This window comes from Paenibacillus sp. TC-CSREp1 (assembly GCF_050171015.1).
GTDB lineage: Bacteria > Bacillota > Bacilli > Paenibacillales > Paenibacillaceae > Paenibacillus > Paenibacillus silvae.
Map to the genome: position 1 here is coordinate 283,594 of NZ_JBNOKM010000003.1, position 57,671 is coordinate 341,264.

Below are 57,671 nucleotides of genomic sequence, written 5' to 3' on the forward strand. Positions count from 1 at the left end.
AGATTAAAGGCGACAGCAGCGAACTGCAAACCAAGCTGCGCGAAACAGAGCAAACGTTGAAACAGGCTCAGGAGTCCCAGCAGCAATGGCAGGAGCAATACAACGAAGCGGTGGAGCGTGAGACAGCACTTACAGCTCAACTGCGCAAGCTTCAGGAACAGCATGCCCAGCTTGAGCAGGATGCACAGCATCTGCTTGAAGCGGAAGCGAAGTCGGAGGAAGAGCAACGCAGACTGCAGAAGGTGCTTGAACAGGCTCATGCGGCTGTGCGTACATTGCAGAATGAAATTAGCGGACTCGCCGAGAGCGAGAAGTCATGGAAGGTACTTGCCGAGCAGCGCCTGGCTGAGATTGGCGATTTGGAGAATCAGATCCTTGAAGCTGCCGAGCAAAATGAAACGCTGGAATCTGGCGTGCAGTCTTTGCATGACGAGCTGACGGTTGTCAAAGAAGAAGCGCGTCTCTACAATGAGGAGGCCGTGCGATATGAGAAAGAAGCCGAGGAGCTGGGAGTTCAGCGCGAGCAATTGGTTGCGGAGCTGGACGGCACTCGTAATGAACTAGATGTCACTCGTAATGAACTGAATGAAACTCGTCATGAATTAAATGATACGCGTGAAGAATTGAATGAAACCCGTGATCGATTGAATGGGGTCCATAATGAATTAAATGGGGCTCATGGTGAACTGCAAAGCGCGCAAGAGGAATTAATCCGTCTGCAAGAGCAGTACAAACAGATCCGTAATGATTATAGTGATGCGCTGCAGCGTGAAGAGAACATTGGCTCCCGTATGAGTGAGCTTGAAGCAGAGAGACAAGGCTTGGAGGATGCGCTTGACCAAGCAAGACAGTCAGCCGAACAGCTTGCCAAACGTTATACGGAGCAGGCGAATCAACTTGCTCAGACTGAAGAGGAGGCTCTGGAATGGCAGATTAAACATGAGGATCTGTCAGCTAATCAGGCAGAGCTGTCTTCTCGCATCGAGCAACTGACGGAACGTGAAGAAGGGCTCCGAACTCAATTGGAACATACGTTACAGGCTGCCAAGCAGAACGAACAGGTATGGAAGCTTCGTGCGGAAGAATGGGCGTCTCAGGAGCAGGCATGGCAAGAACGATGGACTGCACTGGAGAGCGAGTTGACGGCGTGGCAGCGTGAAAGTGCGGTGAGTTCAGAGAAGCTGGAAGAACTGTCACAGGAGCGAGACCAGCTCTTGAAAGAGCGTACACAGCGGGAGCAACTGCAAGCTGAGGCAGACGAAGAGAAGCAGATCATGGAGAATGAACTGAGAGAAATTAGTGAACGTTATGAACTGGCGGCCAATCAGCTGCGGTTAATGCAAGTGGAGCGGGAAATGGAACAAGAGAAGGCGGAGCAGCTGAATAGGGAATATCGCCAGCTCCATGATGAATATACGAAATTACAGACGGAATATAACGAATGGATTGAATTGATTGAGCAGGATCAGACATAGCGGTTTGTTTCCGTGAAGGTTCTGATCGGCAAACTCGTGCACAATTTGTTATAATACAGGAAGAGCCCCCGTCGCTGCGGGGGCTCCTTGTATTGAATGTTATTCCTCAACAATAATTTTGGAGATCATGCTGCTGTGGCCCGAGCCGCAAAAAACGGAGCAGGACATTTCAAATTCACCAGCTTTGTCCGGGGTAATCACTTTGGAGTTTTTCTGCGTGTCCAGTTGCAGATTCAATTCTGGCACAAGTATCCCGTGATTTCCGTTCACATTTTCATACACAATTTTGACCGGAACGCCCTTTTTGATCCGGTATTCAGGTTGATCGAACTCGTAGTTGCTTGCCTTGATGACCAGTTGTTCACTGGCTGCCACTTCCGGCTCGGATGCTTGGGAGCTTGAATCGTTAGCGTTTCCGCATGCAGCAAGAACAAGGATTAACATACAGGCGGCAAGCCAAGCCATACCTTTCTTCATGATGCGCCTCCTTACAAGTAATATGGATAAAATTTGAATCATTCCTGAAGTCATCATACCGCAATTGAACAATGCCTGTACATGTCGGGTATGTCGTTTTATTGAAAATTGATGCACATGCGCACGAAGGGATCTGGCATGAGTAAGATTGTGAATAAGCGTATAGATTGTCTATAGATAGCTATAGATAGACTGTAAGCAGGCTATAAATAGGTAACAGAAAAACCTCTTCAGGCTGAAAGCCTTCAGAGGTTTAAGATGCCTTGCTAGAGCCAGGTCGGCACATGCACTGTGTTTAACTCTTGGAGCTGCGTCCGGCATCAAACGGGGTGGACACCGGAATAAAGAGATCGATAATCCCGATAACCAAAGCAGCGAGAATGGCACCGAGCAGGCTGACATGAACGTGATCAACGACATACTGGCCTAGCCAGATAACCAGTGCGCTGACGATGAAGCCGACAATTCCTCTGCCGAAGGGATTGACCCTTTTGCCAAAGATGCCTTCAACGATCCAGCCAAGCAAAGCGATAACAAGAGCAAGCATAAGCGCGCTCCAGAAACCGCCGACGGCGAAGCCGGGAACGATCCAGCTCACAACCATCAGTACAATGGCGGCAATAATAAATCGTACGACGTGGCCCAGAAAACTCATGGGGTTACCTCCTTTGTATCAGATTGGATTGACTAATTGAATTCAAATTGTGCTGCTGTGCCTTGGGATTTTGAATTGTATAGACAATCCTGACCATCGTAGTTTGCTGCTTTACAATCAAACTTATGTGTGGAAGGATTCGTTAAATAGCGCATCGCAGGTTCTTTCGTTATAATACAAATATAGTTTGGAAGGAGTTGTAAACTTGGACACGAAAATTTTACACACACTGGAATATCGCAAAATTTTAAATACATTGCTCGGCTTCGCTCAAACATCAATGGGCAAGAAAAAAGCGGAGCAGCTTGAGCCGATTAGTGAACTCGAGGAAGTAAAACGTTTGCTTCAGCAAACGGACGAAGCTTTTACCTTTGATCGGTTGAAAGGCTCACCGTCCTTTGGCGGAATTGTTGACATTACAGCTTCCGTGAAACGGGCTGAAATTGGAGGTACTCTGAACCCGCATGAGCTGCTCGGCATCTCCAATACAACACATGCGGCCAGACGTTTGAAACGTCAGATTGCAGCACTTCATGAGGATGAACCGATTGAATCGCTCTTTTATATCAGCGATCAGCTGTCTGAACAAAAGGATCTGGAGGATGCGATCCGCATCTGTATTGACGACAATGCAGAGGTTGCCGATACGGCAAGTGTGACGCTGGCACAGATTCGCCGTGAGCTGCGCGGAGGAGAAGCCCGGATTCGTGAGAAGCTGGATTCCATGATTCGCTCGTCTACCGTTTCCAAAATGCTGCAGGACCAGCTTATTACGATTCGGGGAGATCGTTTCGTCATTCCGGTTAAAGCAGAGTACCGCTCGTACTTTGGTGGTATCGTGCATGACCAGTCAGGTTCAGGAGCAACACTTTTCATTGAACCGGAGTCCATTGTGGCGATGAACAACAAATTACGCGAAACCCGGATTCGGGAAGAACGTGAAATCGAGATCATTTTGCAGAAATTGACGGCACTTGTCAGTGAGCAGGGCGAATGGTTGTTATATGATGTCGATTTGCTGGCATCCCTTGATTTTATTTTTGCCAAAGCACGCCTGGCTCGTGAACTGAAATCAACGCTTCCTCGGATGAATGATCGCGGATTCCTCAAGCTAAAAAAAGGACGGCACCCGCTTATCCCGATTGAACATGTCGTTCCGATTGATGTAGAGCTGGGTAATGACTACACTTCCATTATCGTGACGGGTCCGAATACAGGTGGTAAAACGGTAACACTGAAAACGATCGGTCTATTAAGCCTCATGGCGATGTCAGGACTGTTTGTACCCGCCGAGGATGGAAGCCAGCTCTGTGTATTTGATGCCATCTATGCCGATATTGGTGATGAGCAGAGCATCGAACAGAGTCTAAGTACATTTTCCAGCCATATGACCAACATTATTCGTATTCTGAAAAATATGACGCCGAAAAGTCTCGTCTTGCTGGACGAGCTTGGGGCAGGGACGGATCCCGCAGAAGGGTCTGCACTTGCGATCTCAATGCTGGAGCATATGCACCGGACTGGTTGCCGGATGGTTGCAACAACTCACTACAGCGAGCTGAAGGCTTATGCCTATGAGCGTAAAGGTGTCATTAATGCAAGCATGGAATTTGATATCAATACACTTAGTCCAACATATCGCCTTTTGGTCGGTGTACCTGGACGCAGTAACGCTTTTGCAATCGCGGAGCGCCTCGGATTGCCAGGATATATTCTCGATTATGCGCGTGGTGAAGTGAAGGAAGAGGATCAACGGATTGAGCATATGATCGCTTCCCTCGAGGAAAATCGACTTACCGCTGAACAAGAACGCGAGAAGGCGGAAGCCCTTCGTCAGGATATGGAGAAATTACGCAGCCGCCATCAGGCCGAGCTGGAGAAGCTGGAGCAGCAGCGTGACCGCCGGATTGAAAAGGCAGAGGAGGATGCTCGCAGCATCGTAGACAAGGCTCGTGCAGAAGCTGAGAAAATCATCGCTGATCTGCGGCAGCTTGCGATGGAAGAGGGAGCGTCTGTCAAGGAGCACAAGTTGATCGCTGCACGCAAGCAGCTGGATGAGGCTGAACCAGAGAAACGCAGAAAAACGGTCAAAAAATCAGCTGCTCCCAAAGCTCGTGCCATCGGGCCAGGGGATGAAGTGCTTGTCTACAGTCTCAACCAGAAGGGCCATGTCGTGGAGATGGCTGGCAGCAAGGATGCGGTTGTGCAGCTTGGTATTATGAAGATGAAGGTATCGCTGGATGATCTCGAATTGCAGCAAGCAGCCCCTGCTGTGAAGCAGCCGAAGCAGAAGCCGGTAACAGGCATGAAACGTACGCGAGATGACAATGTAAAAAGTGAGCTGGATCTGCGCGGTACCAACCTGGAGGAAGCGCTGATGGAGACGGATCGATTCATTGATGAAGCATTTCTTGCGAATCTTGGAATGGTCTACATTATTCACGGCAAAGGAACAGGAATTTTGCGTTCCGGTATTCAAGATTACCTGCGTAAGCATAAACATGTTAAAAGTTATCGATTGGGCAATTACGGAGAAGGCGGCAATGGTGTGACCGTCGCTGAACTGGAATAGCCAGCCGTAACATGAAAGAACACATCTGCTGTCCTGATCATTGGGACAGCAGATTCGGAAGGAGAATGAGGCGTGAAAGAAGCGATTGACGGACTGCTGTCTCATCCGCTCGGGATGGTCCTCGGTTTCTTCTCGGTAGCCATTATGGAGCTGCTTGTTTTTCTGGCATGCTTCGAGTTGGTGACCAAGTACAAATGCTGGTCGGAGATCAAAAAAGGCAACGTGGCTGTGGCAATGGCTACGGGAGGCAAAATCTTCGGGATTTGCAATGTACTCCGTTTTTGCATCCAGGCAAAATCCTCGGTATACGATGCAATGACATGGTCAGTTGTTGGCTTCGTGCTGCTGCTGGTGGCGTATTTTTTATTTGAGTTTCTGACTCCGGTATTTTCGATTGATCGGGAGATTGAAGCGGATAACCGGGCAGTCGGCTTGATATCGATGATCATTTCGGTTTCATTGTCCTTTGTTATTGGTGCAAGCATTATCTAGGGGGATCGATGATGAAAATATTGATACGGATTTTGTTTGCGGCATCACTCGTGTTTTTTGCCATCGGTGTGATTTATGTAATGAATACATGATTATTTGAAGGAGAAAGGTTGATATACGATGGAAACAACAGTATGCCCTTGGTGTCACACAGAGATCGTTTGGGATGAAGAGCTGGGCCCGGAGGAAGAGTGCCCGTATTGCCACAATGAATTGAAAGGCTACCGTACACTGAATATTAGCATTGGTGACGAAGAAAGTGATGATGCGGATGAAGCGTTCTATGATACGGACAGCGTAACAGAGCAAGAGCAGAGTTCAGACCTGACTTCGTTATGGGGCGATGAAGTCGAGCTTAAATTGCCAGAGCTTCGTACACTGAACAAATATGCAGACGAAGGCAATGATCTGATCCAGTATGAGCAGGGTGTGGAGAAGCAGCTCGATCAGCAGGAGGAAGTGCCAGAGTGTCCGAATTGCAGAGAATTTATGATTCTTGCCGGCTCACAGGCAGCCAGTCCGGATACGTTTACACCGATGGCCAATGCGGCTTCAGGAAAAGGGTCCGTATTGTCACCTCCATTTACGGTTCTGACTTATGTGTGCTCGGGATGCTTCCAGGTGCAATACAGTTTATCTGAAGATGACCGTCTTCGGTTGATCCAGAACTTGAGCGCACAGTAACGGTATAAGGCCAAGTATGGTTTGAAAGCTAATTTTATACAAATCCAAAGACTCATCATGTTTTTCTTTCACTTGGGGCAGGTTAATGCCAAGAGCCGCCTGTTCGGGTTTTGGCTGTTGGCTTCAGGTGATAAGGAGGGGCAGATGAAGATTACTTTGGGAAGACAATCCATTCTGCTTTTGGGCGTGAATGGATTGTTTGCGTTAGCGGGAGCGCTATCAGGCACATTCCTGAACGTGTTTCTCTGGAAGAGTCGGCCGGATTACGCCATGATCGGCTGGTTTACAATTAGTCAGCAATTGGCCATTGGCATCACGTTTTGGCTTGCTGGCAAGTGGGTCAAGGAGCATAACAAAATGACTGCGCTAAGGCTGGGCACGGCCTGTTCAGGAATATTTTATCTGCTTGTGTTATGGACGGGAGAGCAGGCCGTTGACTGGATATGGCCGCTAGGCTTGCTGCTCGGCTGTGCCTTGGGGCTGTTCTGGATCGCATTTAATGTGGTGTACTTTGAAGTGACCGATCGGGAGAACAGAGACCTGTTTAATGGCTGGGTCGGATTGCTGGGCTCCATGGCTGGTATTATTGGCCCGTGGTTTTCCGGTCTTATTATTTCACGTATGTCAGACAATACAGGCTACCGGTTTATTTTTACGGTGTCACTTGTCATCTATATCGTCGCGGTAATTTGCAGTTTTTTTCTGAAAAAACGAAAAGTCAGCGGCACATATCGCTGGTCAGAACCGATCAGGCAGTTATGCATTCCGAATAGCCCTTGGCGGCCGCTGGCCATGGGATTGTTCGCTCAAGGGGTCAGGGAAGGTGTCTTTGCTTTTCTAATTGCGCTGCTCGTATATTTGGCGACAACACAGGAGTATAAGCTCGGACAGTTCTCGCTGATTACCTCGGCGGTGGCGCTGGTCAGTTATTGGGTCGCAGGTAAATGGTTTAAACCGCATTACAGATATAAAGGTATGTTTGCAGGCGGCTTGCTTCTGCTGGTTGTACTGTTTCCATTGCTCTGGAAAGTGACTTATGGAACACTGCTCTTTATGGGAATTGGAAGTGCGGTAGCGATGCCTTTATATATGTTGCCGATGATCTCGGCAGGGTTCGACATGATGGGCACAAGTGGCGAAAATGTAGAGAAAAGAGTTGAACTTGTCGTTTTACGAGAGCTGTGTCTGATGTGTGGCAGACTGTTTGGTCTGACTATATTTATGATCACTGTGGTCAACTCTCCGTCTCAGCAGGTATTAATCTGGCTGATCATTGCTCTTGGTGCATTCCCGCTCATCGGGTGGGCCTTCATGCGCAAGCTGCTGCTTGAACCGTTGGCCCGGGAAGTGTCTAAAGAGCCAAAATGAACATGAACAAGAAAAGGTACGGCTTAGGGAATATCAAGTTCCGATGCCGTACCTTTTTGCGATATTTGATGCAGGGATCAAAATAAATCAGGATATTTTGTTTGTGTTCCTGATTAGCGGTAGTTGCTCTAAGCAGGGGAGGGCTTGCTGGTTCTCGTTAGAGAGAATAGCTGCATATCTTCTTCATTGGTCTTGCCGCTGATTGCATCTGCAATGAGCGTAGCAGCAATAATGCTGTACACTGTGCCATTTCCCCCGTAACCTTCAACGAAATAGGAATGAGGGTAGTCCGGATGTGTGCCAATCAGGGGCAGGCCATCATGTGTATTACCAAACACAGCGCCCCAAGCAAAATCAACTTCAAGCCCTTCAAGCGGGAAATAGGATCTGACCTCTTCAAGCAAAACATCGCCCTGATGCTTGGCACGAAGCTCGCGCAGATCTTTGTCAGGTGTTTCTTCATCCAGCCCACCCGCAATAATGCGATTGTCCGGGGTGGTACGCATGTACAGATATGGGCGTGCAGTTTCCCAAATCATGGCCTGTTCATGCCAGCTGCTCAAATCAGGCAGTGGTTTGGTTGTGATGGCGTAGGTAGATTTCAGGTAGGCTGCGCGATCCTTTTTGATCTCCTGTGTCTCGTAACCTGCAGCGTAAACCACCTGCTTGGCTCTTATTTTGCCATTAGAGGTATGACACCACACCCCTTCGTCATCATAGTCACAGTGTATCATTTCTGTTTGTTCATAGATTCGTGCCCCATGTTGACGTGCGGATTCAAATAAACCTTGAACAAAGCGATATGGATTCACTTCTGCATCGCCTTTGGTATACAGTGCGGCTGGCTTTTCAAAAGGAAAATACTTTTTAATCTGATCTGCATACCACAGCTCGGCATCAAATCCGTACTTTTGCAGGGTGTGATATTCTTCCTGGAGCAAAGCAACATCTTCTTCAGAGCTGGCAAAACAAAAGCTGGTGCGCGGGATAAACCACGGATCGGTATCCAGCTTTCCGGCAATTTCGGTGAGCTGCTTCATCGCCTCACGGCACAGCTCGTAGAAGCGCACTCCTTTATTTTCTCCAAATGTATGAATACATGAGGTTAGCGTTTTGTCATTGGTATATTGCAGCAAGCCGGTATTGGCTGAACTGCTTCCATGAGCAATTTTACGTTTATCGATAACGACGGTATTCAGTCCGCGTTCTGCTAGCAGTCTGGAAGTAAGGGCCCCTCCCATCCCTCCGCCTATGATCAGGCAGTCACAGGAAATATCGGTATCCAAGGATGGATAGTCCGCATCAGATTTGTAGGTAGAAGGCCAGTAAGGTGTGCCATAAACGAGATCCATTGCAAACGACTCCTTTGTCATCTAATTTGGTATAGTTTTGCAATTCAAGGTAACAATAAGCTCGGATAAACTTTAGATCAAGGAGGTTAGACTTACATGCAGCATTCACAAATGCAAGCACTCAGCCCAAAGGAATTGAACTATATTGCCGATTCCATCTCTAACGAGGAGATGCTGATCAAGCAATGCGCCGCTACAGCTTCCATAGCCACACATCCGGCCATCCAACAGGCTTTGAATCAATATGTTCGTTCTCACGAGCAGCACATGAACACGTTGATTCAAGCTCTGCATCAGCACCAGTCTCTTGCACCCTCCCAATCGCAATAAAGTTACAGACACCTTGCAGTACTATCAACGCATAGGAGGAAATACCATGTACAATCAAACCGGTCCATTTATGCAGGAACAGGATTTGTTAAAAACCATTCTTGCCGATTTAAGACGAACTTCACGCGAGTATACAACAGCTACGACTGAATCTTCCTGCCCCATGATTCGCAGTATGTTCAATGATCTGACCAATGATACATTGAGGCTGCAGGGTGAATTGTTCAACCTGATGCAGCAGAACAACATGTATTCGGCTTCGGCTAAAGCTCCTCGCCAGGACCTGGACAAGCAGCTTCAATCTGCACATCAGGCACAGCAGAAATGTCAGCAATTTGTACAGGAGAAGACTGTTCAAACCAGTCCTTACAGTCAAGTGCCGAATGTATCTCCGCGTCAGCCGAATTACGGTAACCCTTATTACATGTAACCTGTAGATACCGGGTTTGAAGCACATATTGTGAGGCACCATACCACCGCTTGCCTGAATTGAGGGCAGGCGGTCTTTTGTCTATGCATCGACGTTAAATTCATGTAATATAAGTATTAATTCATTTTCAGGAACATGGATGACGCTGGAGGGAAAACGATGAAGGAATTGAACGATCTGCAGCTTAAGGTGCTGGATCTGCTGAAGGAAGACGCGAGAAGGACTCCCGCACTGCTTTCTACGCTGCTGGGGGAGTCGGAAGATAAGATTAAAGCTGCTGTAGCTCAGCTTGAACAAGACCACGTCATCGTAAAATATGCAACGGTTGTAAACTGGAGCAAAATTGATGATGAGAAAGTAACCGCTCTGATCGAGGTGCAAATTACACCGGAGCGCGGACGTGGCTTCGAGGGTATTGCTGAACGTATCTATCTGTACCCGCAAGTGAAATCTGTATATCTCATGTCAGGTGCGTATGATCTGCTCGTTGAAGTAGAGGGTGGCAACCTGCGTGAAGTCGCTAATTTTGTGTCGGAGAAGCTGTCTCCGATTGATTCGGTTCTTTCAACCAAGACGAATTTTATTCTTAAAAAATATAAGCAGGACGGGATTATTTTTGAAGACCATCAGGAAGACAACCGTCTCATGATCTCGCCGTAAAGGAAGATGTGTCATGATAGTGAATGAACAGACAACCGGGAATAACAAAACAAAAACAATGTCCTCATATCTGGCTCCGCTGGTTAAACAGATCCCTCCATCCGGTATCCGCAAGTTTTTTGATCTGGTGGGTGATAACAAGGATATCATCACGCTGGGGGTAGGGGAGCCGGATTTTGTAACACCATGGCATATGCGCGAAGCATGTGTATATTCACTCGAAAGAGGCATGACCAGTTATACTTCGAATGCAGGTATGCCCAAGCTGCGCGAGGCTCTCAGTCAATATCTGGAGACACAGTTTGATACCAAATATGATCCAAAAGATGAGATTATTGTTACCGTAGGCGGTAGCGAAGCTATTGATCTGGCTCTGCGTGCACTGATTGTTCCAGGCGATGAAATTCTGATTCCTGAACCGTCTTATGTCGCATATTCGCCAATTGCATCCATCGGTGGAGGTATCCCGGTCGGGGTGGAAACTTACGCAAAGGACCAATTCAAGGTAACTGCGGAAGCGTTGGAAGCCAGCATTACACCGAAATCCAAGGTCGTTATTTTATGTTATCCAAGCAATCCTACAGGAGCAATCATGACGTATGAGGACTGGCTGCCGATTGCAGAAGTAATCAAAAAACATGATCTGATCGTCATTGCTGACGAAATTTACGCTGAATTGACGTATAATCAAAAACATGTCAGCTTCGCTTCTATTCCTGACATGAAGGATCGCACCATTCTCGTCAGCGGTTTCTCCAAAGCATTTGCGATGACAGGCTGGCGGATTGGCTATATGTGCGGTCATCCCGAACTGATTGCAGCCATGCTCAAAATTCACCAGTACACCGTGATGTGTGCGCCGGCTATGGGTCAGGTAGCTGCCTTGGAGGCTTTGACCAACGGTCTTGGTGAGAAGGATCGCATGGTGGAATCCTACAATCAGCGCAGACGTTTAATTGTGCAGGGGTTCCGTGATATCGGACTTGATTGCCATGAACCGCAAGGGGCATTTTACGCTTTTCCAAGCATCCAGAAGACAGGGATCAGCTCCGATCTATTTGCTGAACGCTTGCTGACGGAGAACAAGGTGGCCGCAGTACCGGGGAACGTATTCGGACCGCAAGGTGAAGGGTTTTTACGCTGCTCTTATGCCACTTCAGTGTCCCAATTGAATGAAGCGCTGGAACGCATCGGAAATTTTGTTTACAAGGTCCAAAAAGAGGGTTAATGAGAGTAAGAAGTACAGAACAAATCAGGTAGTTGGAACTTTTCCAAAAAAATACTTTCTTTTACAAAATATTATGATATAATTTCAATTTGAAATAAGATTTCATATATTTGGAAAACTATTTTTCAAGGAGGGGTTAGCTTTGTTTTGTGTTGAATATGATTTACCGACGAATCGTGGACACGTTCTGGCAGAAGGCGATCATGGCGACCGATGGTCGGTGAACCCTGATCACGCATCCATGCCTAACGTTTCCTTGGAAGATGAGATTCGTATGCTCCGAAGCAAGATGGAACAGATTTTCATGGAAGAGAAGTCTTTTACATCTGATGTTGTTATTGAGATTAGCAGTCTTCTGGATTTGAAGATTAATGAATACATGAAGGCAAATCCGATCAAACCGAAATAAATTTTCGGGTGGGACGAATATGCCGATATATCACGTCGCAGAAGGAGATCCGAGAGGGTCTCTTTTTGCTGTGCAGCATGTTATTACGGTGGAGCAGTACTGTTATTTTTTTGCGTGGAACAATTGTGATATATTGGACATAGGAGACTAAAGGGGGAGCTGGAATGAAGAGATTTTGGGGACTAATGGCAATGGTTTCACTTATTTTCTTATTAGCCGGATGCGGGGGCAAGGATGGATTTACGGTGTTTATCATCGATAACCAGGGCAATCCATCGGGCATTTCTGAGCAGCTGCAGGAAAATCTGCAGAAAAAGCTCGGGGAAGAGCCTAAAGTGGAGATCATTACGAGTGCTATGTACGATGTACAAAAAATATTGGTTGAATATGCAGCAGGCAGCCACGACATCTTTATTTTGCCTGAGAATGATATGAAGCAGTATGGTCAGAATGGCTCGAATGTTCCGCTGGACGATACCTTTGATGCCAAGAAATACGAGCGTGGTGTGTTTGAAGGGTCTGTACTGGTCGAAAAAGGGAAGGGCGATGATGGCTCCGACATGAAAAAGGAAACCCATCTGTACGGCATCCCGCTGGAAGACATGCAAATGTTTAAAGATGTGAACTATGCACCAAGCAATTTATTCGCTACAATTCCATTGTCGGCGGCTAACATTGAAGAGTCGAAAAAAGTGCTGAAGGCACTAACAGAATAAGATTTAAATCAGAGCAGATGTGGAAGGGGGGAGCGGATTGTTAATTACGGTCACAGGCGGCATAGGCAGTGGAAAAACGCGCTTTGCGCTGAAATACGCAGCCCAAATCAGCCGGGAAGGTGTCTATCTATCCACTGGTGATCATGATCCCGTTATTCCCGAATTGCCATCCGCTCACTATCGTGCGATTCAGGCAGGAAACGGGTTGAGGCTTGCTGAGCTTGTGACACAGATTAATCGGGAGTCCAATCTGTTTCTGGCGGATCAGCGCATCGTTATCATAGATAGTTTGACGTCCTGGATGGCGGCTGGCTTCAGAGCAGCAGAAGACCTTGATCAACAACGATTGGAAACGCAGCATTTGCTTGAAGCTTTGCTGTCCTATCAGGGCAAGATTCTGGTAATCACTAATGAGATGCATGGCAGCTTGTATCCATCAGAGGAAGAACGTATTTTTGCCGCAAGAATGGCCTCGGTTAACCGGATTCTGCAGACACATGCAGAGCAGATGTATATGCTGGTTTCCGGTCTTGTTATTGATCTGAAGGCTCAACAAGTAAGGTATGAAGATTAGGGAAGATGAAAGCAGCATGTTCGGCTAGAGAAGCGCCAGCATGTGTGTGTATCACTCAAATTGACAATTGGAGGGGTTATGATGGGGATCTATACGAGAACCGGTGATGAAGGCCAAACGTCGGTCATCGGCGGCAGGGTTATCAAGGATGATGACCGGGTAGAGGCTTACGGTACGATTGATGAATTAAATTGTTTTGTGGGTCAAGCGATTAGTTTGATCGATGCGGCGAATGGGGATTTCGAGGACCTGCGGGAGCATCTGCTGGAAGTGCAGCAGGAGCTGTTTGACTGCGGATCGGACCTGGCATTTGTACGTATTAGTGAAACAAAATACAAAGTACGGGATGAGATGGTTACACGTCTGGAACAGTGGATTGACCAATATGATGCCGAGAACCCTAAAGTGGAGCGTTTTATTATCCCGGGTGGAAGTCAGCTCTCATCTGCACTGCATGTGTGCCGTACCGTATGCCGCCGTGCAGAGCGCCGTACTGTTACGCTGGGACAGCACACGGATATTAATCCGTCGGTAAGACGGTATTTGAATCGTTTGTCGGATTATTTCTTTGTTGTGGCACGGACAGCCAATGCGAGACAACAAGTTGCTGATATTGAATATGTGCGGAGCAAAAAAGTATTCCGCCGCAAAGAATGAGCCAGTATTACGCGCCGATTACTTACAGGGTACCCGAAGTGGAGGACGGCTGGCTGCTGAAGACCGTGCTTCAGAAGCGGCTGCAGGTATCGCGCAAGCTTTTGTCCAAAATCAAATTAACAGAGCAGGGTGTCATGCTCAATGGGGAACGGGTATACATCAGTGTCAAGGTGAGTGCAGGTGATCTGGTGGAGGTGCGGATGGAGCAGGAGGAATCGGATGATATTTTGCCTGAGGATATTCCATTCAACGTGCTGTATGAAGATGACCATCTGCTGATTGTAAACAAGGATGCGGGCATTATTGTGCATCCAACGCATGGACATTACACAGGTACGCTGGCGAATGGTGTGGTGCATTATTGGCGGAAAAAAGGCGAAAAAGTCCGCTTTCGGCCGATTCACCGACTGGATCAGGAAACATCCGGCGTGCTGGCGATTGCCAAAAATCCTTATGTGCACCAGCATGTGTCGGAGCAAATGATTGCAGGCATGGTGGATAAAAAATATATTGCACTGGTTCATGGTAGTCCTGTTCCTGAGCAGGGAGCAGTTGATGGTCCGATCGACCGTGATCCCGAAGAGCCACATCGCCGTATCGTTACTCCTGACGGGTATGCCGCGAGAACGCTGTACACAACGTTGACGCGCTGGGCAGACGGTACAGCCAGTGCGGTAAGTCTCAAGCTGGAAAGTGGTCGGACACATCAGATCCGGGTACATATGACATCCATCGGCTGTCCATTGATCGGTGATCGCATGTATAAAACACTGCCCGCGCATCAAGTAGATGAGCAGACGATGCTTGTTCGGGAAGAGCGGGATACATGGATCGAGCGTCAGGCACTGCATGCCTGTGAGCTGACGTTTGAGCATCCGATATCTCGGAAACGAATGACGTTTCAGGCGCCATTGCCGTCAGATATGGCCGAACTGGAGAAACGTTTAGATGCCGAAGCATGCCCGCGAGAAAATCTGTAAGATGCTTTCCGTTCAGGTAGCGAAGCCCTGAACAACACGCCGCAGGCTAAAGGACTTTAAAGCATCTAAGGTTTTAGCCTTTGGAGTAAAGGGAGCGAAGCCCTGAATGACACGCCGCAGGCTAAAGGACTTTAAAGCATCTAAGGTTTTAGCCTTTGGAGTACAGGGAGCGAAGCCCTGAACCACACGCCGTAGGCTAAAGGGACTTTAAAGCATCTAAGATTTTAGCCTTTACAGTGCAGGAAGCAAAGCGCCTGAACCACACGCCGCAGGCTAAAGGGACTTTAAAGCATCTAAGGTTGTTCTGACTCTAAGCAATAGAGTCTTCAACATGCCCATGTCAGGCAGTGTTGATTTGAAAAAGTAAAGGCAGAATGAAGGGCGATGAGCCCTTATTGGCCCAAAAAAAAGTTGCAGGGCGAGGGTATCGGGATGGAGCGACTTTTGGATTTGCGGAGCAAACCAAGGGAAGCGAGAGGCCGAAACCCGAGCCTACCGAGCGGATGGGGGACACACAATGACCAACTTAAAAGTTTATCAATATAACAAATGTGGCACATGCCGCAAAGCGGTAAAATGGCTTGAAGCCAAAGGACATGAGACGGAGCTGATTCCTATTTTTGATACACCGCCATCACAGGATGAGTTAACCAAACTGATCCAGCAGAGCGGACTGGAAGTGAAAAAGTTTTTTAACACCAGTGGTGAAGTATATAAGGAGCAGCAGCTGAAGGACAAGCTGCCAGGTATGTCCGAGGAGGAGCAGATCAGTTTGCTCGCTTCCAACGGCCGCCTGATCAAACGCCCTATCGTAACCGATGGTGAGCGAGTGACGGTTGGCTTCAAGGAAGAGACGTTTGAGCAGGAATGGAATAACGCATAAATCCATATTTTGATCACCATATGTGCAAATTGCACGATCCATGAGTAAAAACCTGATTAGCCTTGAATTATTCAATTTTCAGGGCTTTTTTGGTTGAATCCGAGCAGGTGTAACTATGCTATAATGAGGGTTGGCGTAACCCTGCCAAGATGATAGAATTAGTTTCGATATTTTATACATGCTATTGGAGCTGGACATTGAATGTATGTGTTCAGCTTGCATAGATCAAGGAGAGAGTAAATTCAAGTGAATCAACGTAATGAACCTACTTTGTTACTGGTAGACGGTATGGCAGTGTTGTTCCGTGCGTACTATGCAACAGCTGCAAGCGGATATATCAGACGCACAAAGGCAGGGCTTCCAACCAACGCAGTCTATGGTTTTATCCGTTATTTCTGGGATGCAGTTCAGACCTTTGGACCAAGCCATGTGATCTGCTGCTGGGATATGGGAGGCAAGACGTTTCGCGGTGAAGAGTATGCGGCGTACAAAGGGAATCGGGCCGAAGCACCGGATGATCTTATTCCACAGTTTGCTTTGATTAAGGAAGTGATGGACAGCCTGAACATTCCGAATATCGGAGCTGCGGGATATGAGGCTGACGATTGTATTGGCACGCTCGCCAAGCATTACACTGAAGAGACCGATCTGAATGTGATGGTGCTTACCGGTGACCATGATATGTTACAGCTGATTAATGACCGGACGAGTATTATTATTATGAAAAAAGGTCACGGCAACTACATGGTGTACAATCCGGAAACGCTGATGGCCGAGAAACAGCTAACCCCGCGTCAGGTTATTGACATGAAGGGTTTGATGGGGGATGCCAGCGACAATTATCCCGGTGTACGAGGCATTGGTGAGAAGACGGCTTTGAAGCTGGTACAAGAGTACGGATCGATCGAAGGCATTTTAAACAATCTGGATCAACTAACCCCTTCAGTACGCAAAAAAATCGAGAGTGATCTCGATATGCTTCATCTGTCCCGCAAACTGGCAGAGATTCATTGTGCTGTTCCGGTGGCCTGTACGCTGGAAGGCTGTGAATTACGTCTGGACCCTGATACGGTGATGGACAAGTTTGAACAACTTGAGATGAAGAGCCTTGGCTCTTGGATGGGAGTGGCAATTGGATGACGAGCAGCAGGAGAATGAACAGAATGAGTAAAAAGTGGTGGACCGGGGCGTTGGCCCTCGTCCTGGCTTTGCCCGTATTGCTTTCGGGGGCCGTAAGTGCACCGCAGACAGCGGAGGCCAAAGCCGCGATTAGTTCGAAAGTACAGAAAGTAAACGCAGCAGGACGCAGCTTTAGTGTGCAGACCGTAAGTATTCCCAAAGGTACACCCGTTACAGTAGGACTTGCCAAGAAGCAGGTGGGCCAGACAGCAACGTTGCCATCCATCGTGAAGGCATATGGCGCACAAGCCGCAATCAACGGAGCTTTTTTTGAAGCCTATCAAGGAGCACCAGACCCATACGGCATGTTAATAGCAAATGGAAAAGTTATACATATAGGAAGATATGGCACTTCAATCGGATTTAAAGCAGATGGTTCAGCAATTATGGATTCACTTCAAGTAAGCTTGACCGGAAAGGTTACGGATACGAACGGAAAATCACGCAGCTGGTACGCAACGTTTATTAATCGCACGCCTTCAGCAACTTCAAGCATCAGCATTTTGTATACGCCAGAGCGCGGTGCAAACGTTGGTTTTAAAGGAGGCACCGCAGTGATTATGGAGAAAGGGGTAGTTACCAAAAAAGTACCAAACTCCAATGTTGCTATTCCAAAGAACGGTTCTGTGCTTGTATTTACAGGCAATGAGAAATCCATGTCGGATCGTTTCACTGTAGGTTCCACCGTAGAGATGAATTACAGATACACTAACTCAGCCGGGCAGGATATTCCCTGGCAGGAGGTCGTTACGGCGGTTGGGGCTGGTCCACGTCTGGTCAAGGACGGCAAAATTGCTGTAAATCCGGCAAGTGAAGGCTTCAAAGACCCTAAAATTCTGAATGCATCTGGGGCGAGAAGTGGAATCGCAATTATGGCAGATGGTTCAGTAATGCTGGCTACCGTTTCCGGTGCTACAATGAAAGAATGGGCAGCAGTGATGCAGAAGCTGGGGGCCAAGCAGGCTATGAATCTCGATGGCGGTGCATCCTCAGGTTTGTATGCCAGCGGCAAGATGCTGACGTCTCCAGGTCGGCTGCTAAGTAACACATTGGTATTTGGCGGTTCTGTCCGATAAAAATCAGTACAGGAGGTATGATGCAAATGACACCTATATCCGATCTGACAACAGAAAAGGACAACACATCGGTTCTGGCCATTAATGTGGGACAGCCCAGACCGTTACCCGGTCAGAAAAATGAGGTGCTGAGCGGCATCATGAAACATCCTGTCTCCACCCCTGTGTTCCTGTCATTCACGGGAATGACAGGGGATGCTCAGGCGGACCTTGTTCATCACGGGGGTCCGGATAAGGCAGTTTGTGTATACGATTACAGCCATTATGCTGCACTTGAACAGCTGATGAATCGCAAGCTGGACTGGGGAGCTTTTGGAGAGAATCTTACCGTCACAGGCTGTACTGAAGAAGAGGTGCGCATTGGGGATATATTCGAATTAGGCGATGCCCAGGTGCAGGTTAGTCAGCCAAGGCAGCCGTGTTTCAAGCTGGGAGCAAGGTATGACTACAAGGAGCTGCCCGTTTATTTTCAGGAAAGTGGACATACAGGCTTTTATTTTCGAGTACTGCAGGAAGGGCAGGTTGCTCCGGCATCCCGTTTCAGAAAAATACACACGGATCAGAGCTCGATGACAATCCTTGATGCGAATCGAATCATGCATCAGGGAAAGCAAAATGTGGAGGGGATTCAGATATTGTTAGCCATTCCGGCACTTTCGGACAGCTGGAGACAGACACTGCTCAAGCGACTGAACAAGCTGGTGAGTGACTGAGATGCAAGTCTACAAGTCTGTATGTCTGCATCTGCAAATTGAACTTGTACCCACGAGCCATTCAATCCTCAAACTCAAAGCAGCAGCGTGCTAATTTAAACCAACCTGGGAGTGAAGCAAACATGACAGTTTTAGGTGCAATTGAAGCAGGCGGAACCAAATTTGTATGCGGCATTGGTACGGAGCAAGGAGAGGTATTAGAGCGAGTAAGCTTTCCTACAACCACGCCGGAGGAGACGATGGCGCAGGTCATTGCTTTTTTTGAAGGCAAAGGCATTGAAGCACTGGGTGTAGGTTCGTTTGGTCCGATTGATCCGATTGAAGGAAGTCCAACGTATGGTTATATCACGACTACGCCTAAGCCGCACTGGGGGCAGTACAACATTATTGGCAAACTCAAGGAACATTTTGATGTGCCTATGACGTTTGATACGGATGTAAACGGTGCTGCTCTGGGGGAAGCGACCTGGGGAGCTGCTCAGGGTCTTGATAGCTGTCTGTATATAACTGTAGGTACAGGTATTGGTGCGGGAGCTGTGGTTGGCGGGAAAATGGTTCATGGATTGTCTCATCCCGAAATGGGGCATATCATTGTACGCAGACATCCGGAGGATTCTTACGAGGGCTTTTGTCCTTATCATGGAGATTGCCTTGAAGGTCTGGCAGCAGGTCCGGCCATTAACAAGCGTTGGGGGCAGCCCGCCTATGAGCTGTCGTCAGATCACAAAGCGTGGGAGATTGAGGCGCATTATCTTGCACACGCATTGATGAATTATGTGCTGATTCTGTCACCACAGAAAATCGTGATGGGCGGCGGTGTTATGAAGCAGGAGCATTTGTTCCCGATGGTGCGAAGCAAACTGCAGGAACTGCTCGCGGGATATGTACAGCATCCATCTCTTCATGCGGGGATTGATCAGTATGTTGTGCCCCCAGGTCTGGGAGATAATGCAGGATTATGCGGTTCACTGGCTTTGGCAAAATTGGCCTTGTCCAGATAGATAATATAGGGATTGACGAATTTTACCATTATGGTTATGATAAGTGCAACAGTATAGAACGGTTAATGAGGAAGCACCTCTCTTGCGGCATTTTCGCAGGAGGGGTGTTTTTTTGTGCTGTCCGGAGACAGCCGATGCTTTGTTAATCGAACATGCTGCAACGTTATAAGGAGGGGAATACACATGGAAGTCATTTTCATGAACAAGTTATCCAGAACATCAGATCAGCATGAGGACATAGCCCAGCTATGGATCGGGGAGGAGGAGAACACGTGGCATCTGGGCTGGAGCAGGTATGAGGCAGGGGATCGCGAGGATACGATCTGGTATGAGGGCACCTCATGGGAGGAATTGCTGCATATTTACCGCCATCAGCTTGCGATGCAGATGAGCGAGGGGTATCGACCATTGCTGCATGGATTGTATCATGAGAACGAAGAGATGAAACCTCGCAGTTATGCGGGGCAGCGGCTGCATTGCTTTAGCGAGCTGTATGGGAATGAGCAATTATATGATGATCTGTGTGCATGGCGGCGGCAGAAGGCTGCAAGTGACCGTAAAGCTCCTTACTTTGTAGCAACCAATCGACTGCTCCGGCTGATCAGCGCTTTTGTACCCCATACGATGGATGAACTCATGCAGCTACCTGGTGTTGGAGAGAGCAAAGCATCGGATTACGGGCTGGAATGGCTGGAAATGACAAGCGGGATTGAGCGTTCCAGATCGTTCCCGCTGGATTGGGTGTATACCGTACTGAAGGAGGAAGAGTACGAAAGCTGGTTGTACAAGCAAAAGGAACAGAAATACAAGCAGGAGCTGGATAAATTTCTCACGCGCAAACATGTGCTGCAGGGGATGAAGGATGGTCAGACTTTGGAGGAGATTGTAATTCGTTCGGGCTTATCCCGCCGTGAGTTAATTGAACTGCTGGAGACGCTGGATCTGGAAGGCTACGATACGGACTCTCTGCTTGATGTAGAGCTGGCTGTGATGCCTGAGGCTGAACAGGAGGCGGTCTGGAGTGCATATGAGGAATTGGGCGATACGTTTCTGAAGCCTGTCTTACATAAAGTTTATGGAGGAGAGCGCCCGGAAACAGGTAGCCTTGAACAGGTATATGAACGATTGCGTATGATTCGCATCCGTTTCCGCAGGCATGTGGAAACGGAACGTAATGTTGGTTAGCTCGGTAGTGCTCAGGAAAAACAGATACCAAAAAGACGAAGTCGTTCCCGCAGAGGGGCGCTTCGTCTTCCATTTCAAATCCAGTCTTTTTTGCGAAAAATAAAGAACATCGTCAGGCCGAGTGTAATCATGAGGCCAATGACGGCGTAATAACCATATCTCCAGTGCAGCTCAGGCATGTTATCAAAGTTCATTCCGTATATTCCGGTAATCACGGTCAGCGGCATGAAGACCGTTGTAATGGCCGTAAACACGCGCATGATCTCATTCGCCCGGTTTGCGATACTGGATTGATAGGCTTCTCGCAAGTTGCCCATCAGGTCGCGGTACGTTTCGAACGTTTCCGAAATTTTCACGGCATTCTCATAAATGTCACTGAAGTATTTTTGCAGCTGATCATCAATCAGACGCAGGTCTTTTTTGTTCAGGGTATTGATAACCTCTTTCTGAGGCCCCAGCACCTTTTTCAACCACAATATTTCACTTCGCAAACCGATAATTTCATTCAGATGTGATTTCTTGGTATGCATCAGAATGTCTTCTTCCAGCTTCTCGATGCGAGCTTCAATTCGGTCACCAACGGTGAAATAATTGTCTACAATCAAGTCAACCAGCAAATAGAGAAAGCGATCGGGACTGTTGATCTCCTGTTCCCACAGGATCGGCTTCAGCATCCGTAATTCACTGACCTTCTGTTTCGTTACACTGATAATGAAATGTCTGCCGAGAAACAGATTGACTGCCCGCAGAAAAATCTCTTCATCATCAAAGCGAATGCTGTTGATCACGATAAAATAATGATTTTCATAAATTTCAATCTTTGGACGCTGCTCCTCATCACTCAAGCAGTCCTCCACAGCCAGATCATGCATGGAGAACAGAGGCTGCAGCACAGCCAGATCATCCACGTCTGCATCGATCCAGTAAAAACCTTCAGCCGGTGGAGTCAGCGCTTGCTGGATATCATCCACCGGAATAAATACACCGTTATTAACCAACCGGATTTTCATGTAATCTACTCCTTCTGCACCCGCCATCGTGGCGGATTTCATCATTAATATGGGCGCAAAAGAACAGATCAGCCGGTCGGCAGCGAAGCCCGATGTACAGGTCTCCGCTTGTTTACGTTCAATCTATAATCAAACGGAAAAAACGGCCCGCTGCCGATGCTGATGTCCATTCTCTATGCAGTTGTTCGGAAATCGACTGCCAATTGGGCCTCGGGTCGCCATCCATTTAATATGTCACCTCTCACATAAGGGCTTATAAACACTTGTCTAGTATACCGCTGGTCCAGAGTGCTTTCAAGCGCAAAATGTGTCTATTTCGCGCTCTGAGGCAGTGTATGATTACGGAGTAGAATCGGTTCCGAATTCGGTATCAGAAACACCTAACTGCATCTTGACGTGAGGGCCTGAATGTTTTAAAGTAAAAGTTAATAAATTTGAATTATAATTGAATACAGCGAAATCTTATCAAGAGTAGGTGGAGGGACTAGCCCGATGAAACCCGGCAACCGGCGATATACCGCACGGTGCTAATTCTTGCAGCGACCAAGCATCCTCGTGGTGCTGTTGTAACTGAGAGATGAGAGAGGCGCATATCTGTTTACATATGACCTTTCTCGGAATCCGAGAGAGGTCTTTGTTGTATGCCCCAACTTCTCAGCAGTGATTTTCGCGGCAAATGTGATCTATGACGACCAAGGAGGAATCAACTCACCATGCCAATTAAAATTCCGGACACACTACCAGCTAAAGAAGTGCTTGAAGGGGAGAATATCTTTGTCATGGACGAAACGTCCGCATACAAGCAGGATATTCGTCCGCTGCGCATTGCTATTCTGAATCTGATGCCTACCAAAGAGACCACCGAAACACAATTGCTGCGTCTGGTGGGGAACACCCCCATTCAGGTGGATGTGGTGCTTGTGCATCCCAAATCTCATACCTCCAAAAATACGTCTCAGGAATATCTGGACATGTTCTACAAAACATTCGATGAGATTCAGCACCGCCGTTTCGACGGGATGATTATTACAGGTGCGCCGGTGGAGCAAATGGATTTTGAGGACGTTAATTATTGGAAGGAGATTCAGGAAATTTTTGAATGGACCAAAACCAATGTAACGTCGACCATGCATATCTGTTGGGCATCCCAGGCTGGTTTATACCACCATTTTGATGTACCCAAAGTTCCGCTGGATGAAAAATGTTTTGGAGTATTCCCGCATACGATCAACAAACCCCATGTTCCACTGCTCCGGGGATTTGATGAGGTGTTTAATGTGCCTCACTCTCGCCATACAGACGTAAGACGTGAGGATATCGAAAAAAACGACAGGCTTGAAATTTTAGCCGAGTCCGAGGAAGCAGGCGTATTTCTGGTAGCCACCAAGGATGGTAAGCAAATTTTTGCTACAGGACATGCCGAGTACGATCCGTTTTCTTTAAAATGGGAGTATGACCGTGATGTAGCCAAAGGATTGGATATCGCACTGCCTAAGCATTATTATCCGAACGATGATCCATCCCAACTCCCTCCGGCTACCTGGCGTGCACATGCCAACTTATTATTCTCTAACTGGCTCAATTACTATGTGTATCAGGAAACACCTTACGATATTGGTCCGCAAATCTAATCGTGATTACAGGAGGATGCAGTAATGGAAGATAACAAGTTGAAGATTGAAAGCCGTTTAGCTCAGATTGGGTCCATCAATGAACCCGTTACAGGAGCCGTTAACTTTCCGATTTATCAATCCACTGCGTTTCGTCACCCGAAGCTGGGACAAAGCACCGGGTTTGATTACATTCGTACAACCAATCCAACACGTAAAGTGCTGGAGGAGGCTGCAGCGGCACTGGAATCCGGTGATGCAGGTTTTGCCTGTAGCTCCGGTATGGCGGCGTTGCAAACGATCTTTGCGATGTTCAGCCAAGGAGATCATCTGATTGTTTCACTTGATCTGTACGGCGGAACATATCGACTGCTGGAACGAATTCTGTCTCGCTTTGGCGTAACGGCAAGTTACGTGGATACGAATGATCTGGAAGCGCTGGAGAAGGTGTACCAGCCAAATACCAAAGCTGTATTTATCGAGACACCAACCAATCCGCTTATGATGATCACGGACGTACAAGCCGTAGCTTCCTGGGCCAAAAGCCATAACCTGCTGACGATCGTGGACAACACATTGCTCACGCCGTTCTTCCAGCGTCCGATTGAACTTGGCGCAGACATTATCATTCACAGTGCTACCAAATATCTGGGCGGACATAATGATGTTCTCGCTGGACTTATTATTACCAAAGGTGAAGCTTTGTCTGCGGAAATGGCTTTCCTTCATAATTCGATTGGTGCGGTGTTATCGCCGAGTGATTCCTATCAATTGATGAAAGGCATGAAAACCCTTGCGCTTCGCATGGAGCGTCACGAATATAACGCGCTGACCATCGCGAAGTTCCTGCTGGAGCATCCTGCGGTTGCGGAAGTATTCCATCCGGGATTGTCCGATCATCCGGGATACGAGATTCAGCAGAAGCAATCTTCAGGCAATACCGGCATCTTCTCATTTAAAGTCAAGGATGCACGGTATGTGGAGCCATTGCTGCGTCATATTCAATTAATTGCGTTTGCCGAAAGCCTTGGCGGTGTAGAATCCCTCATGACTTACCCGGCAGTGCAGACGCATGCGGATATCCCGCTGGAGATTCGTGATGCTGTAGGTGTAGATGACCGTTTGCTGCGTTTCTCTGTCGGAATTGAACATGCGGAGGACTTGATTGCCGATCTGAATCAGGCGCTGCTGGCAGCGCAGCAGGAAGTGGAAGGAGGCGTAATCTCATGAGTGATGTAAACCGCAAAAAACCGGAATCAGGATTGAAGTTTGAGACAAAGCTGCTTCATTTCGGGGATGAGATTGATCAGACAACCGGCGCATCCAGCGTGCCGATTTATCAGGCATCCACATTCCATCATTTTGATATTTTTAATCCACCAAAGCATGACTACAGCCGTTCGGGCAATCCTACCCGTCAAGCTCTGGAGGACTATATCGCTTTGCTTGAAGGCGGAGTGCGTGGTTTTGCCTACTCATCAGGCATGGCTGCCATCTCCAGTGTATTTATGATGTTCTCTGCAGGAGATCATATCATTGTTACGGAGGATGTATACGGAGGCACCTATCGCCTGCTGACGACCATTCTCAGCCGCATGCAGATCGAGACTACATTTGTAGATATGACGAATATCGAGGAAGTCAAGGCAGCCCTTAAACCAAACACCAAAGCTGTTTATATGGAGACACCCTCCAATCCAACGTTAAAGATTACGGATATTGCGGCCGTAACGTCCTGGTCGAAGGAGCATGAACTGATTACGATTCTGGATAACACATTTATGACACCGTATTATCAGCGGCCGATTGAGTTTGGCGTAGATATCGTTGTACATAGTGCTACGAAGTTTCTGGGCGGTCACAGTGATGTGCTGGCGGGGCTGGCTGTTGCACGTACAGATGAGCTGGGCAGACAGCTGAAGCAGCTGCAAAATGGATTGGGCACGGTGCTGGGAGCTCAGGAATCCTGGCTTCTGATGCGCGGAATGAAAACACTTGGAGCACGCATGGCTCACAGTGAACAGAGCACAGCCAAGCTTGCGGGATGGCTTAAAGGGCGCAAAGATATAACGGCTGTCTATTACCCTGGACTTGAGGATCACCCGGGTCGTGAAGCACATGAGCGTCAGTCTACGGGCTACGGAGCAGTTGTTTCTTTTGACGTAGGCTCGGGAGATCGTGCCAAAGCGGTGCTGAACCGCGTGAAGCTGCCGATTGTTGCTGTAAGTCTGGGTGCGGTGGAAAGTATTCTTTCTTATCCTACAATGATGTCACATGCGGCCATGCCGGCAGAGGTTCGACATGAGCGTGGAATTACCGATGGATTGCTGCGTTTCTCGGTAGGGCTTGAGGATATTGATGACCTGATTGCCGATCTGGAGCAGGCTTTGGAGGCCGAATAAAGTTAAAAAGACAGAATATATTGATCTATTCTTTTGCACAGAAACTTGAGTTTATATGTAAAAATTTTAATTGATTTTTAAAGCACCTTTATATAAGGTGCTTTTTTTCACATGTAACCTGTGTTACGATATGTATAGTAGACCATTACGATGTTGCCGACAGAAGTTGCTTATTGCAAACCAGCCGGATGGAGCATCGTATTATTTTCTCTTCATGAGGGAGGCTTTTTACGATGAGTACGGTGGACCGTATCTTAGATAAAGCCCTTAGGGGCGAACGTTTGGACCTGGAAGACACGATTCAGTTATTTGAATCCGATGAAGTGGACAAAATCGGGGCAGCTGCCAATGTGATCATGAAGCGTATGCACCCTGAACCATACAGAACCTTTGTAATTGGGCGTAACGTTAACTACACGAATGTATGTGACGTATACTGCCGTTTTTGTGCTTTCTATCGCAGACCTGGTTCTGAAGAAGGGTATGTACTGCCGGATGAGGTCATTTTTCAGAAGATTCAGGAGACAGAGGATGTTAACGGCACCGAGATTCTGATGCAGGGAGGAACTAACCCGAATCTGCCGTTCAGTTATTATACTGATCTCCTGAAAGCCATCAAGGAGCGTTTCCCGAATATTACGATGCACTCCTTCTCGCCAGCCGAGATTATGAAAATGGTGGAAGTATCCGATGGGCTTACGCTGGAAGAGGTTGTACGTGCCATTCACGAGGCTGGACTTGATTCTCTGCCTGGTGGTGGTGCCGAAATTCTGGATGATCGTACACGCCGCAAAATCAGCCGTCTTAAAGGATCATGGCGCGACTGGATGGACGTGATGCAGACAGCTCACCGGATCGGGATGAATACAACAGCAACGATGGTTATCGGTCTCGGAGAATCCATGGAGGAGCGTGCACTGCATCTGATGCGTGTTCGTGACGCGCAGGATGAATGCATTGCAAACAAGTATGATTCCGAAGGTTTCCTGGCCTTTATTCCGTGGACTTTCCAGCCGGATAACACAAACCTCAAGCTGGAGCGTCAAACACCGGAAGAATATTTGAAAACCGTAGCGATCAGCCGTCTGGTGCTGGACAATATCAAAAACATTCAATCCTCCTGGGTAACGATGGGCCCCGAGATTGGTAAAAAATCGCTTGAATTCGGCTGCAACGACTTTGGCAGCACGATGATTGAGGAGAATGTAGTATCTTCTGCAGGCGCAACATACAAAGTAAACATTGAGTCTATTCTGCGTCTGATTCGCGAGTCCGGTTATATTCCGGCGCAGCGCAACACTCGTTATGAGATTTTGCGTATGTTTGACGAAGAGAGCATTGTGCCTAAAGATTTTGTAATGCAGAACTAATCTGATTTTATAGTGCAAAAATGGACTTGTATCATTACGTTTCGACTTATAATTGAATGCAGACTTTTACCTAATGATAACCAAGGGACAAAGCAGGTTTACGCTGCTTTGTCCCTTTTTCGTGTGATTAATCATAAAATAAGATGGATTGTAGATCATCATGCAGATCATTAAACAGTACATATTACGCATTTGACGATATGTTATATAGATTTTTAACTGATACAATGAAGGGACAGTTGTGTAGTAAAACCGCTGGGAGGAACGAAGGGATGAAAAAAAGGAAACTGGGAAAGACATCGCTGGACGTACCTGTTTTGAGTTTTGGGGCATCTTCGCTTGGTTCTGTATTTCGTGATATTGATCGCGAGGAGGGCATTCGGACCGTTCATGCGGCTGTGGATGCAGGCATGAATTATATAGACGTTTCGCCGTATTATGGCTTGACCAAAGCAGAGACGGTGCTTGGTGAGGCGATCCGCAGCTTGCCGCGCAGCTCATATACGTTATCCACCAAAGCTGGACGTTACGGTGAGAACGAGTTTGATTTTTCACGCAAACGTATTCTGAATAGTGTGCAGGAAAGCCTGTCTCGTCTGCATACCGATTATATCGATATTTTATTTCTGCATGATATTGAGTTTGTGGAGCCTGAAATCATCATTGAAGAGGCGTTTCCAACTCTGCTCGAATTGAAAGACAAAGGCATCATTCGTTATGCGGGTATCTGTGGCTTGCCGCTGCCGTTGTTCGAGCAGATGCTGCCGCAGGTCAATGCGGATGCCATTATCTCTTACTGTCATTATGCCTTGAATGATACGTCACTGTTATCCCTTCTGCCTTTGCTGGAGGAAAAAGGGGTTGGACTTGTAAACGCTTCACCTCTCTCGATGGGATTGCTTAGCACACGCGGGACACCGGCATGGCACCCGGCGGGTGAACGGGTGAAAGAGCTCTGTCTGAAGGCTGCTCGCTTCTGTCAGGAGCAGGGGAGCGATATCGCCAAGCTGGCCGTGCAATTTTCCACAGCCAATGAACAGATTCCGACAACGCTGGTGAGCAGTGCAAGTCAGCGTAACATTATGAATAATGCGAGCTGGATTGAAGAGCCGATGGATCATCAGCTTTTGGAAGAGGTGCTGCGTATTCTGGCTCCGTTGAACAACGAAACGTGGTCAAGCGGGCTTGCACAGTATAATACGAACATAAACACAACGTTGAATGGAACCAAGGAGGAACAGGCATGAGAGCTATCGTATGTGAAGAAATAGATCGTTTGGTGCTGAAAGAGCTGCCGCAGCCAGAAAGAGCTGAAGGAGAAGCGTTGGTCGCGATTCAGCGTATCGGCATCTGCGGTACAGATCTGCATGCGTACAAAGGCAATCAGCCGTTCTTTACGTATCCACGTGTGCTTGGTCATGAGCTGGCTGGTATTATCGAAGAGATTGGCCCGAATGAGGCGGGCTTGCAGCCTGGAGATCAAGTCAGCATTATCCCTTATCTGCACTGCGGACACTGTATAGCTTGTCGTTCAGGCAAGACAAATTGTTGTGCATCGATGCAGGTGATGGGAGTACATGTTGATGGAGGCATGAGAGAGCGCATTGCGGTACCCGTATCTCATCTGCTGAAGGCAGATGGTCTAACGCTGGATGAGACAGCCATGGTGGAACCGCTTAGCATCGGGGCTCACGCCGTTCGCAGAGCCGCACTCCAGCCGGGAGAACGTGTAGTCGTCATTGGTGCGGGGCCTATCGGACTCGGTGTGATGGCTTTTGCCAAGCAGGCAGGTGCTTACGTTATTGCGGTAGATCGTAATCTGGACAGGCTGGAGCTTAGTCGAACGTGGGCCGGAGTAGACGAGACGGTACAGGCGGATGATCAGGCATTACAGCGCGTTTCCGAGATCACTGACGGAGACTATGCGACGGCTGTATTTGATGCGACAGGCAATGTTCATTCCATGAACGGCGCTATTCCGTACGTGTCACACGGCGGGCAGTTAATCTTTGTTGGCCTGGTTAAAGCAGACATCACGTTCCATGACCCGGAGTTTCATAAACGGGAGATGAGTATGCTAGGTAGTCGGAACGCAACACGTGAGGACTTTGAACTGGTGCTCTCTACGCTGCGCAGCAAAAAATTAAGTATGGATGGCTATGTTACACATCGTGCTGCATTTGATGAGCTGCCAACAGCAATGGATGCCTGGCTGTTGCCCGAAACTCAAGTGGTGAAAGCGATTGTTGAATTATAATTTCATATAAATTTATATTTGCAGCAGGTTAAACGAAAAAACGCTCTCTTCCCATGTGATGAGTATGGATATTAATCCATCTCCTCATCAGGGGAGAGAGCGTTTTGTTATAGTGCTTGTGTTTTTCCAATCCGTACAATGTTATTTTTCTGGTTACTTTTCTGGATTGGCTACAATGCCTGCATACGGATCAATATGGCGAACGATCGTTTTCAGCCAGATCATCTCCAGGAAATGCACTTCGTAATAAAGTGCTCCTGGAATCTGACCGATCCAGCCTGCTGCTCCAGCGATGGGGGAGGACTCCGCAGCAGGGAGGCTCTGTGGTTCTCTGCGCAGGCGCTTGCGCACAGCTTTTTCAACTTGAGTACTTTGTGTCGTGAGAATGCATATGCTGCGTTTCGTGGAGAATCCCCGGAATGCAAGGTATACCATTTCATAGGCAATGAGATAAGCGATGACAGAATACATGGCCTGATCCCAGCCAAAAACAACACCAGCAGCTGTCAGGATGATCAAGTTAAGCAGCATGATTATTTTTTCGATAAGCATCCGTTTCCCGCTAAAGACACGTTCAGGAGGCCGGGAGGACGGATCACCTATTTCCAGCGTATCCAGTGTCCCGCCATACCGAACGACCAGCCCGATTCCGAGCCCCAGACATAAACCGCCAAACATGGCAGCAGCCAAGGGATGCTCGACGAGCGGCGGCATGGGATGTAGCACAATGGCACCGATCGAAAAGACAACCAGACCCAGAACAGTAACCAGTACAAATTTTTTCTTCACAATTCTGTACGATAAAAAGATAAACGGAACGTTGAATAGAAACAGGAATAATCCGATTCGAAGCTCAGTCCAATGTGCGAAAAGGGAAGAGATTCCCGTTATGCCGCCAATAATGATTTTATTGGGATGCAGAAACAATTCAAGTCCCACGGAGGCCAGAATCCCGCCAACAATGACCAGAAACAGGTTCAACCAGCGGTGAGAAGGCGATATGCTGGTCTTCTTGGCAGTGTGTGGCGCCGGATTAGCCGATATCAGAGGTGCTTTCACAGGTCATCCTCCTTATGTGCGGCTTTCGAGCCATTCTCCCTGGGGTGTTCACAGAAAGTTCGGCGTGCAGCCGCTTAGTTACTTGATTCGTTCAATTGTCTGCTCTGTACAAACATGGAATTTATCCTTCTTTCTGCAGCACTTTAGGTTCCTCTTTTTTTTTGCGTGCATCTTTGAACTTAAATATTTTATTCAACAAATTAAATACATGTTTGGATTCCTTGGTTAACAGTGGTCCAAGGATAGCCAGAATCAATACATATAGTGCAGCAAACGGCTGAAGTAATGGCAATAGTCCGCCCGCTTTACCCATGTTTGCCATAATAATTGAAAATTCTCCACGAGATACAATGGTTAATCCGATATTAGCGGATGCCTTCGGTGACAGACCTGCGCTTCGCCCAGCCAGCATGCCTGCAAGGAAGTTACCGAACAATGTGATCACAACGGCAATCAATGCGAGCCATACGGCCTCACCACCCAGAGATAACGGGTCAATAGAGAGTCCAAAGCTGAAGAAAAAGATCGCTCCGAAGAAATCACGGAATGGCAGAATCAAATGCTCGATCCGTTTCGCATGCTCGGTTTCTGCAAGTACAAGACCGACCAGCAAAGCACCGATCGCTTCAGCAACATGAATCGTTTCGGAGAAGCCGGCAACCAGGAACAATGCACCGAAAACAACAAGTGAAAATAATTCGTTGGAACGGATTTTGAGCAGTTTATTCAGGAGCGGTGTAGCTTTACGTCCGATAATGATAACAATCAGCATGAAGCCAAGAGCGATCAATGCAGACAGGATTACGCCTCCGATCGAGGATGAATCACTGAGTACAAGTCCGGACAGAATCGAAATATATACTGCGAGGAAAACGTCCTCAAACATAATAATGCCCAAAATCATTTCCGTTTCCGGATTCGCAGTTCGTTTCAGATCAACCAGCACCTTGGCAACAATCGCACTGGATGAGATCGTGGTAATCCCTGCAATCACAAGAGCTTCAGCTGCCGGGAAGCCGGAGGCGAAACCAAAGACTAATCCCAATGTAAAGTTAATCCCGATATAGATCGAGCCGCCGACTACAATGGAGCGGCCCGACTTCACCAGACGGCCTACAGAGAATTCCAGCCCCAGATAGAACAGCAGGAACAGGATACCGATACGGCCCATAAAATCGATAAACGGCTGACTTTCAATGAAACGGAAGTCCAGATGCCAGATTTGCATGGCATGTGGTCCAACGGCCATACCGATCAGAATATAAAACGGTACAACCGAAAATCTCAGTTTAGCGGATAAAAGGCCGGCTGCTGCAATGAGCACCAGTGCCAGACCTACTTCAAAGATCAAATGATCCATCGAGTTACCCCCTTCCCGTCAGGAGGAGGGACTTGAAAAGCTTCTGCTGGTTGCGTTCGCCAACGGCAACAACCGTTGAATCTGCGCTAATCACAACCTCCGGACCTGGGCTGATATGTTTTTTATGATTTTTCTCCACAACAGCAATGACCGTTGCGCCAGAGTTTTGACGTACATTCAATTCACCAATGGATTTGCCAATGCATCCAAATGAAGCTTCGATTTTGTACCACTCAATAATGAGGTCGTCAAACGTCACTTCAATATTTTCGAGCTGTTTTGGTTTATAAGTTAGTCCACCCACGATTGCTGCAATTTGTCTCGCTTCATTGTCGTCCAGCGTAATCATGGAAATGCTTTGATCTGGATCTTCATATTCAAAATGATACATCTCCCGACGTCCATCGTCGTGAATAATGATAACGATTTTGTCGCCGCTGCTTGTTTCAATCTGAAATTTCTTGCCGATTCCCGGCAAATCTGTTTCGCGTACATCCATGGATAGTATGCCTCCTTAGTGGTTGAGGCTGGCCATAGAAGGAAGGCTTGGCTTCCCGAGATCAGGTCATCTGCTGCTCAAGCGGAACATCAAATGGTGCGGGGAAACAGAGCCAGTAATTCCTGACGCAGCCGAATATATGATGTGAAAATAGATTGTTCTGCAAATTAAGGTACAGCAAAATAAGAGCTGCAATTGTGTGCTTCAGATGATCGTGTGTTTCAAATCTAACGTTCACATAATGGGTTGTAAGTTATGCACGAGAACACCGTCTTCATGGAAGAGGTGGCTCCATGCGCAGGCATCCAGAAAAATACGGCAAACAGGCCCTTATCGAGCGCTGGCGTATTTGGGTGCCATCGGAGTGAGGGATAAATACATACTGGTATACTTGATTGGCAGCAGAAATAATCTGCGTTTGAACAAACAATACCACGGTTTGAAAGACAGACCTGCAGTGGGAATTCGCAGCACAATGAAGAGTGCGAGGACAAGAAATACAGGCTTGGTTTGCGTTACAGCAGCAAGCTTGGACATGACTTGTGTATTTTTGCGAATGGCAGGTTTGTGCTGAACCTCGGGTATTTGAACCAGTACTTCGAGCACTTCTTTATTCGAAGTGGCGTCAACGGATACACCAACGGCAGATTCAGACTGCATTGGAATGGGGAAGCACAGCGCCTGAAAAACGCACAAAATGATAATAATCGCGTGATGAAGCAGTCTAGGATGTGGTCTCATTTTTGGCTTCCCTCCTTCCGTGAAACATACTGTTATAAAAATAATAACACATTTTTGTCTTAACTCCAAACCATTCATTGTCTGTTCTCAAAACGTTCAATTATATTGTCTTCGAAACCCATCCATTCAAAGATCCTTAAAAACATTGATTCTATTACCCTCTGCATGAGCAGATAAACGAAACGTTTTCTCCGGAGCGTTGCAATGATCACAGGGTTTAGAAGTAATCGAACCAAGTTCAACGGCTAGGATGATCCTCCTACAAATCCTCATTTTCCAGCATGGAAAAATTCTAACGATTCGTAGAAACCTTATATGGAGTGTTTTCTCTACTTTAAATTTTTAACGATCTCAGGAAACGTTATTTCAAGGAATTTACATGAAAACAGGGAAGTTTCTTTGATTTTAGGTGGAATAAGCCCTCTGGGAAACTCTGGGAATCGTTAGAATTCCAGAACGTTCAAAACCCGACAAATAAGGTCATCTGAGATCGTTAAACTTACACTCACACTCAAATTATACCTGGGGCTCACCAGCATCTGCATGACTGTGGCTGTGTCAACGAATATTCTCACCAACACCTGCATAACTGTCACATCATGCCTGCAATATGTGTGTATCATTCTTACGGTGTAATTGGTTCTACCAATCCGCCATAGAGCCATCCTTCCGTCTCTCTGTACCTCCGCAACTTGGAATACAAACGCTGCAGCGCAGAACGGCAAAGACAACTGGGCTTGATTCGTGAATAGTCGAAGGGGCCGGGACATCGTTAGATGGTTACAATCTTTATCTCCTAACCATTTTTTTAGTGTCTCTTGCCCTCATTTTATGCTGAGAAATCATGACACCCTTTCCATCAAACCGCTTCGTATATCCCTGTAGGCCTTGCCATATACTTTGAAGAGAAAGGAAAGGAGTGATTTGAATGGAACTGTTTGCAGTATGGACCGATGTGTCTGGACAGGTGGAGGCAGATCGCTTTTATCAGTGCATCAAGGAAAAAGTCAAAGGTTTACATATAAGCAAGAGAGGTTTTCGTCTCAGCTTCAAACAAAAAGATGGCAGAGCAGTCTGGATATGCAGGGGCAATGAAAATCACGAGCATTTTCAGCAGTGGCTTCCCCGAATCAGTGATCTGTTATCCTATGGCATTGCTGATTATATTATGGAGACGCACGAACGAACGATTGTAGAGGATATGATTGCCAAAACATGTTCAGTTATGGATGAGCACGAAGTGGAAAAGGTTCATCGGATCTGTATGCCGCTGCTGTTTAACGGTGATCTGGATCAGCCCGGCCTTCGCGAGCGCCGCCGTGAAACACTGGCCAAAGGTTTGCGCCAGGATCTGGAGGATGTTCACTTTTTTCCTTTGGAAGGTCTGATGAATTTTCGTATCCGTTCCTACAAGCAGGAGCTTCAGGAGCTGGTGGAATACGCGCTGGATGAATTCTGGATGGATCGGCAGTACGAGGAGTTCATGGGCCTGCTTAAATACTTTGTATTTTTTCAGGAGGCAAAGGTTCCCTTGATCCATCTGATCCATAAAGACAAACATGAGTTTCAGGTGCTTGATGCAGGTTTTAATCTGCTGCCTGTCAAGAAGGATGAGCAGGTTGTCGTTGAGATGCCGGGCATCGAACTGGAGATGGATATTGAAGATATGATCGTGAGTACGCTTATTTCGATATCACCGGAAAAGGTCGTGCTGCATACCAGCACACCGGAGCTGCCAATCATCTCCACGATATGCCAGATTTTCGAGGATAAGGTGGAGATATGCCATCAATGTCCCGAGTGTGAAGTGCTTCGCTCGGTATTGCTGACAGGTCTTGACGCAGGCGATCTCGGCAATTATAATAACTGTTGATCCGTGATTTGTTCGCGGAAAGGCAACACAATGAACTTGATAAGCAAAAGCGATGACAAAGACAAGAGCCACATGCCTGATCGGTGCAGAGAGAGGAACCTGGGCTGAAATTTCCTCCGGATATCACATATGGTTTACCCCTTTGGAGCTGCAATTTTGAAAATAAAACCGGATTATTCCACCATCAGTAGATGGGCGTGTTTTGTGAGTAAGGATCTGCCGGGTCATGCCCGTTACCAACATGCCAATGAGGGCTGCATTCCTGCTACAGGAACAATCAGCTGAATTAGGGTGGAACCACGAGTATAACACTCGTCCCTTGACCGGGACGGGTGTTTTTTGCGTTCCTGCCGTTATGCTGGGCATCGGGAGGCGCATTAGATGACTAAGTCCAAATGAAAGACAATGAAAGTGAACGATGTTTATTTTACAGGAGGATGGGACAAATGGCAGTTAACATTAAACTACCGGATGGTTCGGTACGTGAGTATGCGGATGGCAGCAGTATTGAGGATGTAGCCGCTTCGATCAGCAGCGGTCTTCGTAAAAATGCGGCAGCAGGCAAGCTGGATGGCATCGTGGTGGATTTATCTACTCCAATTCATGAAGGCGCACTGGTGGAGATCGTTACGCTGGATTCTCCGGAAGGGCTTGAAGTGATGCGTCACAGTACAGCGCACTTGCTGGCTCAGGCGGTTAAACGTTTGTACGGAAACAAAGAGGTGCATCTGGGCGTAGGACCCGTCATTGAGGATGGTTTCTATTATGATATGGACCTTGAACACCCGCTGAACCCGGAAGATTTGCAGAAGATTGAAAAGGAAATGGAACGCATCGTGAATGAAAATCTGCCAATCGTGCGCAAGGAAGTCAGCCGCGAGGAAGCAATTCATATTTTCAATGAAGTCGGTGACCCATACAAACTGGAGTTGATCAATGCTTTACCGGAGGATAGCGTAATTACGATCTATGAGCAAGGCGAATTTTTCGACTTGTGCCGTGGACCACACGTGCCATCGACAAGCAAAATTAAAGTGTTCAAGCTGATGAACGTAGCTGGCGCTTACTGGCGTGGAGATAGCAAAAACAAAATGCTGCAGCGTGTATACGGTACGGCTTTTGTGAAAAAAGCACAGCTGGACGAGCACCTGCACTTCCTGGAGGAAGCACGTAAACGTGATCACCGCAAACTGGGTAAAGAGCTTGAAATGTTCACCTTCTCCCAGCTTGTAGGTCAAGGGCTGCCGATCTGGCTGCCGAATGGTGCCAAACTGCGCCGTACCTTGGAGCGTTACATTGTGGATCTGGAAGAAAGCCTTGGATATCAACACGTATATACGCCGGTTCTGGGTAATGTCGAGCTGTACAAAACTTCCGGTCACTGGGAGCACTACCAGGAAGACATGTTCCCGAAAATGATCATGGACAACGAAGAACTGGTTCTTCGTCCGATGAACTGTCCTCACCATATGATGGTGTACAAATCCAACATGCACAGCTACCGAGATCTGCCGATCCGTATTGCCGAACTCGGCATGATGCATCGTTATGAGATGTCGGGTGCATTGACAGGATTGCATCGTGTACGTGCGATGACATTGAATGATTCTCATATCTTTGCACGTCCAGATCAGATCAAAGAAGAGTTCGCTCGTGTCATTGAGTTGATCCAGACGGTGTATAAGGACTTCGGTATTCACGAATATCGCTTCCGTCTGTCTTACCGTGATCCGAAAGACACCGAGAAATACTTCCAGAACGATGAGATGTGGGAAATGTCCCAGCGCATGCTGCGTGAAGTTGTGGAAGAGCTGGATCTTCCATTCTATGAGGCCGAAGGCGAAGCGGCATTCTATGGTCCGAAGCTCGACGTACAGATCAAAACAGCACTGGGCAAAGAAGAAACATTGTCCACGGTTCAACTGGACTTCCTGCTGCCTGAGCGCTTCGAACTTGAGTATGTTGGTGATGATGGACAGAAGCATCGTCCAGTTGTTATTCACCGCGGTGTAATCAGTACAATGGAGCGTTTCACTGCATTTTTGCTGGAGAACTTCGCAGGTGCATTCCCGCTCTGGCTGTCTCCTGTTCAAGCCAAAGTCATTCCGGTATCCGGCAACTATGACGAGTATGCGCGTGAGGTTGAAGCGAAGCTGAAACGGGCAGGCATCTCGGCTGAAGCGGATCTTCGTAACGAGAAGCTGGGTTACAAGATCCGTGAAGCGCAGCTCGAGAAAATGCCGTACATGTTCGTTGTGGGCGAGAACGAGAAAAATGCAGCATCGGTATCCGTGCGTAAACGCGGTGAAGGTGACCTGGGTATGAAGCTGGTGGACGAGATCGTTGCCCAGTTGAAAGAGGAAATTGCTTCAAGACAAGTTTAATGTATTGTGAAACCTAATATAGGTATGTATTTTCAAAAATAAAACGGAAGCCGTCTGAGAAACAGGGAAGTACCCCTGCGTGGATCAGACGGTTTTTTGACGTGTAATCATGCGCTGTATATGAGGTAAGGTATAGAATATATGTTTTTTGGTAACCCTTTGCAAGTGAGGGGGAGGTTATACCATGAACATGAAAAAGTATGTTTCAAATGTGAATGAAAACAAGTTCATCATCATGTGCTGCTTTATCTTTGCTGGAATTTTGATGAGTTTCAATCAGGCCCAGGCCTATATATTTGAAGAGGAAAGCACCATCCTGCATGTACAGCCAATCAAAACGGACGAAGATCATGAAGTAACCCGGGGTGCAGCATTGGAGCGACCATCCAGGTTAGGCCAGGCTCAACCGCTGTATACGGACGAGGGCCGATTAACGACTTTAGCATACATGGCTTTGATGTGGTCGCCGCAGCCGATTATGCTTCCAAAACCCGAGCTTCAGGCGAAACGAGTGGTTGACCCGGTTGATCCGGGCATGCCAGTGCTTGCGCCGCGTTCGGAACAAATTTTGGGTACGAAAAAAGTGACTGCAACGGGGTATACAGCAGGTGTTGAATCAACTGGCAAAACACCGAAGCATCCTCAATACGGCATCACATATTCAGGTGTAAAGGTACGTCGGGACAAGGAAACGGTCTCCACTATCGCTGCTGATCCGAAGCTGTTTCCGATGGGCTCCATTTTGTATATTCCCGGTTACGGTTACGGAATTGTTGCAGATACCGGGTCGGCGATCAAAGGAAACAAAATTGATCTTTACTTTCCAACGACAAAGCAGGTATACAAAGAATGGGGCAAAAAGGATGTAGAGGTTCAAGTGATCAAGCAGGGCGGCGGGAAATGTACGGAGGAAATGCTTAAGGAGCTGTCCAAAGCCATTGATGTCTACAAAACCGTTCCGGATTCCTGGCTTGATAAGGCCATCTGATATGGAATGTGTTGCCTGAATAACAGCAAGCCGCTCTTCACATAATATTGACTGGGGACGAACCCCGCACTGCCATGTGCAGTGTAAATATGAAGAGAGAGGTGATTCGTTGTGGCTAAAAAATCACAAGGGTACCAAACGCCTAACGAGAAGTATGATGCTGAGTTTGGTCAGGAGAATGGAAGTGCTGCTTCTAAAGTGAAGCAAGCTTCTCAAAACAAAGTGCAAGACAATTACCAAACACCTGATGAAAAATATAATGCCGAGTTTGGTGTGGAAAACACAGGTCAAACAGGCCGTGCAGGCAAACTGAAAAAGTAAGTTTTGCCTCTCATCTAATGAGATGAAGTGCAAAAAGAGTAGGTATAACACCCTGGGGCAGCAGCTCCGGGGTGTTTCTATGTATTCTTTTGCAATATTGAGTATTAGAATAAGTTGAACTAAAGAATGTACACAATCCACTCCAATATGCTCATCAATTCAGGCACATTAGGGCGTGTCTTGAAACCTACTGAAGTGCATCTTTTACTGTCTTTTCGCCCCCTGCTGCGACACTTTCCCTTGACGTGCCCCGGCACGCCTGCGGAAAACTTCCTGGCTTGGAACGAAAATTCAGCAAAATCTGCTTCCTTCAGCGTTTTCAGACACGCCCTAGTCAAACATCGTCCATCGCTCATGGCAAGTGCAAGTCTGCCACCCTCTATTGCGAGCGCTAACGATCAGGAGAAGCCTTATTTCGGCATATTCGGGCTTTGGAAAATTCTAACGATCCCCAGAGACGCTATTGTGCTGAAACCAGCTTGATCAGGCTCATTTTTCAGGATTTCGAATGGAATAAGCTTCCTGGAGATCGTTAGAATTCAAATGTCTCCGATTCAGGGAAAATAAGCTCTATGGGGATCGTTAGCATTCCCTCTAACAGCCTGCCAAGGCTGGTATTCTTGCCCTATTACAACGCGCTTTGACGATCATCAACCGTTAATCGGTATAATGTCGTTTCTTTTGTTCAATTTATATAGAATAATAATATATTTTACATAATGTTCCTCCAGCCTCGGTCTCGGGACTGAGACAACTTCAACCTGTCGGCGCTGTTAACATCATCTCGTCTGATGTACACTGAATTTATAATAACGACGAAGGAGAAATGAGTGATGAAACGATCTACGCTTGAACGCTGGTGGGTTGGCATACCTCTTATCGCTATTGGTGCAATGATCTTGCTCAAACAATTGGGATATGACATTGATGTAGGATATATTTTCAGAACATATTGGCCGGTATTCCTGATCTGGTGGGGAGTCAAAGGATTGACGGAGATTCGGCGTCATGGTGGATATGCTGCTTTGGGGCCAGTAATCGTCTTGTCCATAGGGGGATTTTTCCTTGCACGCAATTTGGGTGTGATCGGATACTCGATCGGAGAATTCATTCGTTATCTGATCCCGATTCTGTTGATCGGTGGCGGTTTGTATGTATTGATCGGACCTGGGCAGCGCGACCGGAAACATCATGGAAAAGGAGGTATGACCCCGCTTTCACCGCCTGAGCAGCCATATAAGCCTTTGTCAGAGAAGGATTTGGAGATGCCTTCGTCATTTGACGAAGAGTTCGAGAAAACGTTTGGCAAGCCAAATCAGGAGTCGGTTTCGGGCAAGCAGCAATCGTTTCATTCGGGTGAGCAGCAGAATGTAAACAGTGGGGGTATGGATTCGTTTGACAAGCACTACAATACCCACTCGGGAGAACAGAAATATGGAGGCTTCGGTCACTCCCACGGCTATGGTTATCATGAAGATTACGGGACCAAAACATTTAATAAATCTACGTTTATTGGCGACTTTCATATGGGTAAGGAAGTATTCTCGCTGAAACCGATGAATATCTCCTCATTTATTGGGGACACGGTGATTGATTTAACCAAGGCGCAAATTGCTTATGGAGAGACCAAAATTGTCATTTCACATTTTATCGGTGATGTGAAGGTATTTGTTCCAGAGGATATGGATCTCGGCATCTCGTTAACAACGAATTCGTTTATCGGAGACATGAAGCTTCTGGATCACAAACGTGGCGGTTTTATGAGCAGCGCGCAGGAAGAAACTCCACATTATATGGAAGCTGGTAAAAAAGTGCGAATCATTGCCAGTGTGTTTATCGGTGACGTCAAAGTGAATAAGGTGGGTTAACACATGATTCGAACGATTCTCAAAGCAAACAAATGGGAACTGATGACGTATTTTGTGTTAACCGGATTGATCACACTGGTCGGATTCTATCTGTTATATGGGGATGTGCTTGCAGGCACGAATCGCAATCGGGCATGGACTTTTATTGGAATTGTCGTTGCAGGCACGATTGTTACGGGATATATCGCGGCGCTTCGCCTGCAACGGAAAATTGATCTGCTCGACCTGAATATGCTTAAAGTGTCCAAAGGCAATATGGCCGTACGTATGCCGGAGGCTGATGATGCTTCATTTGGGCGGGTGTATCAGGAGTTTAACGTGATGATGGAATCCATTGAAAATAAAATGAGATTGCTTCAGCGGCTGGGCGAGCAGGAAGTCATTGAGAAGGAGCAGGCTTCTGAACGTGCAGTGATCGAAGAACGCAAGCGAATGGCAAGAGACCTGCATGACACCGTCAGTCAGCAATTGTTCGCCATGCACATGTCGGCTTCATCGCTGCCGCGTCTGATGGAGATGAATCCTGAGCATGGACGCACTGTGCTGCACCAGTTAATTCAGATGTCTCATACTGCACAGCGTCAGATGCGCGGATTGATTGCCCAGCTTCGCCCGGTAGAACTGGAAGGGCGTGATCTGGCAGCTGCGCTGGACAGCTGGTTCCCTGACTACTGCCGGCAAAACGGACTTAAAGGTGTGAAAGAGCTGGAACTGGATGGCGGAGTCTCGGATGCCATTGAGCACCAGCTGTTTCTCATTATTCAGGAGGCTGTAGCGAATGTTGTCAAACATGCAGAAGCCGGACTGGTCAGCCTGGCGATTCGGGAATCTGAGCATCAGATCAGCATGAGCATCAGTGATGACGGGCATGGTTTCCTGCAGCAAACCGAACGTCCGGGATCATACGGTTTGTCTACGATGCGGGAACGCGCGGAGAAGCTCGGCGGACAGGTTCAGATTATATCCAAGCCTGGAGCTGGCACAACGGTGCGGGTGCTGATCCCTAAATTTCAGAATGTGTCAGAGGGGGAAACGGAATGAACGGCAAAGTTAACGTAATGATTGTGGATGACCATGATATGGTTCGGATGGGGTTGAAAACATATCTGATGCTGGAGCCTGCTTTTCATGTGATGGCAGAAGCGGGGAATGGTCAGGACGCGCTGGAACAGCTTCGTCAGATGAAGGATACGCATAAGCCGGACCTGATTCTCATGGACCTGATGATGCCCGTTATGAATGGAGCTGAGGCGACTGAGGCCATCATGTCCGAATTTCCGAATATGAAAATTGTGATGCTGACCAGCTTCCTGGAGGATGACCTTGTTGTTCAAGCGATTGAAGCAGGAGCGGTCAGTTATGTGCTGAAAACCGTCTCTGCCGAAGAACTGATCTACGCTCTTCAAGGTGCAAACAGGGGCATGCCGGTGATGACGGGAGATGTGTCACAGGCGTTGACGAGGGGAATCCGGCAGCGTACAGCAAGAGAAAGCGAATCCGGACTTACGGAACGGGAGAAGGAAGTGCTTTTGCTTGTCGCAGAGGGAAAAACCAATAAAGATATTGGAGAAGAACTACATATCAGTATCAAAACCGTCAAAACTCATGTAAGCAACCTGCTGATGAAATGTGAAATGGATGATCGCACGCAGCTGGCCATCTATGCTCATCGACAGGGCTGGGTGAAGAAAAATAGCTGAAAATGCTGCTATGACGGGAAAAAAGAGCAAATATTGCATGCTTTTATCTCCTTTTTAATTGTTTTTAAGGTGCGATTAAGGTTCAAAGTACAAAATAAGGACAGTTAAAGAATATCTCTTGCGAATAAGAGATTGGGAGGTAGAGAGGCATGGACGACCGTAATTATAGATCAAACCGACAAGATGAGGAAAAGGAAACAACACAAGCAGAGAATCGCAATTCTGCAGGAAATAATGATTCCTCTTATTATTATTCTTATGGACCGTTTCAGTCCGTGAATCAGGAAGATACAGCTGGCTCCGATGGGGCACGCCAAGAAGGAAATGTAGAGATTACCAGACCAGATCCGGTCAAGCCTGTTCCGACCTACTATAACAGCGGAGCTTCGGATCAGGCAGGCAGAATCTCTGGAGGCAGCGGTTCCGGGACTGGTGGCGGTCAGGGAAATGGCGGCAACAATAATGGTGGATGGAATTACAACAATCGCAGACCACGGTCTTCTGTAAGATCCCTTCTGTTCTCATTTATTGCCGGTATGTTGGTCATCACGGTGCTGATGTACACAGCAGACAGAACGAACATGTTTACACCGCAGGCCGCATTGACGAATAACGGAACAGAATCTGCTCAAGAGACACCAAGCAATACAGGTGGAGGTAACAATGTGACGGCGTCCTTGCTGCCAACAGGTAAAGAGGATGTATCCTCTGTGGTGAAACAGACTAGCCCGGCTGTCGTGAAAATTGAAACGTTGGCAAAACAGTCCACACGTGGTTCCGGACAAGGGGGAGCCAATACCAATGATCCGCTGTATCAATACTTCTTTGGCGGCGGTAATGATAACGGGCTTGGCGGCAATCAAGGTCAGAGCGAGCAGCCTCAAGCCAGCAATCAACTTGTTCCGCTGGGCATTGGTTCAGGATTCATTTTTGACAAAGACGGTTATATCCTGACCAATCAGCACGTCGTTCAGGGCGCAGACGTCATTCAGGTAACACTTGAGAACAACAGCAAGCCTTATGAAGCTAAACTTCTGGGCAGCAGCTTTGATCTGGACCTTGCGGTGCTGAAAATCGAGAAAAACAGCGGAGATAAAGACTTCCCGGTTGCGCCGCTGGGCAACTCAAACAATACCCAGGTTGGTGAATGGCTTGTAGCGATTGGTAACCCGGAAGGTTTTGAACATACTGTTACTGCGGGTGTGCTGAGTGCCAAAGAACGTACGATCAGCATTCCGGACCAAGAAACAGGAAAAACTCGTGAATACAGCCATCTGCTGCAAACAGATGCTTCGATTAACCCGGGTAACTCTGGTGGTCCATTGCTTAACCTGAATGGTGAAGTTATCGGCATGAACGTTGCTGTGAGTGCGGATGCACAGGGGATTGGTTTTGCAATACCATCCAGTGTGATCTCTGAAGCTGTGAAATATCTGAAAGAGAATAAGGATGTTCCCAAAGAGCCTGTACCGTTCATTGGTGCTTCCCTTATGAATCTCACTCCAGAAGTAGCTAAACAAATGGGAACGGACATCACGGAAGGTTCGGTTGTAGCGAGCACGGTATACCAATCGCCAGCCTATCAGTCTGATCTGAGACCGTATGATATTATTACCGGCGTAAACGGTACTCCAAAAGCAACAAGCCAGGATCTGATTGACTTTATCAAGACTCAGAAAGTCGGCGGGGAAGTTACGCTGAATGTCGTTCGTGACGGCAAGAAGATTGATGTGAAAGTGAAAATTGGCAACAAGAATGATTTCAATACAACACAAACACAGCAGCAATAAGAGTGCATGATGCAAAAGCAAGCATAAGAACGGAAGGGTTTGACCGCCCTTCCGTTTTTTGCACTGTGCCCTTATTATAGCTTCAAACCACGCTTGAGATGGAGAAGGTGCGAATCAAGCCCGGGCCTGTTACAATGGGAATACAAACGTTAGGGTAAAGGAGAAAGACCATGCGCTCAACTATTTTGATTGTAGATGATGACGAGAAAATTGTGTCTATGCTGCGCCGAGGGCTGGCATTTGAAGGATATGACGTACAGACAGCTTCCAACGGGGCAGAAGGCCTTAGCAAGCTGATGGACAAAGAACCCGATATTGTGGTGCTTGATGTGATGATGCCGCAGATTGACGGCTTTGAAGTATGTCGCAGATTAAGGGAAGCCGGAAGCACAGTTCCGGTCTTGATGCTCACGGCCAAAGATGAGGTTCAGAGCAGAGTCACGGGACTGGATACCGGCGCTGATGATTATTTGGTAAAACCGTTTGCGCTGGAAGAGCTGCTCGCTCGTGTTCGTGCATTGCTGCGACGCAAATCCGATATCAGCAGTGTGGCCGATAACCGTCTGGTATATGAAGATATCATTCTGGATAATGATTCGCGTGAAGTGCTCCGGGACGGGAAACGTCTGGAGCTGACGGCGAAGGAATTCGAATTGCTGCATCTCTTTATGCAGAATCCTAGGCGGGTGTTGTCTCGAGATCTGATTATGGACAAAATCTGGGGATACGATTACAGCGGAGAATCCAACGTTCTGGAGGTTTACATCGCCATGCTCAGACAGAAGACGGAAGAGCATGGAGGTAAACGGGTCATTCAGACGATTCGGGGGGCCGGTTATATTTTGAGAGGTGACTCCTGACATGTCCATCCGGTTGAGACTAACCGCATGGTACTCTGGGATTCTGGCAGCCGTGCTGATTTTTTGGGGTGTCGTGATTTATGCGTTTGTATATTTTAATACGTACAATGAAGTCGAGCAGCAGCTGAAGGAAAAAAGTCTGAGAATTACGCAGCAGATCGGGTTTAACCCGTTATCACAGACTCTTGATCTTGATCCGTATGCAGAGAGTCAGCTGCAAGAGGCTCAGATTTATATTCAATTGGTTGATTACCAGACGGGATTATACAAGTCTTCGGGAAACCTGGAAAAGTCGGGAATTATTTTCCCCATCGTCAATATCAATAATATTCGTGATGAAATTGGCATTTCCAAAATAACAGTACATGGCATCCCCTTTCTGGTGAATCAGCAGGCTTTATCTCTCCAGGGAACCAATGAAATCAGAGGTTTGCTTCAAGTGGGTGCGAATGTCAGCTCACAGGAGCGTTTGTTGGAAGCGCTGCGGAACATTCTCGTCTTTGGCTGGCTGGTAGCCATGGCGCTTGCCATAACATCCGGTTTGATCCTGGCTCGCAAGTCGATGCGGCCGCTGGTTAATGTGATTGATGCAGCTAATCAGATTCAGTCGGGAGATGATCTCAGCGTTCGTATTCAGTACAACGGGCCGAAGGATGAGATCGGACGTCTGATCGAGACGGTGAACAACATGCTGGAGCGTACTGAATTGTCTTTCCGTGGGTTGGAAGAGACAAATGCCGCACAGCGCCGTTTTGTATCGGATGCTTCTCATGAATTGCGGACTCCATTGACAACGATTCGGGGAAATGTGGATTTCCTGAAAAAGCTGTGGGATCAAGAGGGTGGGGAGCGCCCGAATCTGGATGAAGAAACGATCAAGCAGATGTCTCTGGAAGCCATTGAGGATATGGCTGATGAGGGCAAACGTATGAGCCGTCTGATCAGTGATATGTTGTCACTGGCGAGAGCGGATACAGGCCAGAAAATCGAGCTTAATCCGATTCCTTTGCAAATTCTGGTACAGGAAGTGGCACGCAGAGCACAATTTCTGGATCGCCAAGCAGACTGGTCGCCAGGTGATCTTTCAATTCTGAACGGTATTTATGTGAACGGAAGCAAAGATTATTTGCAGCAGATGCTGTTTATTTTTATCGAAAATGCGTTTAAGTACACACCGGAGGGGTCTGTAACCCTGGATGCTGTCTTGTATAAAGGGCAGGTTGGACTGCGCATCAGCGATACAGGGATCGGCATGGAACGGGATCAGGTGCCGTTTATATTTGATCGCTTCTACCGTGCGGACGAATCCCGCGGAGCGACGCCGGGCATTGGACTCGGTTTATCCATTGCAAAATGGATTATCGAGGAGCATAACGGGTCTGTAGAAGTTGTAACAAGACGAGGAGAAGGAACAACGTTTATCATCTGGCTGCCGGTTGTCTTTGCCCCGCCTATTGAATAAAGGTATAATAGAAAAGACTGCAATTACAACGGCTGTACAGCCGGGAAAGAAAGCGGGTGGCAACCAAGTGGAAGTACTGCGAATTTCGCCGCGGGGATATTGTTACGGAGTTGTGGACGCCATGGTGCTGGCGCGTCAGGCGGCACGCAATCTGGATTTACCACGGCCGATTTATATATTGGGCATGATTGTGCATAACAAACATGTGACAGATTCTTTTGAAGATGAAGGTATCATTACCCTTGACGGTCCCAATCGGATGGAGATTCTGAATCAGGTGGAGAGCGGCACGATCATTTTCACAGCGCACGGGGTATCGCCGGAGGTACGTAAGCTGGCTCGGGAGAAAGGTCTGACTACAGTGGATGCAACATGTCCTGATGTGACCAAGACACATGATCTGATTCGGGAGAAAACGGCCGAAGGATATGAGATTATTTATATCGGCAAGAAGAACCACCCAGAGCCAGAAGGGGCAATCGGTGTTGCGCCAGGCCATGTGCATCTGATCGAGAAGGAAGAAGAGATCGAAAGTCTGCGTGTGCCTGCGGGCAAAATTTTGATTACCAACCAGACAACGATGAGTCAATGGGATATCAAACATATTATGAGCCGCTTGCTGGAGAAATTCCCTGGTGCCGAGATTCATAATGAAATATGTCTTGCTACACAGGTACGTCAGGAGGCGGTTGCTGAACAAGCGGGTCAGTCTGATCTTGTGATTGTTGTAGGTGATCCGCGCAGCAATAACTCCAATCGTCTGGCGCAGGTGTCAGAGGAGATTGCGGGTGTGACTGCATACCGTGTGTCGGATGTGTCCGAAATCCGGCAGGAGTGGCTGAAAGGTGTACAGAAAGTGGCTGTAACATCAGGAGCTTCAACACCAACACCAATTACGAAGGAAGTTATTCAGTACCTGGAGCAGTATGAGCATGATCAGCCGGAGACTTGGGAAATCAAGCGTACGGTAAACATGAGTAAATTATTGCCACCGGTAAGAGAGAAAACTCGCACCACATAATTTCCAGATGAAATATCTGAAACAGATAAAGATATATAGAAAACTATATATGGTAAAGAAACGGAAACATCCTGCTGTGACATTCCTTTATTGGATATGGCGAGCGGGATGTTTTTTTTATACTGTGTGGAGACAGGAGCAGGTATGTTCATCCATGTTTCATCTTGACGAAGAGAAATAACTGTGATATATTTGCTTTAGTGATTAAAAGCTTAAAAGCGAACAAGCGTTTAAGCGCGACAGAGTTTGATCTGAATATACATTCACAATTACACAACCAGACGAACGAAATACACAAAGGTGCTCTTATACAAGGAAGGATGGGAGAATAATATGATCGTAATTGCAGGCAAGAATACCTCGGAGGATCAGATCCAGGATATCGTTAGTGTTATTGAAAAGGAAGGGCTTCAGGCACATGTCTCTCGCGGAGAGGATCGCACGATTATTGGTCTGATCGGTAAAGTGGAGCCGAAAATGCAAGAACATCTGCGCCAGATGAAGGGTGTAGAGAATGTGGTGAAAATTTCAAAATCGTACAAACTGGCAAGCCGTGACTTCCATCCGGAAGACACTGTCATCTCTATTAAAGGTGTGGATATCGGCGGCAAAGAGCTTGTCGTCATGGGCGGACCTTGTGCCGTGGAGTCTGCAGCACAGATTGATGAGATCGCTGGACTTGTTAAAGCCGCGGGCGGACAGGTGCTTCGCGGAGGTGCCTTCAAACCACGCACAGGCCCTTACAGCTTCCAGGGAACAGGTGTAGAAGGTTTGATCATGATGGCTGAAGCAGGACAGAAGCATAACCTGCTGACGATTACAGAGGTGATGACACCGGAGTATGTAGATATTTGTGCGGAGTACGCGGATATTTTGCAGGTAGGAACACGTAACATGCAGAACTTTGATTTGCTGCGCAAGCTGGGCGAGTGTGGTAAACCTGTATTGCTGAAACGTGGATTCAGTGCGACATACGATGAACTGCTTAATGCAGCAGAATACATTCTTGCAGGCGGTAATCCGAATGTAATGCTGTGTGAACGCGGTATCCGTACATTTGAGTCTTACACGCGGAATACGCTTGATCTGTCAGCAATCCCTGTATTGCAGTCTCTGAGCCATCTGCCAGTTATCTCTGACCCGAGCCATGGAACAGGCCGTCGTGAGCTGGTCGAGCCAATGACCAAAGCTTCGGTAGCTGCCGGAGCAAACGGTCTGATCATTGAGATGCATACCGATCCCGATAACTCTATGACTGGAGATGGCGTGCAATCCCTGTTCCCTGATCAGTTTGCCAACCTGCTGCAGGATCTGGAGAAATTAGCTCCGATTGTAGGCAAAACGTTTAACACAGCTAAACAGTCTGCTGACTTTTTCCCGGCACGTGTAGGGGTATAATTCAGCTGCATAACGGAAAATAAGCCATTCAAACCGGACTTTTGCCTCGAATTGTTCTTTGTGAACAATTGAGGGAGATGTCCGGTTTTTCGTCTATTTTGCGCGGATGAACATATTTATTAATCAAAGGTGATAAGAAACATTTATGATGTTACGTTTTTCCATCATTTAGGCGATTTTCGGGGTTACTTCACCGCATTAAACCAGTCAAATGTTCATATAAAACGTTGTTATATGAATTTATATGTATTGTAAAATGTAAGTATACCTAACATACCTGCAAAAAATACCTTACATAAGTATTGACGATGTCACATTTGAGATTTTATAATGACGACAGAAAAAAATTCGAATATATAGACATTTTCTTCGTGGGGTTGTTTAATGTTCGGAATATTTGGGAGGACGAATACATGTCGGTTGAAAACGTATTGAAATCAATTCAAGAGAACAACATCGAGTGGGTAGATTTTCGCTTTGTAGATTTGGCTGGTCGTGCGCATCACATCTCTTTGCCAGCTTCGGCTGTTGATGCAGACACGTTCGTAAATGGAGTAGCGTTTGATGGTTCTTCGATCCAAGGTTTCCGCGGTATTGAAGAGTCCGATATGGTTATGATGCCGGACCCTGAATCGACTTATGTCGATCCGTTCACTGCACACCCTACACTGAATGTTATGTGCGACATTTTCACACCGGATGGCGAGCGTTATGAGCGTGACCCACGCAGCATCGCAGTGAAAGCTGAAGCTTTCCTGAAAGAAAGCGGCGTAGGTACTGCGGCGTTCTTCGCACCGGAATCCGAGTTCTTCATCTTCGACGATGTTCGTTATGAGAGCGGCACAAACAGCTCCTCTTATTATGTAGATTCCGAAGAAGCAGCATGGAACACCAACCGCAAAGAAGAAGGCGGCAACCTGGGCTTCAAAGTTCGCACAAAAGGCGGATATGTTCCAGTAGCACCAGTGGACACTCAACAAGATATCCGTAGTGAAATGTGCCGTTTGCTTGAAGAAGCCGGCTTGTCTATCGAGCGTCATCACCATGAAGTAGCAACAGCTGGTCAAGCTGAAATCAACTTCCGTTTTGATACGTTGAAGAAAACAGCAGATAACCTGCTTGTATACAAATACATCGTTCATAACACAGCACGTCAATATGGCAAAGTAGCAACGTTCATGCCAAAACCATTGTTTGGCGACAACGGTAGCGGAATGCACGTTCACCAATCCATCTTCGATGGTGATTCCCCATTGTTCTATGACAAAGGCGGATATGCAAACCTGAGCGAAATGGCTCTGCACTACATTGGCGGTATTCTGTACCACGCTCCGGCGCTGATCGCTTTGACAAACCCAAGTACAAACTCGTTCAAACGTCTTGTACCTGGTTATGAAGCACCAGTTAACTTGGTATACTCCAAAGGTAACCGTTCCGCAGCTGTACGTATCCCGGTTGCTGCCGTAACACCTAAAGGCTGTCGTATCGAGTTCCGTACACCTGACTCCACAGCTAACCCATACCTGGCATTCTCTGCAATGCTGATGGCGGGTCTGGATGGAATCAAACGCAAAATCAACCCGACTGAGCTTGGATATGGTCCACTGGACAAAAATATCTATGACCTGTCTGATGCAGACAAAGAAAACATCCGCAGTGTACCAGCTTCCCTCGAAGAAGCATTGGATGCACTCGCAGCTGACCATGAGTTCTTGACTGAAGGCGACGTATTCACAAAAGAATTCATCGACAATTACATCAACCTCAAGCGCGATGAAGCTAAAGCTGTTGCAATCCGCATTCATCCGCACGAGTACAGCCTCTACTTCGACTGCTAATCGGTCGAAGTCGGAACCCGAGTGGTTCCTGCTCAAAGCCTCCGGGAGTTGCTCTCGGAGGCTTTTCCTTGAAGCAAACAGTGCAGTGCTTTAACTTTTTAGGGTGATAAAGGAATTTGATAGCCTGAAATGCGTTTTCAGTGCATATTTCCCTTGAAGCGGTCAGGGAATACTGATATCATAGCGATAATATTTACTTCATATGTCAGTTAAGGATGGAAAGGGCGGGGAATTTTTTGACAAAGAGAGCGTATAACTTTAATGCAGGACCAGCAGCATTGCCATTAGAAGTATTGGAGCGTGCCCAGGCGGAATTTGTAGATTTTCGTAATACAGGTATGTCGATTATGGAGATGTCTCACCGCGGAGCCGTGTACGAGTCTGTACATAATGAAGCGCAGGAGCGTCTGTTGTCGCTGTTAGGCAATCCTAAAGGATATAAAGTGCTCTTCCTGCAGGGCGGTGCAAGCACTCAGTTTGCGATGCTGCCGATGAATTTGCTCGGGGCAGGTCAGACAGCCAGTTACATCATGACAGGCAGCTGGGCCAAAAAGGCATTGTCTGAAGCGAAGCTGATTGGTGAGACGCAGATCGCTGCATCATCGGAAGCTGATAAATTTATGAAATTGCCGAATGTTTCGAACCTGGAATTGCCTGAGCGTACGGCTTACGTGCATATCACTTCCAATGAAACGATTGAAGGCACACAGTTCAAGTCGTTCCCTGATACGGGATCTGCACCGCTCATTGCAGACATGTCGAGTGATATTTTCTGCAAACCGTTTGACCTGAATCAGTTTGGCATGATCTATGCAGGCGCACAGAAAAACCTTGGTCCTTCGGGCATTACGGTTGTAATCGCACGTGAGGAACTGGTAAGTGAGTCTCCAAAAACCATTCCAACGATGTTCCGTTACAGTACACATGTGGACAACAACTCCCTGTACAATACACCGCCATCCTTCTCGGTTTATATGGTGAACGAAGTGCTGAAATGGATTGAAGAGCAGGGTGGTCTGGCTGGTGTAGAGCAGAAGAATATCAAAAAAGCCGAGCTTCTTTACAATACAATTGATTCCTCCGGTGATTTCTATCGTGGCTGTGTCGTGCCAGAAGACCGCTCGTTAATGAACGTGACGTTCCGTCTTGCATCTGAGGAGTTGGAAAAGAAATTCATTAAAGCTTCTGAGCAGGAAGGTTTTGTTGGTCTGAAAGGGCATCGCAGTGTAGGCGGTCTTCGCGCTTCCATCTACAATGCTGCACCATATGAGAGTGTTAAGGCACTTACTGACTTTATGAAACACTTCCAGCAATCAAACGGATAATTGTAAAGTAAGAAGACCAAAACTACAGCATCTAGCCTTCGAGAAGCAGTTTCACGGTTGAGCGGCTGCTGTTCCAAAGCCTTCCACATTGACGTGTGGGAGGCTTTTCTTTAGAATTAAAGGATTGTTGTAATTACGAACCTGAACTAAAAAGGAGATCTAACACATATGGCATTACACATCGTTCTTGTTGAACCGGAGATTCCAGCTAACACAGGCAATATTTCGCGGACGTGTGCGGCAACGGGTACCCATCTGCATCTTGTTCGTCCATTGGGATTTCGGACAGATGATGCTACGCTTAAACGTGCCGGACTGGACTACTGGCATGCGGTTCATATTGAATACCATGATTCGTTTGCTGAGGTGCAAGAGAAGTATGCGGATGCGCGTTTTTTCTACGCAACAACGAAAGCGAAAAATCGATATAGCGATTTTGAGTTTCAAGATGGAGACTTTCTCGTATTTGGCAAAGAAACAAAAGGGCTTCCGCCTGAGTTAATTGCTGCAAATCCAGAGACTTGCATGAAAATGCCGATGTCGGGGGACGTTCGGTCGTTAAATCTGTCCAATTCGGCAGCGATTATTGTGTATGAGGCGCTGCGCCAGCTGAATTTTCCCGGATTGGAGTAGTAAAATAAGCTGCAAAATGAGGTTAGAATTCGCTGAAAAAACATTTTTCAAAAAAAAGGACAAAAAATGTTTATTTCCAGCAGGATTCGACAAATTTTTGGCGAATCTATAGATATAGTACTAATGTACCTAGAAATTCAGAGTAAGATAGGAGAGGTGTGCCGTAGCTATGAAGCCAGCTGGAGTAGTTCGCAAAGTTGACCAATTGGGTAGGATCGTATTGCCTAAATCTTTGCGTAAAAGGTATCAAATGAATGAAGGAGATCCTGTAGAAATTCTAGTGCAAGGGGATCATATTATTCTGGAAAGATATCGCCCGAAATGTATTTTCTGCGGTTCGATGGAAGATGTCAATGACTTTAAAGAGCGTTACATATGCGCACAATGCTTGGAAGAAATGACTCAGCTATCATAAGAAAATCAGATACAAAAACGCCATGGAGCTCTGAAGCTCTATGGCGTTTTTGTATCTTGGTAAAATGAATCAGCCAGATGAAATCGACTCCTCCGATCACTCTGTCGTCGTCGTAACCGTGTGATCAGCTCTATTTCAGTTTAATATAGGCAGAATTTGCGCCCAAACGGCATCCAGAATGCCTTGCATATTCTCTTCCTGGCTATTGATGCTGATGACTGCATCTTCGGAAGGCAGCATAATGCAGAATTGACCATAAGCTCCATCAGCACGATAAGCACCATGCGTGCACATCCAGAATTGATAACCATAGCCTTGTCCCCAATCTCTGTTTCCGTTCCCGCTTGTATCTATTTGTTTCCGCGTAGCTGCTCTGATCCACTCGGCAGGAACAAGCTGCTGATTATTCCAGAGCCCTTCCTGAAGAATGAACTGACCGAATCGGCTTAATTCCTCATTAGTCAACCATAGACCTGCACAACCGAGGGTCACGCCAAGAGGAGAAGTCTCCCACACAATATCATGTATACCGAGTGGTTCAAACAGTCGTGGAATGAGGTAATCTTTAACTGTTTGGCCGATTGCTGCCTGCAGCATGGCTGAGATCATAAATGTATCACCGCTGCTGTATGTAAAATGCGCTCCAGGCATTCGGTCAAGTGATAGAGACATGTAATGTTTCGCCCAGTCTTTTTCCTGCAAGGAAGCTCGTTCGTCTGCCCAGAGCGGGGGTGAATCATGGCCTGAAGACATGCGCAGCAGATCCCGCAGTGTAATCTCTCGCGGGGAAGGAAGCTGTGAAGAGCTGCATTGTGCTTGATCATAAGGGAAGTAATCGCCCAGCTTTGCGTCCAGATGAATAAGCCCTTCCCGAACGGCCAGACCGACGGCCATGCAGGTGAAGGATTTGCTGACAGAATGCTGTACACGGCGGAGATCGGTATCCTGATGCCATTCCTCCAAGAGCTGTCCATGCTGAAGTACACGAACAGAATGAACCTGAAGCTGCTGCGTTGTAATGGTGTCTATAAAGCCTTTCAGTTGTTCAGACATGATACCCTCCTGATTTAAGGATAAATCCGATTTGTTTCATCAAAAATGCATTTGATTTTAATCTAGTGAAACGTTTCCGTAATCTGATCACAAAATTAGAACTCATGTTAGTACAAACTTGCTTCAATGTCAATTCAGGTGCAAAAATGAATGGTTAAACTTTAACATGCTCACAATAAAAGTGTCTTTTGGATCAAAATTGAAGCTGTTAAGTCACTGTTTTGATAAAATAACGCGAAAAATGTAAAAAGGTTATTGACAGGATTTACTCATCGGGATTATGATTTATTCGAAACGATTCGAAGAAATCGCTTCCAAGTAAAATGTTGATATTTTAAGTCTTAGTAAATCAACGTTGGTTATGTTTGAAACGATTCGAGAGAATCGTTTCGATAACAGAGCTTTCACGGGGAGCATGAGAGAACGTTACAGCACACAGAGAAAAAGAGATTCGCAGTAAAACGCAGTAAGCCGTAGTCAACAGCGGCAAAGCTGAAAGGGGTTACGAAATGGCGCATATTACGATCGAAACCGGATCGCCTACATTATGCATGAATACCAGCATACATGTGGTGTCCAGTGACTCCGGAGAGACTTCAGGCGGTACACTATATCTGCTCCACGGGGCTGGAGACAATGCGAGCACATGGCAGCGTCTAACCACCATTGAGATGTACGCAGCTCAGTACGGCTGTACCGTCATCATGCCGGAAGCAAACCGTAGTTATTATACCGATATGGAATACGGCCTGAATTACTTCCACTACATCACTAAGGAGTTGCCCGAAATATGCGGAAAACTGCTCCGGCTTAATACCGATCCGGCCAAAACGTTTGTTGCCGGGTTATCCATGGGTGGTTACGGCGCTTTAAAATGCGGCCTGACTTTTCCTGAGCGATATAGCAAGATCGTATCGTTATCCGGGGTGACGAATCTTCAAGCAAGGCTTCATGATCCGCACATGCCTGAAGGTATGGTCAAGGAAATGAAAGCGGTTTTTGGGGAACGGTTACAGGTAAAGGCCGATCAGGATATTTACGCATTGTCAGCCAAGCTGCTGGAGCAGGGAGCCCCCTTGCCTAAGATTCTGAGCTGCTGCGGTGACCATGATCCGTTTGTGGACATGAACCGGGACTATGCCGAGTACATGCAGGGAACTGCATTTGATTTTCGGTATGTGGAGACACCGGGGACGCATGAATGGAGATTTTGGGAACAGCATCTGAAAACGATGTTTGATTTTCTTTACAACGACAACACCATAGTAGAGTGAGGAGATGCAAATTGAAACCTGCAGCCGAAGGACCTAGCAAAAAGCTGAAGGCAAACATGAGAGGCAAGTCGCTTTGGACTGAAATCTGGAAGCACCGAATGACGTATACCCTGCTTGTACCCGGGCTTGTCTGGTTGATCCTGTTTGCTTACATGCCGATGGGCGGCCTGTCACTGGCATTTAAGGATTACAAGGCAAACCTGGGAATCTGGGGAAGCCCTTGGAGTGGATTTGAGAATTTCAAATACGTCTTCCGTGATCCAACTTTTATCGATGCCGTATGGCGGACGCTTTACATTAACATTCTGAAACTGATTATTCAGTTCCCATTCCCGATTATTCTGGCACTGCTGCTGAATGAACTGCGGATGCGCAGAGGGAAAAAGTGGTTCCAGACCATTCTGACATTCCCGCACTTCCTGTCCTGGATTATCGTATCCGGGGTTGTAATCAACGTGCTTGCTTATGACGGATTGGTGAATAGTGCACTCTCGTTACTGGGATTGCCAACGATTAATTTCCTGGGCTCTGAATCCAACTTTGTTCCGATGCTGCTTCTGACGGATATCTGGAAATCGAGCGGCTGGGGTGCGATTATCTTCCTCGCGGCAATCTCGGGTATCGATCAGGACCAGTATGAGTCTGCACAGATTGACGGGGCATCCCGGATGCAGCAAATGTTCCGCATCACCCTGCCAAACATCCTTCCTACGATTACGGTTATGTTTATTTTGTCCGTTGGCGGATTGATGTCCTCTGGTTTCGACCAGATCTTCAACTTGGCGAATGCAGCAACGAAAAATGTATCGGAAGTGCTGGATGTATATATTTACCGGATTACGTTCCAGTCCTCAACCGACTTCTCATTCTCGACAGCGGTCAGCTTGTTCCGTTCCCTGGTGAATATGGTGCTGCTGCTTCTGGCTGACAGATTTGCCAAGTGGCTTGGCGGAGACGGTTTGTTCCGATAAGAAAGGAGGAGTAACGAAATGAGCAAGAAAGCTGGAAAAAAGCCGAAGATTGGCACGGAACGAATGACCGTTCTTGATTATGTGATCTTCGCGATTTTGTTAGTGCTGGCACTGATGATCCTGATTCCATTCTGGAACGTCATTATGATCTCGTTTGCAACACAAAAGGAGTATGCCGAAAATCCGTTCCTGATGTTCCCGAAAGAATTCACGTTGGACTCTTACAGAGCGTTGTTCGCTGACGGAAGCATCCTGTCGGGTTACAAAAATACATTGATTCTGCTTGTGATCGGTTTGCCGCTCAGCTTGTTCCTGACAACAAGTATGGCTTATGGTCTGAGCCGCAGCAATTTCCCGTTCAAAAAGTTTCTCTTTTTCCTGGTGCTGTTCACCATGATCTTTAACGGAGGTATCGTTCCACTGTACCTCATTATGAAATCCTTGCATCTTACAGGTACGTTATGGTCCGTCATTCTGGCGGGAAGCTTCAGTGCCTTTAACATGATCCTGATGATGAACTACTTCTACACCTTGCCTGAATCGCTGATGGAGTCGGCAAGGCTGGATGGGGCAGGGGAATGGAGAATTTTGTTCTCCGTTGTTCTTCCGCTGGCAACACCAATTATGGCAACCATCACTCTCTTCTACGGGGTAGCCTACTGGAACAGCTGGTATGATGCGATGATCTTCCTGCGAAAAGCAGATCAGTTGCCGCTGCAAAACGTGCTGAGGAACATCATTGTCACATCTACGACCAATGCTTCCAATGCATCCAGTGTCGATGCCGTGAAGCTGAGCAGCTTCTCGATGGGGATGAAGATGGCTGCGGTATTTGTCACGATGGTACCAATTATGTGTTTCTTCCCAATGCTGCAAAAGCACTTTGCCAAAGGGGTATTAACAGGGGCTATCAAGACCTGATTTTACACATAGGATTTCCAAAGAAATTCGACTAAAAACATGGGGGTAAAAGCATGAAAACGGACAAAAAGCTGTCAGTCAAATCGTTATTTGCGATCACACTCTGTCTCTTGATGTTGGTGGTATCCGCTTGTTCCAACAGCAGCAGTTCAGAAGGTGGCAACGAGAAGGA

56 protein-coding genes and 1 riboswitch (2 of these 57 only partly in view) are annotated in these 57,671 nt (G+C 47.2%); of the genes, 47 read left to right on the forward strand and 9 right to left on the reverse strand.

What is annotated here, in order from left to right:
- Positions 1-1,475 carry the 3' portion of a cell division protein ZapA gene (gene zapA / locus ACQSGY_RS06115; protein ID WP_427051119.1) on the forward strand. Its footprint begins 1,414 nt before the window's first position, so the window shows 1,475 of its 2,889 coding nt (coding positions 1,415-2,889); its start codon lies off the left edge, out of view; the stop codon is at positions 1,473-1,475.
- 99 nt (positions 1,476-1,574) lie between these two features.
- On the opposite strand, the gene ACQSGY_RS06120 is transcribed toward zapA, so the two are convergent.
- Entirely contained in the window at positions 1,575-1,952 is a 378-nt protein-coding gene (locus tag ACQSGY_RS06120) for a cytochrome C oxidase subunit II (protein ID WP_289374726.1), read from the reverse strand.
- A 295-nt stretch (positions 1,953-2,247) separates the two neighbouring features.
- Positions 2,248-2,607 (reverse strand): phage holin family protein, encoded by a 360-nt coding sequence (locus ACQSGY_RS06125; RefSeq protein ID WP_427051120.1) that lies wholly within the window; start codon positions 2,605-2,607, stop codon positions 2,248-2,250.
- Positions 2,608-2,812: 205 nt separating this feature from the next.
- Here ACQSGY_RS06125 and ACQSGY_RS06130 point away from each other — a divergent pair, with 205 nt between their 5' ends.
- The 4 genes from ACQSGY_RS06130 to ACQSGY_RS06145 all read left to right on the forward strand — a co-directional run bounded on the left by ACQSGY_RS06130 (position 2,813) and on the right by ACQSGY_RS06145 (position 7,723).
- On the forward strand, positions 2,813-5,179 hold the full coding sequence (locus ACQSGY_RS06130; protein ID WP_427051121.1) for an endonuclease MutS2: 2,367 nt from the start codon (positions 2,813-2,815) through the stop codon (positions 5,177-5,179).
- Positions 5,180-5,293: 114 nt separating this feature from the next.
- A complete protein-coding gene (locus tag ACQSGY_RS06135; protein WP_216519576.1) occupies positions 5,294-5,671 on the forward strand; it encodes a DUF350 domain-containing protein in 378 nt (125 codons plus the stop codon).
- Positions 5,672-5,791: 120 nt separating this feature from the next.
- The gene (locus ACQSGY_RS06140) at positions 5,792-6,355 is read left to right on the forward strand and encodes a hypothetical protein (RefSeq protein WP_289374718.1); all 564 of its coding nucleotides are present in this window, start codon (positions 5,792-5,794) and stop codon (positions 6,353-6,355) included.
- A gap of 144 nt (positions 6,356-6,499) precedes the next feature.
- On the forward strand, positions 6,500-7,723 hold the full coding sequence (locus tag ACQSGY_RS06145; protein WP_289374716.1) for an MFS transporter: 1,224 nt from the start codon (positions 6,500-6,502) through the stop codon (positions 7,721-7,723).
- Between the two features lie 128 nt (positions 7,724-7,851).
- Here ACQSGY_RS06145 and ACQSGY_RS06150 read toward each other — a convergent pair whose 3' ends face one another.
- On the reverse strand, positions 7,852-9,075 hold the full coding sequence (locus ACQSGY_RS06150) for an NAD(P)/FAD-dependent oxidoreductase (RefSeq protein ID WP_427051123.1): 1,224 nt from the start codon (positions 9,073-9,075) through the stop codon (positions 7,852-7,854).
- Positions 9,076-9,171: 96 nt separating this feature from the next.
- Between ACQSGY_RS06150 and ACQSGY_RS06155 the strand changes: the two genes are divergently transcribed.
- From ACQSGY_RS06155 to ACQSGY_RS06230, 16 genes are all read left to right on the forward strand, one after another.
- Positions 9,172-9,405: a hypothetical protein gene (locus ACQSGY_RS06155; RefSeq protein ID WP_111272339.1), complete on the forward strand. Its 234-nt coding sequence runs from the start codon at positions 9,172-9,174 to the stop codon at positions 9,403-9,405.
- A gap of 46 nt (positions 9,406-9,451) precedes the next feature.
- Positions 9,452-9,835, forward strand: coding sequence for a spore coat protein (locus ACQSGY_RS06160; RefSeq protein WP_427051125.1), 384 nt, complete (start codon positions 9,452-9,454; stop codon positions 9,833-9,835).
- Positions 9,836-9,994: 159 nt separating this feature from the next.
- Complete coding sequence (locus ACQSGY_RS06165) at positions 9,995-10,495, forward strand: Lrp/AsnC family transcriptional regulator (RefSeq protein WP_110893970.1); 501 nt, start codon at positions 9,995-9,997, stop codon at positions 10,493-10,495.
- A gap of 13 nt (positions 10,496-10,508) precedes the next feature.
- On the forward strand, positions 10,509-11,723 hold the full coding sequence (locus tag ACQSGY_RS06170; RefSeq protein WP_427051127.1) for an aminotransferase class I/II-fold pyridoxal phosphate-dependent enzyme: 1,215 nt from the start codon (positions 10,509-10,511) through the stop codon (positions 11,721-11,723).
- A 187-nt stretch (positions 11,724-11,910) separates the two neighbouring features.
- Positions 11,911-12,132 (forward strand): aspartyl-phosphate phosphatase Spo0E family protein, encoded by a 222-nt coding sequence (locus ACQSGY_RS06175; protein ID WP_426334914.1) that lies wholly within the window; start codon positions 11,911-11,913, stop codon positions 12,130-12,132.
- A 164-nt stretch (positions 12,133-12,296) separates the two neighbouring features.
- Complete coding sequence (locus ACQSGY_RS06180; protein ID WP_216519412.1) at positions 12,297-12,848, forward strand: hypothetical protein; 552 nt, start codon at positions 12,297-12,299, stop codon at positions 12,846-12,848.
- Between the two features lie 37 nt (positions 12,849-12,885).
- Positions 12,886-13,422, forward strand: coding sequence for a bifunctional adenosylcobinamide kinase/adenosylcobinamide-phosphate guanylyltransferase (locus ACQSGY_RS06185; protein ID WP_427051129.1), 537 nt, complete (start codon positions 12,886-12,888; stop codon positions 13,420-13,422).
- Between the two features lie 81 nt (positions 13,423-13,503).
- Complete coding sequence (locus ACQSGY_RS06190) at positions 13,504-14,079, forward strand: cob(I)yrinic acid a,c-diamide adenosyltransferase (RefSeq protein WP_111272333.1); 576 nt, start codon at positions 13,504-13,506, stop codon at positions 14,077-14,079.
- On the forward strand, positions 14,076-15,059 hold the full coding sequence (locus ACQSGY_RS06195; protein WP_427051130.1) for an RluA family pseudouridine synthase: 984 nt from the start codon (positions 14,076-14,078) through the stop codon (positions 15,057-15,059). Before ACQSGY_RS06190 ends, ACQSGY_RS06195 begins: the two co-directional genes overlap by 4 nt.
- 395 nt (positions 15,060-15,454) lie before the next feature.
- Positions 15,455-15,580, forward strand: coding sequence for a hypothetical protein (locus tag ACQSGY_RS06200; RefSeq protein ID WP_301285681.1), 126 nt, complete (start codon positions 15,455-15,457; stop codon positions 15,578-15,580).
- The gene (locus tag ACQSGY_RS06205; protein WP_427051132.1) at positions 15,577-15,942 is read left to right on the forward strand and encodes an arsenate reductase family protein; all 366 of its coding nucleotides are present in this window, start codon (positions 15,577-15,579) and stop codon (positions 15,940-15,942) included. The genes ACQSGY_RS06200 and ACQSGY_RS06205 overlap by 4 nt, the downstream gene beginning before the upstream one ends.
- Before the next feature lie 246 nt (positions 15,943-16,188).
- Positions 16,189-17,082, forward strand: a complete 894-nt coding sequence (locus ACQSGY_RS06210) for a 5'-3' exonuclease (RefSeq protein ID WP_289374697.1) — start codon at positions 16,189-16,191, stop codon at positions 17,080-17,082.
- A gap of 23 nt (positions 17,083-17,105) precedes the next feature.
- On the forward strand, positions 17,106-18,197 hold the full coding sequence (locus ACQSGY_RS06215; protein ID WP_427051133.1) for a phosphodiester glycosidase family protein: 1,092 nt from the start codon (positions 17,106-17,108) through the stop codon (positions 18,195-18,197).
- A gap of 26 nt (positions 18,198-18,223) precedes the next feature.
- Positions 18,224-18,910: an MOSC domain-containing protein gene (locus ACQSGY_RS06220; RefSeq protein ID WP_427051134.1), complete on the forward strand. Its 687-nt coding sequence runs from the start codon at positions 18,224-18,226 to the stop codon at positions 18,908-18,910.
- A gap of 122 nt (positions 18,911-19,032) precedes the next feature.
- A complete protein-coding gene (locus ACQSGY_RS06225; RefSeq protein ID WP_427051136.1) occupies positions 19,033-19,911 on the forward strand; it encodes an ROK family protein in 879 nt (292 codons plus the stop codon).
- A 183-nt stretch (positions 19,912-20,094) separates the two neighbouring features.
- Positions 20,095-21,096, forward strand: a complete 1,002-nt coding sequence (locus tag ACQSGY_RS06230) for an HRDC domain-containing protein (RefSeq protein WP_427051137.1) — start codon at positions 20,095-20,097, stop codon at positions 21,094-21,096.
- Between the two features lie 74 nt (positions 21,097-21,170).
- On the opposite strand, the gene corA is transcribed toward ACQSGY_RS06230, so the two are convergent.
- The gene (gene corA / locus ACQSGY_RS06235; protein WP_184184091.1) at positions 21,171-22,106 is read right to left on the reverse strand and encodes a magnesium/cobalt transporter CorA; all 936 of its coding nucleotides are present in this window, start codon (positions 22,104-22,106) and stop codon (positions 21,171-21,173) included.
- 459 nt (positions 22,107-22,565) lie between these two features.
- A riboswitch (SAM riboswitch) is annotated at positions 22,566-22,690 on the forward strand.
- A gap of 129 nt (positions 22,691-22,819) precedes the next feature.
- Between corA and metA the strand changes: the two genes are divergently transcribed.
- The 6 genes from metA (at position 22,820) to ACQSGY_RS06265 (ending at position 29,745) form a co-directional block, all read left to right on the forward strand.
- Positions 22,820-23,737, forward strand: a complete 918-nt coding sequence (gene metA, locus ACQSGY_RS06240; RefSeq protein WP_216519429.1) for a homoserine O-acetyltransferase MetA — start codon at positions 22,820-22,822, stop codon at positions 23,735-23,737.
- A gap of 24 nt (positions 23,738-23,761) precedes the next feature.
- On the forward strand, positions 23,762-24,946 hold the full coding sequence (locus ACQSGY_RS06245; RefSeq protein WP_427051138.1) for an aminotransferase class I/II-fold pyridoxal phosphate-dependent enzyme: 1,185 nt from the start codon (positions 23,762-23,764) through the stop codon (positions 24,944-24,946).
- A complete protein-coding gene (locus tag ACQSGY_RS06250; RefSeq protein WP_427051139.1) occupies positions 24,943-26,118 on the forward strand; it encodes a trans-sulfuration enzyme family protein in 1,176 nt (391 codons plus the stop codon). The genes ACQSGY_RS06245 and ACQSGY_RS06250 overlap by 4 nt, the downstream gene beginning before the upstream one ends.
- Positions 26,119-26,351: 233 nt before the next feature.
- Positions 26,352-27,488: a cyclic dehypoxanthinyl futalosine synthase gene (gene mqnC, locus ACQSGY_RS06255; RefSeq protein ID WP_145403077.1), complete on the forward strand. Its 1,137-nt coding sequence runs from the start codon at positions 26,352-26,354 to the stop codon at positions 27,486-27,488.
- A 272-nt stretch (positions 27,489-27,760) separates the two neighbouring features.
- Complete coding sequence (locus ACQSGY_RS06260) at positions 27,761-28,735, forward strand: aldo/keto reductase (RefSeq protein ID WP_427051140.1); 975 nt, start codon at positions 27,761-27,763, stop codon at positions 28,733-28,735.
- Positions 28,732-29,745 (forward strand): zinc-binding alcohol dehydrogenase family protein, encoded by a 1,014-nt coding sequence (locus tag ACQSGY_RS06265; RefSeq protein WP_427051141.1) that lies wholly within the window; start codon positions 28,732-28,734, stop codon positions 29,743-29,745. The genes ACQSGY_RS06260 and ACQSGY_RS06265 overlap by 4 nt, the downstream gene beginning before the upstream one ends.
- A 153-nt stretch (positions 29,746-29,898) precedes the next feature.
- Here the strand turns inward: ACQSGY_RS06265 and ACQSGY_RS06270 are convergent, their stop codons facing one another.
- The 4 genes from ACQSGY_RS06270 to ACQSGY_RS06285 form a co-directional block, all read right to left on the reverse strand.
- Positions 29,899-30,804: a YitT family protein gene (locus tag ACQSGY_RS06270; protein ID WP_216519439.1), complete on the reverse strand. Its 906-nt coding sequence runs from the start codon at positions 30,802-30,804 to the stop codon at positions 29,899-29,901.
- A 121-nt stretch (positions 30,805-30,925) separates the two neighbouring features.
- Positions 30,926-32,164 carry a cation:proton antiporter gene (locus tag ACQSGY_RS06275; RefSeq protein WP_110893929.1) on the reverse strand — a complete coding sequence of 413 codons (1,239 nt, stop codon included), beginning with the start codon at positions 32,162-32,164 and terminating at the stop codon, positions 30,926-30,928.
- Positions 32,165-32,168: 4 nt separating this feature from the next.
- Positions 32,169-32,663 carry a cation:proton antiporter regulatory subunit gene (locus ACQSGY_RS06280; RefSeq protein ID WP_110893927.1) on the reverse strand — a complete coding sequence of 165 codons (495 nt, stop codon included), beginning with the start codon at positions 32,661-32,663 and terminating at the stop codon, positions 32,169-32,171.
- Positions 32,664-32,993: 330 nt separating this feature from the next.
- Entirely contained in the window at positions 32,994-33,404 is a 411-nt protein-coding gene (locus ACQSGY_RS06285) for a hypothetical protein (RefSeq protein WP_289374669.1), read from the reverse strand.
- A gap of 928 nt (positions 33,405-34,332) precedes the next feature.
- Between ACQSGY_RS06285 and ACQSGY_RS06290 the strand changes: the two genes are divergently transcribed.
- The 16 genes from ACQSGY_RS06290 to ACQSGY_RS06365 all read left to right on the forward strand — a co-directional run bounded on the left by ACQSGY_RS06290 (position 34,333) and on the right by ACQSGY_RS06365 (position 53,280).
- Positions 34,333-35,277 carry a putative sporulation protein YtxC gene (locus tag ACQSGY_RS06290; RefSeq protein WP_427051142.1) on the forward strand — a complete coding sequence of 315 codons (945 nt, stop codon included), beginning with the start codon at positions 34,333-34,335 and terminating at the stop codon, positions 35,275-35,277.
- A gap of 446 nt (positions 35,278-35,723) precedes the next feature.
- Positions 35,724-37,661 (forward strand): threonine--tRNA ligase, encoded by a 1,938-nt coding sequence (gene thrS, locus ACQSGY_RS06295; protein WP_216519445.1) that lies wholly within the window; start codon positions 35,724-35,726, stop codon positions 37,659-37,661.
- Between the two features lie 448 nt (positions 37,662-38,109).
- Positions 38,110-38,649, forward strand: a complete 540-nt coding sequence (locus tag ACQSGY_RS06300; protein ID WP_427051204.1) for a 3D domain-containing protein — start codon at positions 38,110-38,112, stop codon at positions 38,647-38,649.
- Positions 38,650-38,760: 111 nt separating this feature from the next.
- A complete protein-coding gene (locus ACQSGY_RS06305) occupies positions 38,761-38,970 on the forward strand; it encodes a hypothetical protein (protein ID WP_216519447.1) in 210 nt (69 codons plus the stop codon).
- A gap of 833 nt (positions 38,971-39,803) precedes the next feature.
- A complete protein-coding gene (gene liaF / locus ACQSGY_RS06310; protein ID WP_427051143.1) occupies positions 39,804-40,838 on the forward strand; it encodes a cell wall-active antibiotics response protein LiaF in 1,035 nt (344 codons plus the stop codon).
- 3 nt (positions 40,839-40,841) lie between these two features.
- On the forward strand, positions 40,842-41,879 hold the full coding sequence (locus tag ACQSGY_RS06315; protein WP_216519451.1) for a sensor histidine kinase: 1,038 nt from the start codon (positions 40,842-40,844) through the stop codon (positions 41,877-41,879).
- Entirely contained in the window at positions 41,876-42,538 is a 663-nt protein-coding gene (locus tag ACQSGY_RS06320) for a response regulator (RefSeq protein WP_145403069.1), read from the forward strand. The genes ACQSGY_RS06315 and ACQSGY_RS06320 overlap by 4 nt, the downstream gene beginning before the upstream one ends.
- 149 nt (positions 42,539-42,687) lie before the next feature.
- Positions 42,688-44,328, forward strand: coding sequence for a S1C family serine protease (locus tag ACQSGY_RS06325; protein WP_216519455.1), 1,641 nt, complete (start codon positions 42,688-42,690; stop codon positions 44,326-44,328).
- Between the two features lie 170 nt (positions 44,329-44,498).
- Positions 44,499-45,188 (forward strand): response regulator transcription factor, encoded by a 690-nt coding sequence (locus ACQSGY_RS06330; RefSeq protein ID WP_111272312.1) that lies wholly within the window; start codon positions 44,499-44,501, stop codon positions 45,186-45,188.
- Position 45,189: 1 nt separating this feature from the next.
- Entirely contained in the window at positions 45,190-46,650 is a 1,461-nt protein-coding gene (locus tag ACQSGY_RS06335) for a sensor histidine kinase (protein ID WP_427051145.1), read from the forward strand.
- A gap of 67 nt (positions 46,651-46,717) precedes the next feature.
- On the forward strand, positions 46,718-47,671 hold the full coding sequence (locus ACQSGY_RS06340) for a 4-hydroxy-3-methylbut-2-enyl diphosphate reductase (RefSeq protein ID WP_427051205.1): 954 nt from the start codon (positions 46,718-46,720) through the stop codon (positions 47,669-47,671).
- 333 nt (positions 47,672-48,004) lie between these two features.
- The gene (aroF, locus tag ACQSGY_RS06345) at positions 48,005-49,069 is read left to right on the forward strand and encodes a 3-deoxy-7-phosphoheptulonate synthase (RefSeq protein ID WP_427051146.1); all 1,065 of its coding nucleotides are present in this window, start codon (positions 48,005-48,007) and stop codon (positions 49,067-49,069) included.
- 413 nt (positions 49,070-49,482) lie between these two features.
- Positions 49,483-50,907 (forward strand): type I glutamate--ammonia ligase, encoded by a 1,425-nt coding sequence (gene glnA / locus ACQSGY_RS06350; protein WP_111272309.1) that lies wholly within the window; start codon positions 49,483-49,485, stop codon positions 50,905-50,907.
- A gap of 236 nt (positions 50,908-51,143) precedes the next feature.
- Positions 51,144-52,232, forward strand: a complete 1,089-nt coding sequence (serC, locus tag ACQSGY_RS06355) for a 3-phosphoserine/phosphohydroxythreonine transaminase (RefSeq protein ID WP_427051147.1) — start codon at positions 51,144-51,146, stop codon at positions 52,230-52,232.
- 168 nt (positions 52,233-52,400) lie between these two features.
- A complete protein-coding gene (gene trmL, locus ACQSGY_RS06360) occupies positions 52,401-52,865 on the forward strand; it encodes a tRNA (uridine(34)/cytosine(34)/5-carboxymethylaminomethyluridine(34)-2'-O)-methyltransferase TrmL (protein WP_427051148.1) in 465 nt (154 codons plus the stop codon).
- A 169-nt stretch (positions 52,866-53,034) separates the two neighbouring features.
- Complete coding sequence (locus ACQSGY_RS06365) at positions 53,035-53,280, forward strand: AbrB/MazE/SpoVT family DNA-binding domain-containing protein (RefSeq protein WP_090919903.1); 246 nt, start codon at positions 53,035-53,037, stop codon at positions 53,278-53,280.
- 135 nt (positions 53,281-53,415) lie between these two features.
- Here ACQSGY_RS06365 and ACQSGY_RS06370 read toward each other — a convergent pair whose 3' ends face one another.
- On the reverse strand, positions 53,416-54,333 hold the full coding sequence (locus ACQSGY_RS06370) for a serine hydrolase domain-containing protein (protein ID WP_427051149.1): 918 nt from the start codon (positions 54,331-54,333) through the stop codon (positions 53,416-53,418).
- A gap of 509 nt (positions 54,334-54,842) precedes the next feature.
- Here ACQSGY_RS06370 and ACQSGY_RS06375 point away from each other — a divergent pair.
- The 4 genes in view from ACQSGY_RS06375 to ACQSGY_RS06390 are tightly spaced (at most 53 nt apart) and all read left to right on the forward strand, a layout consistent with a single transcriptional unit that may run on beyond the window.
- The gene (locus ACQSGY_RS06375) at positions 54,843-55,607 is read left to right on the forward strand and encodes an alpha/beta hydrolase (RefSeq protein WP_427051150.1); all 765 of its coding nucleotides are present in this window, start codon (positions 54,843-54,845) and stop codon (positions 55,605-55,607) included.
- Positions 55,608-55,618: 11 nt separating this feature from the next.
- Complete coding sequence (locus ACQSGY_RS06380) at positions 55,619-56,578, forward strand: ABC transporter permease (protein WP_111271454.1); 960 nt, start codon at positions 55,619-55,621, stop codon at positions 56,576-56,578.
- A gap of 18 nt (positions 56,579-56,596) precedes the next feature.
- Positions 56,597-57,499 (forward strand): carbohydrate ABC transporter permease, encoded by a 903-nt coding sequence (locus ACQSGY_RS06385; protein ID WP_427051151.1) that lies wholly within the window; start codon positions 56,597-56,599, stop codon positions 57,497-57,499.
- A 53-nt stretch (positions 57,500-57,552) separates the two neighbouring features.
- On the forward strand, positions 57,553-57,671 hold the beginning of the coding sequence (locus ACQSGY_RS06390; protein WP_216519473.1) for an ABC transporter substrate-binding protein. Its footprint extends 1,483 nt past the window's final position; 119 of the gene's 1,602 nt are visible here — the first part of the coding sequence; the start codon lies at positions 57,553-57,555; the stop codon falls past the right edge of the window.

Bases quoted from the DNA above. Each gene is read 5' to 3' on its own strand.
- ACQSGY_RS06120 (WP_289374726.1), bottom strand. From the start codon at position 1,952: ATGAAGAAAGGTATGGCTTGGCTTGCCGCCTGTATGTTAATCCTTGTT.
- ACQSGY_RS06125 (WP_427051120.1), bottom strand. From the start codon at position 2,607: ATGAGTTTTCTGGGCCACGTCGTACGATTTATTATTGCCGCCATTGTA.
- ACQSGY_RS06135 (WP_216519576.1), top strand. From the start codon at position 5,294: ATGGTCCTCGGTTTCTTCTCGGTAGCCATTATGGAGCTGCTTGTTTTT.
- ACQSGY_RS06140 (WP_289374718.1), top strand. From the start codon at position 5,792: ATGGAAACAACAGTATGCCCTTGGTGTCACACAGAGATCGTTTGGGAT.
- ACQSGY_RS06145 (WP_289374716.1), top strand. From the start codon at position 6,500: ATGAAGATTACTTTGGGAAGACAATCCATTCTGCTTTTGGGCGTGAAT.
- ACQSGY_RS06150 (WP_427051123.1), bottom strand. From the start codon at position 9,075: ATGGATCTCGTTTATGGCACACCTTACTGGCCTTCTACCTACAAATCT.
- ACQSGY_RS06155 (WP_111272339.1), top strand. From the start codon at position 9,172: ATGCAGCATTCACAAATGCAAGCACTCAGCCCAAAGGAATTGAACTAT.
- ACQSGY_RS06160 (WP_427051125.1), top strand. From the start codon at position 9,452: ATGTACAATCAAACCGGTCCATTTATGCAGGAACAGGATTTGTTAAAA.
- ACQSGY_RS06165 (WP_110893970.1), top strand. From the start codon at position 9,995: ATGAAGGAATTGAACGATCTGCAGCTTAAGGTGCTGGATCTGCTGAAG.
- ACQSGY_RS06170 (WP_427051127.1), top strand. From the start codon at position 10,509: ATGATAGTGAATGAACAGACAACCGGGAATAACAAAACAAAAACAATG.
- ACQSGY_RS06180 (WP_216519412.1), top strand. From the start codon at position 12,297: ATGAAGAGATTTTGGGGACTAATGGCAATGGTTTCACTTATTTTCTTA.
- ACQSGY_RS06190 (WP_111272333.1), top strand. From the start codon at position 13,504: ATGGGGATCTATACGAGAACCGGTGATGAAGGCCAAACGTCGGTCATC.
- ACQSGY_RS06195 (WP_427051130.1), top strand. From the start codon at position 14,076: ATGAGCCAGTATTACGCGCCGATTACTTACAGGGTACCCGAAGTGGAG.
- ACQSGY_RS06205 (WP_427051132.1), top strand. From the start codon at position 15,577: ATGACCAACTTAAAAGTTTATCAATATAACAAATGTGGCACATGCCGC.
- ACQSGY_RS06215 (WP_427051133.1), top strand. From the start codon at position 17,106: ATGAGTAAAAAGTGGTGGACCGGGGCGTTGGCCCTCGTCCTGGCTTTG.
- ACQSGY_RS06220 (WP_427051134.1), top strand. From the start codon at position 18,224: ATGACACCTATATCCGATCTGACAACAGAAAAGGACAACACATCGGTT.
- ACQSGY_RS06225 (WP_427051136.1), top strand. From the start codon at position 19,033: ATGACAGTTTTAGGTGCAATTGAAGCAGGCGGAACCAAATTTGTATGC.
- ACQSGY_RS06230 (WP_427051137.1), top strand. From the start codon at position 20,095: ATGGAAGTCATTTTCATGAACAAGTTATCCAGAACATCAGATCAGCAT.
- corA (WP_184184091.1), bottom strand. From the start codon at position 22,106: ATGAAAATCCGGTTGGTTAATAACGGTGTATTTATTCCGGTGGATGAT.
- metA (WP_216519429.1), top strand. From the start codon at position 22,820: ATGCCAATTAAAATTCCGGACACACTACCAGCTAAAGAAGTGCTTGAA.
- ACQSGY_RS06245 (WP_427051138.1), top strand. From the start codon at position 23,762: ATGGAAGATAACAAGTTGAAGATTGAAAGCCGTTTAGCTCAGATTGGG.
- ACQSGY_RS06250 (WP_427051139.1), top strand. From the start codon at position 24,943: ATGAGTGATGTAAACCGCAAAAAACCGGAATCAGGATTGAAGTTTGAG.
- mqnC (WP_145403077.1), top strand. From the start codon at position 26,352: ATGAGTACGGTGGACCGTATCTTAGATAAAGCCCTTAGGGGCGAACGT.
- ACQSGY_RS06260 (WP_427051140.1), top strand. From the start codon at position 27,761: ATGAAAAAAAGGAAACTGGGAAAGACATCGCTGGACGTACCTGTTTTG.
- ACQSGY_RS06265 (WP_427051141.1), top strand. From the start codon at position 28,732: ATGAGAGCTATCGTATGTGAAGAAATAGATCGTTTGGTGCTGAAAGAG.
- ACQSGY_RS06275 (WP_110893929.1), bottom strand. From the start codon at position 32,164: ATGGATCATTTGATCTTTGAAGTAGGTCTGGCACTGGTGCTCATTGCA.
- ACQSGY_RS06280 (WP_110893927.1), bottom strand. From the start codon at position 32,663: ATGGATGTACGCGAAACAGATTTGCCGGGAATCGGCAAGAAATTTCAG.
- ACQSGY_RS06285 (WP_289374669.1), bottom strand. From the start codon at position 33,404: ATGAGACCACATCCTAGACTGCTTCATCACGCGATTATTATCATTTTG.
- ACQSGY_RS06290 (WP_427051142.1), top strand. From the start codon at position 34,333: ATGGAACTGTTTGCAGTATGGACCGATGTGTCTGGACAGGTGGAGGCA.
- thrS (WP_216519445.1), top strand. From the start codon at position 35,724: ATGGCAGTTAACATTAAACTACCGGATGGTTCGGTACGTGAGTATGCG.
- ACQSGY_RS06300 (WP_427051204.1), top strand. From the start codon at position 38,110: ATGGCTTTGATGTGGTCGCCGCAGCCGATTATGCTTCCAAAACCCGAG.
- liaF (WP_427051143.1), top strand. From the start codon at position 39,804: ATGAAACGATCTACGCTTGAACGCTGGTGGGTTGGCATACCTCTTATC.
- ACQSGY_RS06315 (WP_216519451.1), top strand. From the start codon at position 40,842: ATGATTCGAACGATTCTCAAAGCAAACAAATGGGAACTGATGACGTAT.
- ACQSGY_RS06320 (WP_145403069.1), top strand. From the start codon at position 41,876: ATGAACGGCAAAGTTAACGTAATGATTGTGGATGACCATGATATGGTT.
- ACQSGY_RS06325 (WP_216519455.1), top strand. From the start codon at position 42,688: ATGGACGACCGTAATTATAGATCAAACCGACAAGATGAGGAAAAGGAA.
- ACQSGY_RS06330 (WP_111272312.1), top strand. From the start codon at position 44,499: ATGCGCTCAACTATTTTGATTGTAGATGATGACGAGAAAATTGTGTCT.
- ACQSGY_RS06335 (WP_427051145.1), top strand. From the start codon at position 45,190: ATGTCCATCCGGTTGAGACTAACCGCATGGTACTCTGGGATTCTGGCA.
- aroF (WP_427051146.1), top strand. From the start codon at position 48,005: ATGATCGTAATTGCAGGCAAGAATACCTCGGAGGATCAGATCCAGGAT.
- glnA (WP_111272309.1), top strand. From the start codon at position 49,483: ATGTCGGTTGAAAACGTATTGAAATCAATTCAAGAGAACAACATCGAG.
- trmL (WP_427051148.1), top strand. From the start codon at position 52,401: ATGGCATTACACATCGTTCTTGTTGAACCGGAGATTCCAGCTAACACA.
- ACQSGY_RS06365 (WP_090919903.1), top strand. From the start codon at position 53,035: ATGAAGCCAGCTGGAGTAGTTCGCAAAGTTGACCAATTGGGTAGGATC.
- ACQSGY_RS06370 (WP_427051149.1), bottom strand. From the start codon at position 54,333: ATGTCTGAACAACTGAAAGGCTTTATAGACACCATTACAACGCAGCAG.
- ACQSGY_RS06375 (WP_427051150.1), top strand. From the start codon at position 54,843: ATGGCGCATATTACGATCGAAACCGGATCGCCTACATTATGCATGAAT.
- ACQSGY_RS06385 (WP_427051151.1), top strand. From the start codon at position 56,597: ATGAGCAAGAAAGCTGGAAAAAAGCCGAAGATTGGCACGGAACGAATG.